This is a genomic window from Mycobacterium sp. IS-3022 (genome assembly GCF_001500065.1).
Taxonomy (GTDB): domain Bacteria; phylum Actinomycetota; class Actinomycetes; order Mycobacteriales; family Mycobacteriaceae; genus Mycobacterium.
Map to the genome: position 1 here is coordinate 56,347 of NZ_LQIN01000048.1, position 55,305 is coordinate 111,651.

Here is a 55,305-nt window from a genome sequence, read left to right on the forward strand (position 1 = left end):
GTGATGCGCGGTTGTTCACGCAGTTCATCGTGCGCTCGGCGGCGGCGGGCGCCGTCATCACCCTGCTGCCCCAATTCACCGAGTTCGCCGGGTTCGTCAATGCGCGGATCGGTGATGAGGCCAAAGTCGTCTGGCCCAACGCGACGACGTACCTCGGCCCGCATTCCGGTGTCGGCCGAGTCATCTTGCGCAACAACTTCATCGACACTCCACGTCACCGCCAGCTGCCGATCCGGCTGATCAACCCGCGGGAGGAAAGCCGCTACCAGATGGTCCTCGAGGGCTGAGACCGACATGCGGACAAGGGGATAGCCATGGGCGAGGTACAGCGGGTCGACCCGGTGGAACTCACCAGGCAGTCCACCGAGATGCAGAGCCAGAACTGGCACAACCCCGCCACCGAAGCGGTGGTGCCGCCCGACGCGCTGCCCTCGTCGGCCGCCGCGGTGGCCAACCTCAACGACAACGCGCAGTCGCTGCTCGGCTTCCAGCGGTGGGCCGAGGCGGAGAACCAACGCATCGCCGAGATGCTGCAGATCGCCGCCGAGGCCTACACCGAAGTGGACGAAACCTACGGCAGGGTGATCGAGGACCCCGAGCGCCGGGCCGCGGTGGATGCGATCGCGGTGCCCGCCCCGTCGACGCCTCCGCCCCCTCTCCCCACACCCGTCGGAGCACCGCAGAGCCTCGACGCCGACGGCTACAGCGACGTGCACAAGACGCAGGCCGACCTGAGCGCCGGGGACGACGGCGCGTCGTTGAAGACGGCGATGCTGCAGTGGAGTGTGGCGGCCACCCGGATCAGGGGCAACGCGCCGCGACCGCCGGCAGGCGACTGGGAGGGCGCCGCCGCCGACGCGGCCTACGCCCGGATGGCGGAGTTCGGCGGCTGGCTGGCGCAGCTCGCCGAAGGGTGGCGGGAGCTGGCCGAATCGGCCGCCAAAGTCCTTGAGGCGCACAACAATGCGAGGAGTGAACACACAGGCATCCACAGCGAGTACGTCACGCTGGAAACGCAGCTGCGCCAGCTCGCCGCGCAGATGACCCCAAGCAACTCCGTCGCGACGCATAACGAGATGGCGAAGGTCCAGAAGCGGATGCAGGAGCTGCAGCAGCGCTCCGACGAAGTGCGCCGGCAATATGCCAGCGATGCGACGTTCTCACCCGTCCGTCCGGCCATGCCGTCGCACGGCGACGCCGGGGGTGCGGCCTTGGCCGGCGGGGGCGGCGGTGGTCAGCCCGGCGGAGATCGCACAGGTATGGCCGAGACGGCGGCAGCGGCGCTGGGTCAGCCGCAAAAGGCCACGGCGGGACGCCAACCCGGCGGTGGGCCGCGCGGCGGCGCTCCCGCTGGCGGCGGCGCGCCCTCGAGCGGCGGCGCGCCGACCGGAGGCAGTGGTGCCGGCGCAGCCGCGCCGAGCGGGCCGCCCGGTGGCGCACCGTCGACCCCGAAGCTGCCGACAGATCCGAGCCTGCGGCCCGCTGCGGCCTCCGGTGGCGGTGGGTCCGGCGGCGGCGCCGGTGGTGGCGGTGGCGACATGCCGGCGACACCGATGTCGGCGCCGGTGACGGCCGAGACGGTGGCGCCCGCGCCGACGACGCCGGCCGCGGCCAGCACCGCAGCGGGACCCTCGGCGGACCGCACCGCCGGGGCCATGGGCGCCGGCATGGCGCCGATGGGCCACGGTGCGGGCGCGCAGCAGGGCCAGGAGAAGCGGCGCGATCCCCGCTTGGCCCCCGACGAGGACCTGTACACCGAGGACCGGCCCTGGACCGAGGCCGTCATCGGCAACCGCCGGCGCAGGGACGACGGCGGCGGGGTCAAGGACGCCACGTGACCGATGAGATGCATCCCGAAGTCGCCGCCGTGCTACAGCAAGCGCAGCGGCTGCAGTCGATCATGGACGATCAACTGCACCGGATGAGCACTCAAACCTTCACGGCCGCAGACGAAACGGAGACCGTCGAGGTGACGTTGAACGGTCATCACCACCTGACGGGCGCGTTCATCGAGGATGGCCTGCTGCGCCTCGGTGTCGAGACCGTGCAGCAGCGTCTCAACGAGGCGCTGCAGAACGCCAACGCCGCGGCCAGCGCCTCGATCGAGACGGACCGCGAGCGCATCGACGCCGCCGTCGCCGAGATCACCGATGCCCCGTCCGGTGAAAGCCGCTAGCGCACACCCTCTTTGGCGTACACCACGCGCAGTACGTGAGCGACTTCTGGACCCATCACCGCGTCGGCGAGGTCGCACAAGGTCGCGACGAATTCGGGTCCGTGCGGGGGCGGATCCGTACAGAGGTGATGGGCGATCTCGTGGAGAACCACCAGCTCGCGCAGCGCCCAGCGGGTCCCGACTTCGGGCACCGCGATGACGGCGCCGTCGTCGCCGGCCTCGTAGTGCGCGGCGGTGGCTCCGCGTCTGGCCCGCACGGCCAGCGGCGCCGCGCGCGGCCACCGTCGCCGCACCGCCGTCATCCTCAGTACGTCGTCGACGTAGCGTTGCACCGATTCCATTGACGCGAACCGCGCCTCCGGCGGCAGCGTGAGCGCGGTGCCGAAGAACTCCACGACACGGTTGCCGTGCTCGGCCGCCCGGTCGAACAGCGTGCGGACGAACTCCTCGGCGGCGTAGACCTTCGCGCGTTGGATGTCGCGGCCGGTCACTTCTCCCCGGAGGCGCCGCGGCGCCGACTTCCCGCCAGCGCCGAGCGCGCCCCCGCGAGTTCGGTGCTGGGTCCGAGCCTGGCGTTGCGCCCGGCCCGGTCACCCGCGCGCCGGGCGGCCGAGGAGTAGCCGGCCGTCGCGCTGGTGGCCCGCCAAGTTCCCCTCGCCTCCGAGGATTCGCGGTAGAAGTCGCGTAACTCGAGATCCTTGTCGCGCAACGCGATCGCGGTTCCCGGCCGACTGTCGCGGCTGCTGGTGGCCTTGTCGCGGGCGTCCTCGCGGGCCTGGGCCAGCCGCTGCCCGATGCGCGCGCCGAACGCCAATTGAAAGTTGATCCGCGCGGTGATCGTCGGCGTCGGGCGATGCGCACCCGAGGCGATGTAGCCCTGCGAAGCCCGGACCATCTGCATCACCAGGCTGGCATAGAGCGCGTGGCTGGCGTCGATGTCCTCGGGAAAGCCGTAGGCGTAGACGAACGTCGAATTCGATGCGACGTCACACTTCACGTCGTTGGCATGCGCGATCACCGTGAACAACTGCACGTAGGTGCGCAGGCCTCTGGTGCCCGCGTTGCCGATCGTGATGGTCCGCTGCACCGGCATCTGCGCCTTGGTGCGCAGTTCGGAATGCGACCGGGCGACAGCGAGGTCGATGGACGTCGCCGTCGCCAACCGCTGCGCGGCGGCCATGAACGCGTCGGCCTCGTGAGGGTTGTCGGTGCCCTCAGCCTGGCGCAGCAGGGCGGCGATGCGGGCCAGCATCTTGTCTTCACTCATGCCTCGACTCCCGCTCGTTCCGGTCCTCGCTCGTTCCTCATCCCCTGCCCTTCGGGCGTGGGCCCAGCGATCCTCGCTCGCAGTCGTCTTCGGATCCTCATGGCGCCAGATTAGGGCTACTTGGCGACAAAGCCGTTCAGCGCGTCGACCACCTGTGGAGAAAGCGGGTCTTGTGAGGCGTAATTGGCGACGTTGTCGCTCGGGTCGTCGCGCAGCACGTGGTTGACGCCCTCGAGTTCCACCAGAGTCAGCGCGGTGTGGCGCAGCGCATCGGCGAGTGGCTTGATCGCGGTGCAGTCCGCCTGACCGTCGGAGTCGGAGCAAGTCAGCAGGACCGGTGTGCCCGCGGGAATGTCGGCGGCCAGCGTCAGCGGGTCGATCTTGTCGGCCTGGATGACGGCGTTGACGTTGCCGGGGTTGAGCAGCGCGCCGAGGCCCTCGGGGAGGTTCGGCGGCACAGTCCCCTTCGTGCGGACCTCGTCGACGGCCGTCAGCCACGTCGACAGGGCCGCGGGGCTGGCGTTGGCGCGCACGCGGTTGGTGATGATGTCCAGGTAGCGGCCGGGAAGGGGCTGAAAGAGGCCGAGCGAGTGGATCTTCGGCGCATCGGGACCGGTGTCGCCGGCCAACTGCATGGCGTGGATGGCGCCCTCTCCCAGTGCGTAGACCGAGATGCGGTCGCCGTCGGTGCGGGGCCGACCGGCCAGGTAGCGCACGGCGGCTTTCGCGCCGGAGGTGTACACGGCGCTGACCACCTCGGTGGGCCGCTGCGCGTAGGGACCCAGACCGGTCTTGCCGGTGCCGATCTTGTCGTAACGCAGGCTTGCGACGTCGCGGTCGGACAGCAGTTCGGCGAGTTGACGCATGTTGCCGACCGGGCCGGCGACCTGGTTGTCGCCGTTGCGGTCGGTGGCGCCGCTTTCGGAGATCAGCAGCGCGGCGGGGCCCGGCGTCTCGCCCGACGGATGCCGGTAGGTGCCGTGGACGGTCAGGCTGTCGGCGGTGAAGGTGACCTCCTCGTCGACCCATTGGGTCTGACCCGACGACGAGCACGCGGCTAGCGCGAGGACGAGTGAAAGAAGGCCGGCCGCAACGGCTTTCAAAGCTTGGCCTCGATCCACGAGGTGACGTCGTCGAGCACCAGGTCGCGCTCGGGCTCGTTGAACACCTCGTGGTACAGCTCGGGATAGACCTTCAGGTGGGCGTCGCCGGAGCCGACGCATTCCAACAGGTGGCGGCTGCCGGCGACGGGGATCAGCTTGTCCTGCTCGCCGTGCACCACCAACAGCGGCGCGGTGAGCGCCGAGGCCCGCTGCGGCATGGATTCGCCCACCTTGATCAGCGCCTTGGCGATGCCCGCGGGCAGCTTGCCGTGATGCACCATCGGGTCGGCCATGTATGCGGCCACCACCTCGGGGTCGCGGGACACCGCTTCGGTCGGCAGCTGTTCGACGGGCAGGCCGGGCAGGATGCTGCCGACGACCTTGGCGACGGCGATCATGAACGACGACACCGCGTCCTGTGCGTAGACGGCAGGCCCGGACAACACCATCGCGGTGTAGTCGCCGGGGTGCTCGACGCCGTAGGCGAACACGACCCCGCCGCCCATGCTGTGGCCGACGACGATCCGCGGCAGTTGTGGGTGCTCGGCGGCGGCGAGACCGACCAGGCTGCGGAAGTCCTCGGTGTATTCGCCGATGTTGCGCAGGTACACCCGCTTGCCACCGGACCGGCCGTGGCCGCGCAGGTCGAGGGCGTAGGTGACCAGGCCGGCCTCGCCGAACCGGGCAGCGACGTGGTCGTAGCGGCGGGCGTGCTCGGCGTATCCGTGACAGAGCACGACCACGCCGCGGGGATCACCGTCGGGGGTCCAGACGTCATAGACGATGCGCACGCCGCCGACACCTGCGAAGGTGTGTTCGCTGCGGGTAGTGGCCACCAGCCGAGACTATCCGTTTGTCACACCCACTGATTAAGCTCGGCGGCGTGACGGTGCTGGCCCACGATGTCGACGACAGAAGCGCCCAGGATGCCTTCCTGGCCGACGCGCAGCGGTACCGCCGCGAACTGCTCGCCCACTGTTACCGGATGACCGGCTCGCTGCATGATGCCGAGGACCTGGTGCAGGAAACCTATCTGCGAGCGTGGAAGTCGTACGACGGTTTCCAGGGCAAATCGTCGGTGCGGACATGGCTGTACCGGATCGCCACCAACACCAGCCTGACGGCGCTCGAAGGCCGACAGCGGCGGCCGCTGCCGACCGGTCTCGGCGCGCCGAGTTCGGATCCGGTCGACGACATCGTCGCGCGCGACGAGGTGCCGTGGCTGGAGCCGCTACCCGACGATTCGACCGACCCGTCGAACATCGTGGGCTCGCGCGAATCCGTGCGGTTGGCGTTCGTCGCGGCGCTGCAGCATCTGTCGCCGCGGCAGCGCGCGGTGCTGGTGCTGCGTGAGGTGCTGCAGTGGAAGGCCGCCGAGGTCGCGGACGCAATCGGGGCCTCCACCGCGGCGGTCAACAGCCTCCTGCAGCGGGCGCGTGCGCAGCTGGATGCGGTTGGCCCGAGTGAGGACGACCAGCTGCAGCCGCCGGAGTCGCCGGAGGCGCAGGATCTGCTGACTCGCTATATCGCTGCGTTCGAGAGCTACGACATCGACAAGCTGGTCGAGTTGTTCACCGCGGACGCCGTGTGGGAGATGCCGCCGTTCGACGGCTGGTACCAAGGCCCGCAGGACATCGTGTTGTTGTCAAAGACGCACTGCCCGGCGGAGGGTCCCGGGGACATGCGATTCATACAGACCAGAGCGAACGGTCAGCCGGCCGGCGCGCTGTACATGCTCAATCGGGAGACCGGCGTCCACGAGCCGTTTCAGATGCATGTTCTCGACGTCGGGCGTGACGGCATCACGCACGTGGTGGCGTTCCACATGACGTCGTTCGAGAAGTTCGGCCTTCCCGCTTCGCTCTGATCGCCGAGTGGCCAGTCATGCCACGCAATCGACAAGAATCCGCACGATAAGGGCCGCTCGACAACGCAGGTAAGCGCCTTAACCCGCAGGTCAGCGGGCTCTTTGACACCTGTTCTGCAACGTGTTCTATAGTCAGCCTCCATGAGAACCAAAGGCGCGCTTCTCTGGGAGCTCAACTCGCCGTTCCGCATCGACGAGATCGAGATCGGCGACCCCGTCGCCGATGAGGTCCAGATCCGCCTGCACGCCGCGGGCATGTGCCACTCCGACTACCACCTGACCACCGGCGCCACGCCGATCGCGCTCCCCGCACTCGGCGGCCACGAGGGCGCGGGCGTCATCACCAAGGTCGGCCGCAACGTCACCGGCCTGGCCGAGGGCGATCACGTCATCCTCGCGTTCATCCCCGCGTGCGGTGAATGCCCGCCGTGCCTCAAGGGTTACCGCTCGCTGTGCGACCGCGGCGCGGTGCTGCTCGGCGGCAAGGCCATCGCCGACGGGACTTCGCGGGTGCACGCCGGCACCACCGAGGTGTCGCCGATGAACCTGCTCGGCACCTTCGCGCCGTACATGACCGTGCACAAGGACTCGGTCGTCAAGATCGACAACGACATTCCGTTCGAATCGGCGGCCCTGCTGGGCTGCGCGGTGCCGACGGGCTTCGGGTCGGCCACCAACGTCGCCGAAGTGAAACCCGGCGAGACCGTCGTGATCGTCGGCGTCGGCGGCATCGGCATGAGTGCGCTGCAGGGCGCGGTGATCGCCGGCGCCCGCAACGTCATCGCGATCGATCCGAACGAATGGAAACGAGACCAGGCCATCAAGTTCGGCGCGACACACGTCTACCCGTCGATGGCCGAGGCGATCGCGCCCGTCATCGACCTCACCCACGGCATCATGGCCGACAAGACCATCATCGCGGTCGGCGACATGAAGGGCGAGTACATCGAAGAGGCGCTGACCCTGACCACCAAGACCGGCACCTGCGTGGTGACGGGCATGGGGTCGATGATGGACGTCGACGTCAAGCTCAACCTGTTCCTGTTCACGATGTTGCAGAAGACGCTCAAGGGCAACATCTTCGGCGGCGGCAGCAGCCACATCGAGACGCCCAAGCTCGTCGGGCTGTACAGGTCGGGCCTGCTCAACATCGACGACATGGTCAGCAAGACCTATCGGCTCGAGGACATCAACGCCGGCTACCAGGACATGCTCGACGGCAAGAACATCCGCGGCGTCGTCACCTACGACGAGGCGGACTGGTAGCGCCGCTACCCTGGGGGCATGGCCGCAGCGGAAACCGTCGACATCCGGCGTGCCGACGACCGCGCGAAGACCAAGATCTCCTGGCTGGACTCCAAACACTCGTTCTCCTTCGGCAGCCACTACGCGCCCGAGAACACCCACCACGGTTTGCTGCTGGTCAACAACGACGACATCGTGGCACCGGGTACCGGGTTCGATACCCATCCGCACCGCGACATGGAGATCGTCACGTGGGTGTTACGCGGATCGCTGGTGCACCAGGACTCCACCGGTCACTCCGGGGTGATCTATCCCGGTCTGGCACAGCGGATGTCGGCCGGCCGCGGCATTCTGCACTCCGAAAAGAACGACTCGTGGACGTTGACCGGCGCCCAGACGCATGGTGAGCCGGTGCATTTCGTCCAGATGTGGGTAGTGCCCGACGAGTCCGGGATCGACCCGGGTTATCAGCAGCTCGAGATCGACGACGAACTGCTGCGCGGCGGGTTGGTGACCATCGCCTCCGGTATGCCCGGGCACCGCGATCAGACCGCGATCGCCATCCGCAACAGGCACGCCGCCCTGCACGGCGCCCGTATGCAACCCGGCGACACCGTCGAGTTGCCGCAGGCGCGGTATCTGCATCTGTTCGTCCCGCGCGGTGAGGTGACCCTCGAGGGCGCCGGCGCACTGCAGGAGGGCGACGCGGTGCGCTTCACCGGGTCGGGCGGGCAGCGCGTCGCGGCCACCACGCCCGCCGAGATCCTGGTCTGGGAGATGCATGCGAGTTTGGCTGCGGCGTAACGCAATTGCATGTCTGGCCGGGTCGGCACTGGTGGCGGCCTGCTCCACCAGCCCCGAGCCGAGACCCGACACGAGCCCGCCATCGACATCGGCGGCGCCGACGGCTGCCTCTGCGGACCTGGCACCGGTCAACGTGGCGGTCGCCTCGCCACTCGCGCAATCGCCGTTCGGCGAGCCTCGGCAAGCGATGGTGCCCCCGGGATGGTCGATGTCGGTATGGGCCCGCGTACCGAAGGCGAGGTTGGCGGCGTGGGCGCCCGACGGCGCGCTGCTGGTGTCCCAGCCGAGCACCGGCCAGGTGCTGCGGCTCGAGCCCACCGACGCCGAACCGCGACAGTCGACGCTGCTCGAGAACCTCGACCAGCCACACGGAATGGCGTTCGCCGGTGACGCACTCTACATCGCGGAAAGCGACCAGATCGACGTGTACGACTACGCCGACGGCGCTGCGACGAACCGACGCACGGTCGTCGAGAACCTGCCCGACGCGAAGAGCCCCGACCTGAAAGGGGCTTACGCGCATGCGCTCAAATCCGTTGCGGTCGGTCCCGACGGCAGCGTCTACTTCTCGATCGGCTCGACCGGCAACATCTCCGCCGAAGACCGCGACGCCGATCCGCCTCGGGCGACGATCATGCGCGTTCCGCCCGGCGGCGGTGCTGCGCAGCCCTTCGCCACGGGCGTGCGCAACGGCACCGGCCTGGCCATCGCCCCGGATGGGTCGGTGTGGACCGCGGTCAACAATCGTGACAATGTGGCGGACCCGCGGACCGGGGAGGTCGTTCCCGACTATGTCGACGACCATCCTCCCGAGTCGGTCGCCCGACTCTGGCAAGGACGCGAATTGGGTTGGCCGTACTGCAATCCCGATGGGGGCCCGGCGAACCTACCGTTCATCCGCGACGTTCAGACCAATGCCGACGGCAGCCGTCTCGACTGCGCGTCGCTGCCGCCGGTCGAGCAGAGCCTCGGTGCACACGCAGCGCCGCTGGGCATGAGCTTCACCGTCGGCGTGTTGCCGGAGCCGTATGCCAGCGGGGCGCTTGTCGGTGTGCACGGATCGTGGAACCGAGAGCCGCCGCTTGCGCCCGAGGTGGCGTTCCTTCCTTGGAAAGGCGGAACTTTGGGCAACCAGCAGACGCTGGTCTCCGGGTTTCAGGCAGCCGACGGTTCCCGGTGGGGACGCCCGGTGGCCGCCGTGACGGGACCTGATGGGGCGGTCTACATCACCGACGACTACGCGGACGCCGTCTACCGGTTGGCGCCGCCGCAACGCTAACGGGCCGTCGGTGCTCCGGTGCCTTTGCGACCGGTGACTGCAACGTAGATCGCGATCAACACGACCGCGACGATGACACCGACGATGAACGGGATGACCGCCCAACCGCCGTTCTCGTTGCTGTAACCGAACAGGCCGGTCAGCCACGACCCGAGGAATGACCCCACGATGCCCAACAGGATCGTCATGAGCACACCGATGTTCTGCTTACCGGGCATCACCAGTCGGGCCAATGCACCGATGATCGCGCCGACGATTATCGCGCTGATAATGGTCCAGATCATTGCCGCTCCTCACCACGTATTCCGCCGTACACGGACCTACCACCTCTCCTTACCCACTTCTCGGCGTCGAAACTCAGGGTTCCGGAAGGACGATGCACAACTGTGATGCAGATGTGACGAAAGTTGACAGCGTTTCTCCTGTGGTTACGGTTGGCTGGAGTTTATGGGCTTCCGGAAAGGGGCGACGGTGCCGACGGCTGCGGCAAACATCCGGCGATTCGTGGCGTCGGCCGCATCGTTGATGCTCTGCGCGGTGCTGTCGGCAACGGCGGGCGTCCCGGTCGCGAAGGCCGCGAGCGCGCGCGAACTACTCGCGAATGCCATTGCCACGACGCGCGGTTCGTATCTCGTCTACAACTTCGGCGGCGGACACCCGGCGCCGATGCTCAACGCGGGCGGCGGCTGGTACGAGATGACCAGCGGCGGGCACTTGATGATCATCAAGGCCGCGTCCACTCGCCTTGCGCCACGGCTTCTCGTCGACTCGCACCGGGGCTTCCAAGCGCGCTGCGAACGCGATCCGCGGGCCCGCACCGGGGAGGGCCTGTGGCAGGCGTCGGAGATCTTCACACCGCTGCAGGCCTGGCATGCCCTCGGCCAACCGACGATCGCGATCAACGCCAACTTCTTCGACGTGCGCGGCCAGAAGGGCGGTTCCTGGAAGTCGACCGGTTGCAGTTCGCCGCTTGGCGCATATGTCGACAACACCCGCGGGCAGGGCCGGGCCAACGCCGCGGTGACCGGCACGATCGCCTACGCGGGCAAGCAGGGGCTGTCCGGCGGCAACGAGCACTGGAAAGCGCTGTCCACGATGATCCTCCCGGTGGGCGGGGCGCCGTATGTGGTGCCGCCCAAGAGTCCCGACGACTACGACGCGGCGTCGCCCGTGATTCAGGCTCTGGTCGACGACGGCGCGCGGTTCGTCGCGGTGGCAGGCATCGGACTGCTCGCGCCCGGCGACACCGGCCAGCTCAACGACGGTGGCCCGAGCGCGGCCCGCACCGCGATCGCGTATGCCAAGGACAAGGACGAGATGTACGTCTTCCAGGGCGGCAGCTACACGCCCGACCAGATCCAGGATCTCTTCCGCGGCTTGGGCAGCGACGCGGCGGTGCTGCTCGACGGCGGCGGATCGTCGTCCATCGTGCTGCGCCGCGACACCGGTGGGATGTGGGCCGGCGCGGGCGTGCCCCGCGGCTCGTGCGACACCCGGCAGGTGCTGTGCGACTCACGCGAACGCGCCTTGCCCAGCTGGCTGGCGTTCAACTAGGAGTCGGCACGGGATCTCCGGCCGCCGAACCAGAACAGCGCCCCGCTGATCGCGACCATCACCGCGGCCAACGCGATGATCGGCGCGACGGTGAAGCGCGTCATCGTCGCACCGACGATCGCGCCGCCGCACATGGTCAGCACCACGCTGTAGCGCAGCTTTTCGCGGTCCCCGGTGCCGCCGGCCAGCCTGCTGTCGAACCCGATCCGCACGATCGTCGTCGTCAGCACCGTGGTGGACAGCTCCTGGATACCGAACTGCTGGGCAGTCGAATTCTGCACGCCGAAGGTGACGGCAAGGCCGGCGATGAGAAGCAGCTTCCTGTCGTCCTGGTAGTCGAGCACGCCGGCGCCGGCGAGCACCGAAAGTGTCGCCAGCATCAGAACTTCGAAGGACAAGGTGATCGCCAGCCATCGCCGGACGTCGGTGCCGAGGTGGCGGGCGAAGCGGCCACTCACCACGGCGCCCGTCACGAAGCTGACGAATGCGACGAGGGCGGCGGTGACGTCGACGCTCGAGTGCGGAACGAACCAGAAGCCCAGAAAGATCACGTTGCCCGTCATGTTCGCGACGAAGACATGTCCGAGCTTCAGCACGCTGACCGCGTCGACCAGTCCGGTCGCAAACGTCAGCAGCAGCAGGCAGGTGATCGTCAACCGCTGTGAGACAGGGGATTCGACGGCCACGACCGGGTTACAGCTGCGGCGTCAGATCCAGCGACGTGATGGTCGACATGCGGGTGATCAACCACTTCGCATCTCGGCGTTCCATCGTCAACCGGTAGGACAGGTAGCGCAGCGACGGGATGTTCTTGGTCATCGGGCTGGTGGCCACCGAATTGGTGTAGACGATCGCGGTGGCTTCCTTCGGGGTCAGGGTTTCCACCGCAGCGCCGAGCACCTGGGTGGTGTTGGTGACCTTCGCCTGCTTGTTCGTCGCGACAATCGCGTCGATGTACTTGCGGTACTCGTAGGCGAAGTCACCGCCGAGGAAAGCCGCCGCCCTGTCCGGCAGCGTTTCCATGTTCTCCGGCGTGTACGTCCACAGCGTGGAGATCGCCCTCGCGGCTGTGCTCGCCACGTCGAGCTTGGTGTTGACCTCGGCCCGTTCGGCCAGGTACGGCTGCAGTGTCGCCCCGGCGAACGCCGCGGCGCCGACGAACAACACCGCCGCCGCCACCGCCGCGGCGATGAGCCGCCTGCCCGCGGGCCGGTGCGGCACGAACCTCACTTCCTGTGGCACCACGTCGGATTCGGCGGTGTCGGATTCTTCGTCCGCCTCCGCTTGCGGTTCGCCGGCGTCGGATTCGGTGTCGGATTCGACGTCGGGTCGGGCGGGCTCAGCTTGCGGTTCGTCGACGTCGGGTTGCTCGGCCGCTTCCGGTTCGGACACCTGGGTTCGGGCTCTGCGGTTCGCCTTGCCCACCGGCCGCGGCGCGGGCTTCGCTTCGTCAGTCGCGTCCTCCGTCGCCTCGGCGACGGACGAATCCGGCTCGGACACCGACTCTTCCGGCCGTCGACGGAGGGAGAACCACCGCCGACGGCGACGCGGCGTGGCGGCGGCCTCCCCAGTGGTCAGATCACCTGGATCAGCTGGCTGATCTTCCACTGCTGTCCTTCCTTGATAGCCGTTGCTATCCAACGGTTTCCGCTTTCGACCGTCGACTTGCCGTCCGCCGCTTTGGTGGAAACCTTGGTCGCGACCAGCACGTCGGCGCTGCCGTTGTCGTTCCACCGCTGCACGCCCGCGGCGAGCACGGTGCCGGTGGTGGGTTCGGCCCGCGCCACCTGGATCAAGATCTCGTTCTGCTTCTCCTTGAACATCTTCGCGAAGTCGCCGGTGCCCTCCGCCAGGATCCGGTCCACATAGGCGTTGGCGTGGAACGGATCCAGCGTCGTGTAATCAGTCATGAACTGGCTGACGTAACCGAGCGCGGCCGCATCCTTCACCGCAGCGCGCCGGTCGGATTCGTGGCTGACCAACATCAGCGCGCCGACCGTGATCGAGGCGGCCATCAACAACGACGCGAGTACGGCGACGACCGGTAGCCCCCAGCGCCGCGGCGGCCTCAGCGCCACTTCGAAGAAGTCCCGCTCGTCGGATTCGACCCTGCGCCGCGGACTCATCGGCCCTGTGCATTCATATGCGGCCTCTTCAACACCGTGAGATTCGCGACCCGCCACTGGCCGTCGCCCGACTTCTCGAAATCCGCTCGCACGGTCGCGGTGATGAACTTCAGGTTCTTCGGATCGTCGCCACGCTGGCCCTGCATCGCCAGCAGCATCTCGGCCTCGTCCGGCGACGCTGAAAGCACCGCGCTGCTCACTGCCCAGTACGAGTTGGAGGTGATGCCCGCGTCCTGCGCGGACCGCTGCTGGGCGACCAACTGATCCCGGTAGCCGTCGGTGGTCAGCGCCTGGGCGCGCGAGAAGTCCTCCTGCATGGTGTCGGCCTTGTAGCTGAGCATCTGCTCGACGATCCGGGGCCCCTGCTCGGTGATCTGGTGCCTGGTCGCCTCGACCGCGCGCTCGTGCCGGTACACCACCCAGTAGTTGATGCCGATCGCGGCTCCGCAGCCGAGCGTCGCGACGATCAGCGCAATTGCGGTCAGCTTGCGCACATTTCGCGCCGGCGGGGCTACTGGCCGCACTTCGGTGCGCAGCAGAAGATCGGCGAAGGTCCGGCCCCGGCGATCCCACAGTGGCCACAACCACCCGATGAACAGCGCGGCAGTGTCGAGCAGATGCGCGACGTCACGAATCAGCAGCCGCCACACTCCGGCCGGTGAGCCGTCCCGCTTTCGCACCGCGATGCCGAACACCGCGCGCCCCAGCGAGAAACCGGCGATGCCAGGCAGCACAAGGCGATTGACCGCGATCAACAACACCACGACGACCACCGCGGCGACGTATCCCCACCACAGCGGACTGCGCAGCGGCGCGGTCAGCGAAACCAATGCCAGCGTCACCAGCACGGCGACCCCGATCAGGACGTCGACGGCGAACGCGCCCGCCCTGGCCGCCCACGACGCCACCGGCTCCACGGCCACCTCGTCGGTGGTCGGTGAGTCCGAGGTCGTGTCGAGTGTCAGGGTCGACGACGTCACGATGTGACCTGATCCAATTCGGCGACCTTGTAAGTCCCTTCGTCCGGCGCCATCCGCACCCGCAGCCGGTAGCCCTGCTCCTGATCGGCGGTGTCGGAGTTGGTGACCTTGACCCGCACCGCGACCAGGATGTCGAACGATCCGTCGTCGTTGTGCTTCTCCACCGCCGCGCGCATATCCGAGACCTGCACCCGCACGTCGGCGGCCTGGTACGCGTCCACAAGGACTCCCGCGTACAGCGAGGACTGCACGGCGAAGTCGCCGGTCGAGCAATCGATGATCTTGGTCTGCGCCGCGGTCATGGCGGCGGTGTCGGGCGCATGTGTCGCCGCGACACAATCCTTGGCCGCCTGCAGTGCGGCCGCTTCGGCGCGCTCACTGGCCGCGACCCGTTGGTCATTCTTGAACAACAGGAACCCCGCGACGCCCCCGGCGACAGCGAGCGCGAGCAGCGCCGCGCAGATGCCGCCGGCCATACCGCGGCCGATCCGCGACGGTCGGCGGGTATCGGTCGAAGTCTGTTCTTCTGTGGTGTCCGGTTCCTCGGCGGGCTCTGGATCTGGGGATACTGCTAACGACTCGTCGGGCGTCTCATCAGCATCGGTGGGGTTCAGCTGGCGGGTGCCAGCATCTCCTTCCATCCGTCGTCTCCTGGGTTACTCGAATTGCTGACGTTGTATTTCACGCCGTCGGGTCCGACCACCTGGCCGCTGGTCGGGCTGTACACCGCCGTGGAGCCGGGTGGCCCTGGTGCCGGAGTGTAGATGCAGGGATTGGGTTGTTGTCCACTGCAGGTCACGCTGCCCTGTCCGGGTGGGCTCAGCGGATCGCTGACCGGCGCCGTTGAGTTCGGCGGCGGCAGGTCGCTGGCGGGTGCCGGGTTCAGCCCGTTGTTGACCGACGGCGCCTGGATGACGCCGCGGCCCGGGTTCACGCCCTGGTCACAGCGCGCGCCAGGGGCAGGGCAGGACAGGATCTGGTTCGGGTCGCCGTACCACGGGTTGGTGCCCAGCGGAACGTACGGTTCGTCGCTGCGGCACTCCATCGGGGTCGCGGCCCGCTTACCCGGGACGTCGACGCACGGATAGTTGCGTGCGCCACGAACGACGTTGCCCTGGTAGTCCTTCGGGATCTTGCAGTAGGTGCCACGCGGCAGCGGCGCCATGCTGGTGTCGGCCGGCGAGCGCCACTCGGATGCGGGCAGGAAGCCGGTCAGGCATGGCGGCGGCTGGTTGATCGACAGCGCCAGCGGCAGCTGACCCAGGTCCTCGAACAACGTGCCCGCCTGTGCGGCCACCGAGCCCTGCGGCAAGACCACCAGCGTCTGCTCGAGACCCTTGTTGTACCGCTTGAGCATGTCGATCACGACGGTGAGGTTGGCCAGCGTCTGCGGCAGCGAATCACGGACACCGCTGAACACCGCCGAGAGCTGGTCGAGCGTGGGTGGCGCCTGCTGCAGGCCGCTTCGCAGCGCCGCGTCCTGCTCGGCCGCCTGCGCGGCGATCACATTGAGGTTGCGGGACCACTGCTCGATGTTGTCGCCGGACTGCACCTGGCTGTCCAGGATCGGGCCTGCGTTGACGATGATGTCGTTGACCTGCGGCAGGTTGTCCCGGAACCCCTGCGCGATGTTGGTCGTGGAATCCACCAGCCGCTGCAGCGAAGGGCCGAGCCCGCCGACCGCCTGTGACGTCTCGGTCAGTAACGCGTCGATCTTCTCCTTGGGCAGCACGGCCAGACCCTTGTTCGCGGCGTCCAGCGCCGGGCCGACCTCGCTGGGCACGGTGCTGTCGGTGATCGTCGAGCCCGGCGACAGGTACTGGCCGGGGTCGCCCGTCGACACCAGATCCAGGTACTGCTCACCAATCGCCGACACCGAGTGCACGTTCGCCGTCGCGTCGGCGGGGATCTTGTAGCGGTCATCGATGCTCATCACCGCCAGCGCGCCGCGCTCGGTCGGCTCTACCGAGGTCACCTTGCCGATCTGCGTGCCGCGGTAGGTGACGTTGGCCGTCGCGTACAGGCCGCCCGAACGTGGGAGCTCGGCCTTCAACTCGTACTGCCCGATTCCGACGAGGCTCGGGATGCGCAGGTAGTACCACCCCAGCACCACCACCGCGATGATCGTCAGGATGGTGAAGAGCACCAGCTGGATCCTGATGAACCTGGTCAGCACAGCTCACTCACCCCTTTCCACCAGCGGGCCGTTCGGTGCGTTGTGCGCGTTCGGCGTGAACCGCACGTCCGGGATCATCGTGGCCGGGTCGCGGCCCCACGCCTGCTCCAGCGCGCGCAGCATGCCCGAGATGCCGGTACCCGACAGGAGGCCGTTGTCGACCGCGGACAGCGTCAGGTCCACCATCAGCGACACGTTGAGGTAGTCACCGCGCACCACCTTCGGCACGTTCTCGATCGAGAACGGCGCGGTGAGCATGATCTTGAGCGCGCCGATCAGGTACGGCGCCGCCCGTCCCAGTTGCTTGAGGGGCCGCTGCAGGTTCTGCAGGTTGGTGTGCAGGTTGTCGCTGGCGGGTGCCAACGCGTTGTCGGCGGCCCGGCTGATCCGCCCGACGGCCTCGACCGCGTCGGCGAACAGATCACGCGTCTCGGCGAAATGCTTGATCAGCGGCGGGAACTCGGTCAGCACCCGGTCCAGGGTGTTGTTGCGCTCAGCGACAATCGTCAGCAACCGGTCGGTGGAATCGATTGCGCGGGTGATGTCCTGGCGCTGCTGGTTCAGCTCGGCGGTGAAGGTGTCCAGCTTGTTGAAGAACTCGCGGATCTCATCGGCCCGGCCGTTGAGCACGTTGAAGATCTCGGTCTGGATCACCTCGAGGTTCTGCACCCCACCGCCCTGCAGGATGGTGGCGATGCTGGCCAGCACCCGCTCGGTGCTCGGGTAGGCCGACGAGTTCGCGAGCGGGATCGTGTCACCGCTTTGCAGCGGCTCCGACGACGGGTTCGGTGGCGGCTCCAACTCGACATGCTGCGAACCCAACAGGCTGGTCTGGCCGATGCGGGCCAGGGCGTTCTTGGGCAATTCGATGTCGGGCTGCACGTCCAGCGTCAGCGTCGCCACCCAGTTCTTCAGTTCGATGGCGCGCACCCGGCCGACGTAGACGTCGGCGACGCGGACGCGACTGTTGACGTTGAGCGCCAATGTATCCGGCATCTGCACGTAGATCGTCATCGCGTCCGGCCCGGTGCCCGGCCCTCCCGGCAGCGGTACGTTCGCGATGCCCTTCCAGTTACCGCAGGAACTCACCACGAGGACCAGCGCGCTCAACACGACTACGCGCTGAGCGATCCTGCGCCACTTGCGCACGCTCATCATCGGCTGTCTGTTCTTCGCGCGAGCGCTCATCACCGGCCTGCCTCTGCTGGTAGCGGCGGTCCTGCCGGCGCCGCCGGCGCGGCGGGCGCGGGCCCCACACCGGGAGCCGGTAGCGGTCCGGCCATAGCCGCTCCGCCCGGATCACCCGGGATCACGCCCGGTGCCGGCGGTGGCGGCGGCCCCGGCTGCGGGTACCACGGCGGCGGTAGGGGGTTGTTCTGGTCGAACGCGTTCGGCGGGCCGGGCAGATTGCCGTTGCGCGTCGTGCCGAAGGCCGGCGGCGCGGCGCCGACGACACAGTTGGGTCCGCCCAGCAGTTCCGCCAAGCACTCCGGCGTCATCATGTTCGCCGTGAACGGCTGCACGTCGACGCCCTGCATACCCGGCGCGGCGACCCAGCCCGGTTCGTGGTTCCCGTGCGAGAACAAGGTGTCGCGCGACCAGATGCCGGGGACCGTCGTGTCCTTGTACCCCGGCGGCGGCTGCAGCCGCGGCTCGGAATACGCGATGTGCTTGGGCAACGTCAGCGCCGAGGCGAACTGGTTGACGCCGAACGGCGGGAAGTTGAACTTGATCGCGTCCAGGATCGGTGCGAGGTACTGCGCACACATCTCCGCAGATTCCTGGTAGCCGAGCCTGCTGCCCGCCTGGATCGAGCTGCAGATGAACTGAAGCGGGTTGGCGAAGTTGTTGATCACCGGGATACCCATCACACCACCGGTGGTGGGCGAGATGATGTTCATCAGGTTCGCGGCCAGCGTGGGGAACACGTGCAGGGCGGTCTCCAGACCGTTGCGCGGCTCCGGCTGCAGGATCGCGGTGGTCGCCTCGGCCAGGTTGTTGACGTCGGTGGTGAGCACCTCGGCGTTCTCGTCGAGGAATCCGCGGGTCGTCGTCAACAGCTGATTGAGGTCCTGCAGCGCGTTTGCGACCTCACGGTCGGTGTTGGTGAACGCATTGGTGAACTCGGCGAGGTCGTTGTTCAGCGCGACGAACTGCTGATCACTCTGGTGCAGCGCGTTGACGAACAGCGCCAGGCTTTTCACCACGCTGAAGAAGTCGTCGCGACCCTCGTTGAGCGCGAACAGCGCCTCGGACAGGTTGTTCAACGTCTCGTTGAGCTGCTTGCCCTTGCCCGCGAAGCCGTCGGCGGCGGATTCGATGATGTCGCCGAACGGGCCCTTGGGCTGTTCCGGCGTGGGCCCGAGATCGGTCAGGATGCGGTTGATCGAGTCGCGCAACTCGTCGTACTCGACCGGCACCTGCGTACGGTCCAGCGGGATGACCGCGCCGTCCTCCATCACCGGCCCGCCGGTGTACGGGGGCGACAGCTGGATGGTGCGAGACGCCACCAGGCTGGGGTTCAGGATCGACGCGGTGGCGTTGGCGGGCACCTTGTACTTGTTCTCGTAGTGGAGGGTGACCTTCATCTTGTCGCCGGCCGGTTCGATCTTGTCGATCGCCCCGACCTTCACGCCCATGATCTGCACCTTGTCGCCGGGATACAGCGCCAGCGTGTCGGTGAAATAGGCGACGACGGTGTTGGTGGTCAGCTTCTTGTACAGGTTGTAGCCGACGAAGGCCGCCACCAGCGCCAGCACCACGACGAGCGCACCGATGATGACGGTCACCCGGGAAACCTTGGGCAACTTGAGATTTCGGATGTTGAAGATCGTCGTCATCGATCAGCCCCCCTGTCCCTGAGAGAGCGGCGGCAGGAACGGCGGGTTCCCCGGCAGCGGTGGCGTGTTGGCGGGCGGCAGCTGCTGACCGGGTCCGGGAACCGCCGGCGCGGGCAACGCCGGTGGCAGTGGTGCGATGCCGGGCGTGAAATCCGGGGGCAGCGGCGGTTGCGGCCCGACCGGCACGGTGCGTGCTCCGGGCGGGGCCGGCGGCAGCGGCATGTGCGCGCCCGGCACCGGCGGCGAGATCTGACCCGGGATCGCCGCGGCCGGCACGCCCGGCGACGGTTGTGGGCCGTGCACGTTCGGATCGGAGGTCGCCACATTGGGTGGCCCGTACGCGGGACCGCCGAACGGCCCGACGGACAGATCCGCGCACGGCAACGGGTCGGCGGGTGTCGGCAGACCGTCGGCCGGCGGCGTGTACGAGCACGGCGACCCCTTCAGCACACCGGGTCCCGGGTTCTCGGGGGTGCCTTCGAGCACGGCGGGTCCCGGCGGCGGGGCGCCGTTCTCGAAGCCCTGCGCGTTCGGGTCCGGGAACCGCCAGGCGGGCAGGCCCGCGTCGCGCCAGAACTTCTGCGGGTCGATACCGCGCTTCTTGAAGGCGGCGTCCACGAACGGCTGCAAGATCTGGCCCGGCAGCAGGTTGACCAGCATGACCTTGAAGTAGGGGCCCGAGGCGACCGCCTCACCGAGCGACGCCACAAAGCTTGCGACCGTCGTCAGGGTGTCCATCAGGTCGTACTTGCGGTCGACCAGCACGCCGCTGACCTCGCGCAGTTGTTCGAGCACCCTGTTGAGGTTCGGGTTGTCGTCGATCAAGCCCTTGACCTGTTCGGAGAAGGAGCCGACGCGTTCGAGCAGCATGCTCACGGCGTACTGGCGCTCAGTGATCGCGCCGAGCAACGTCTGGGCGTTCACCAGCAAGTTGTTGATCTGCTGGCTGCGGTTGCCGAGGATGCCCGCGATCTTGTTGGCGTTGGCCAGCAACTTCTTGATGTCCTCGTCGCGCTTGCCGATGGTGTCGGAGAACCGGGCCACCCCGTCGAGCGCGGCGCTCAGGTGCGGATAGGTCTGGTCGATGGTCTCCGAGAGCACGTTCAGCGAACGCTTCACGGTCTGGGTGTCCCAGTCCGAAGCGGCCTTCGTCACGTCGAAGAACGCGTCGTAGATCTGGTACGGCGTGGTCGTCTGGCCAAGTGGCAGAACACCGTTCGCGCGCAACGGTTCCGAACCGCGTGGCTCGATCTCCATGGTGCGGCGGCCGAGAATGGTGTCGGTGCGGATGGCCGCGCGACTGTCGGTGCCGATCTGCGTGCCGCCGAGCCCGTAGCCGATCTTGACCTTGTCGCCCTCGATCTCCATGCTGCGCACCTGGCCGACGTCCACGCCGGCGATGCGGACCTTGTCGCCCGTGCCGATGCCTCCGGTGTCGGAGAAGTACGCGTAGTAGGTGGGCGATGCGAACAGCATCGGGACGCTGGCGAAGCTCTGTCCCACGCCGATGACGATGACCAGGATGACGATGCCCATCAACCCGTTTCGAACCCGGTTCGACCCCTCGAGCGTCCTCATTGCGGCGTGCACCTACCCGACGGCTGGCTGAAGAGTTTGACGGTCCGTACCGGCCCGCCCGGCTGAAGGCCGTTGAGGCGCAGCGAGATATCGCAGGCGTAGAAGTTGAAGAAGTCGCCGTAGATGCCGCCGGCCCGACCGATGATCTTGAACGCGGTCGGCAGCCTCGTCAGGATGTCGTTGAGCTGGTCCTTCTGATCGATCAGCGGTTGCTGGATGACCTCGAGATGTCCGACGGTGCTCTGCAGCAGCGGCCGGTTGTCGGCGAGCAGGTCGGCGACCGTGCCTGCCGCGTCGCTGATGTCGGCGACGGAGCTGGCGATCGGATCCGCGCGGTTCTTCAAACCGGTGATGAGCTTCTCGAAATCCTGCACCGTCTGGTCGAACTCGGCCTGGTGCTTGACCGTGGTATCCAGCACGGTGTTGAGGTTGCGGATCACCTCGCCGATCGCCCGATCGCGGTCGGCCAGCGCCGAGGTGAGTGAGGCCGTCTGATCGAGGATGTCGTTGATCGTGCCGCCCTGGCCCTGGAAGACCGTGATGATCGACTGGGCGATGGTGTTGACCTTCTCCGGGTCGAGCGCCCGGAAGACCGGTCGGAAGCCGCCGATCAGCGCGTCGAGGTCCAGCGCGGGCTGGGTCTGCTCGAGCGGGATCGTGGCGCCGCCCGGCAGCCGCTTGTCGCTGTCTCCGCGCTTGAGTTCCAGGTAGCGGTCGCCGATCAGGTTCAGGTAACGCACCGAGGCGGTGGTGCCCTCGAACAACGGCAGCGAACGGTCAACGTTGAACTTGACCTTCGCGTGCGATCCACCGTTGATCAACTCGACGTTGTCGACCTTGCCGACCTCGACGCCCGAGGCGCGGACGAACTGGCCGGCGCGCAATCCGCTGGCGTTGGAGAAGATCGCCGAGTAGCTGGTGGTGCTGTCGAACCGCATTTGACCGAACACCACCACGATGATCGCGGTGAACAGCAGCAGCACCACTGAGAAGGCGCCGAGCTTGATGGCGGTACCGGTGATTTTCATGGGTTGATCGTGTTCTCCCCGACCTGGCGGCCCCAGACATACTCGATCAGGATCGGCTGGCCCAACTCGAAGTGGTTGTACGGCGCGATCGAGGCGCCCGTGTCCATCACGAGGTACGGCGCGGGCCACAGGTCGCGGGTGACCGGCTGCCAACAACCGGGACGTCCTTCAGGGCCGCCGCGCGCGTTCACCCGTGGCAGGTTGTCCGGATAGACGTAGGGGTTCGCCGCGCCCATCAGCTCCGACAGCGTGCGCAGGGAGTAGCCGTTGCCGCCGAGCGACGCCGCCACCTTGGGCTGTACGTCGTGGAAGTTGCGGATCGTGCAGAACAGCGCCGGGCTGTATTCGTCGAGAAGCTCCGAGGTGATGATGAGGTCCTCGGCGCCGCGCACCAGATACGGTCCGCTGCGCTCGAAGACCTCGCCGCCGATGTTGCCGAACCCGACGGCCGCCATCAGCGCCTGGTCGATGTTGCCCTGCTGCTCATTGAGCGTGCGGGCGGTGGTGACCGCGTTCTCCAGCCCCGCGAACAGATCGGGCGCAGCGTTCGCGTACACCTCGCCGAGGTCGGCCAGCAACCGGTTGTCCCGGCGGAGTTCGGGCATCCGGGCATTGACGTCGGTGAGGATCTCGTTGCCGTTGATGATCGACTGTCCGAACCGGTCGCCCAGCCCGTCGAGCGCCTCGGCGGTCGCGGCCAATGTCTGGTTCAACTTGATCGGGTCGACCTGCTCGGAAAGCGACACGATGGTCTCGAACAACGTGTTGAACTCCGTCGTCACGTTCGTCACGTCGATCACATCGGCCGGTGTGATCCGTTGCGGTGTCGGGTTTTCCGGCGACGAGAAGTTGACGTATTTGTTGCCGAACACGGTGGTCGCGTCGATGCTGGCATCAACGTTCTTCGGAATCAGCTTGAGGTACTTGGGATCGACGTTGAGCGTGATCTTCGCTCTCGGCTCGTCGCCGACGGTGACTGCTTCGACGTTGGCCACCCGGCCGATCTCGACGCCGTTGTAGGTCACCTTGGCGCCGGGATCCATGGACAGGCCGGACCGCGCCGCCATCAAGGTCAGCTGCTCCCGGTTGAGGAAGTCGCCGCGAAACTGCATGTACACCAGCACCAGAGCGACAATCGTCAACAGGGTCAACACCAGCCCCGCGAGCTTGTACGGCGGGGTGCGGGGATTGTTCAGCGGTGCGGTCATGGCGCTACACCGTCAGGTTGAAGTTCGGGTCGACGCCGTAGAGCGCCAACGCAACCAGCAGAACCACCACGGCCACCGCCACCAGTGACGCCCGCATGGCTCGGCCGACGGCCTCACCGACGCCCACCGGACCGCCACTGGCGAAATAGCCGTAGTAGCAGTGGTTCACCATCACGATGACCGAGATGATGAGTACATCCATGAATGACCAGAAAACGTCCTCGGGACGCAGGAACGTGCGGAAGTAGTGCTCGTATGTGCCGGTCGACTGGCCGTAGAAAAGTGTGGTGGTCACCTGACCGGAGAGGAACGACAGGATCATCGCGATCGCATACAGCGGGATGATCACTACGAACCCGGCCATGATTCGGGTCGACACCAGGTATGAGATCGACTTGATGCCCATCACTTCGAGCGCGTCGATCTCCTCGCTGATCCGCATGGCGCCGAGTTCGGCGGTGGCGCCGGCGCCGACGGTCGCGGCCAACGCGACCCCAGCCACCAAGGGCGCGGCGGATCTGACGTTGATCATCGCGGCGAAGAACCCGGTGAATGCCTCCACACCGATGTTGCCCAGGGAGGCGAACCCCTGGATCGCGACGAGCGATGAACCGGACAGGCTGACGAACCCGACAATCGCCGAGGTGCCGCCGACGACCGCCATTGCGCCTGTGCCCAGGCCGATTTCGGCGATCAGTCGCAGCGTTTCCTTGCGGTAGTAGCGCAGTGCGTGCGGGATCGAGCCGATCGTGGTGACGACGAACCACGCGACGTGTCCGACGCTGTCGAGGAACCGCGTGGGCGCGCCGGCCACGCTCTTCGTGCGCTCGTATGCCCGCGGGAACCGAGAGCGCAGGACCGTTGTCGTCGACACGTCAGCTCCCCGTACCGAATCGGACACCGATCGTGGTCAGCACCACGTTGACGGCGAAGAGGGCGATGACGCACAGCACCAGCGTCTCGTTGACCGCGGTACCGACGCCCTTGGCGCCGCCCGACACCGTAAGTCCGCGATAACAGCCGACCAGTCCGGCGATCAGGCCGAACGTACCGGCCTTGACGATCGAGATGACCACTTCCGGTAGACCGGTGATCAGCGTGAGCGTGGATACATATGCCCCCGCGGAAACGTTTTGGAGGTACACCCCGAAGACGAATCCACCGACCAGGCCGATGGTGATCACCGCGCCATTGAGCAACAAGGCGACGAAGGTGGAGGCGACGACGCGCGGCACCACCAATCGGTGGATCGGGTCGATGCCGAGCACCTCGAGCGCGTCGATCTCCTCGCGGATGGTACGCGCGCCGAGGTCGGCGCAAATGGCTGTGGAGCCCGCCCCGGCGACGACGAGCACGGTCACCAGCGGACCGAGCTGGGTGACCGCACCGATCGCGGCCCCGGCGCCGGAGACGTCGGCAGCGCCGAACTCCGCGAGCAAGATGTTCAGCAGGAAGATCAAGAGCACCGTCAACGGCGCTGACACCGCGAGGGTCGGCAGGAACGACACCCGGAACAAGAACCAGCTCTGCAGGATGAACTCGCGCCATTGAAACGGCTTGAACAGGGCTTTGCCGGTGAGCACGCACATGCGCACGAAACCGCCCACGGCCTCCAGCGCGGGTCTGGTCTGATCGCGGACATAACCGACCACGCCGGTCGACGCCGTCACCAGTGTGCTCCCGCGGCGCAACGGCGACTGTCGCGGTGCACCGGCAGCCCCTGTCGCACGTCCCCTCCTTGCCCCGACCTCACGGATGTAATCCCGGTCTCCCTACCCGTCGGTAGTAAGACGGACCACAGGAATGTACCCGATGCCTTTCGCGCCGTGCAGTGCATCCGGCGGATTGAGCCCATAACCGTTAGCAAACCCAATTCGGTCCCTCAGTCCGCCGGCGCCGGAGCAGAATTCGTTGGCGCACCGATACTTTCACCCGCGTCAATCAGACCTACAGTCCCAAAACGTGCGCGCAGTTCGGTTTTCAGAACTTTGCCGGCGGGGTTGCGTGGCAACGCGTCTACGACCTCGAGAGCCTTCGGGTGCTTGTACCGCGCGAGCCGCTCGGTGAGGAACGCGTCAAGATCGCGCAGGTCAAGATCGGTCTGGTCGGCTGTGCCGAGCGCGGCATCCAACGCCACGATGGCCACGGGCACCTCGCCCCACTTGTCGTCCGGACGCCCGATCACGGCGACCTCGGCGATGGCCGGGTGGGCGGCGAGCGCGTTCTCGACCTCGGCGCAATAGATGTTCTCGCCGCCGGAGATGATCATGTCCTTCTTGCGGTCGACGACCCAGACGTAGCCCTCCTCGTCCTGGCGGACGAGGTCGCCGGAATGGAACCAGCCGCCCGCGAATGCTTCCGCGGTGGCCGCCGGGTTGTTCCAGTAGCCGGCCATCAGCGTCGGTGCCCGGTAGACGATCTCGCCGACCTGTCCGACCGGGACGTCGTTCATGTCCTCGTCGACGACGCGGGCGGCCACGGTGGGGATCACCTTGCCGACCGAGCCGAGCTTGCGGATCGCGTCTTCGCCCAACAGCATGCACGTCACCGGCGACATCTCCGTCTGGCCGAAGGCGGCGAGGATCTGGGTGCCCGGGAAGGTCTCGGCCATCCGGCGGAGCAAGGTGTCCGACGCCGGTGCGGCGCCCCAGGACAGGACTCGCAGGCGCAACGCGCGCGGCCGTGCCTGCTGTGCCGCGCACACCGCCTGCCACTGCGCGGGCACCAGGAAGATGCCGGTGACCTGCTCGGCTTCCAGCACGTCGAGTAACTCGTCGGGGTCGAACGCCCCCAGCGGGTAGATCACGGTCGGGCGGCCCAACAGCAGTCCGGGGATCATGTTGCCGATGCCCGCGATGTGGAACAGCGGCACGCCGATGAAGCCGACGTCGTGGTTGATGTCGGCGCCGTTGGTGAACAGGAACGTCAACGCCTGACCGGCGATGTTGGTGTGGGTGAGCACCGCGCCCTTGGGGCGGCCGGTGGTGCCCGAGGTGTACATGATCAGCGCCGGGGAGTCGTTCGGGATGTCCACCGTCGCCGCGGGGTCGCCCGCCTCGGCGATCAGGTCGTCGTAGCCGATCACGTGCTGGTCGGTCGCACCCCCGGCGACGATCACGGTGGTAAGCGTCGGGTCGATGTCACGCACCGCGGTCGCCACGTTGGCCAGCACCGCCTCGGTGATGACCACCTCGGCCCGGCAGTCGCTGACCAGGAACGCGATCTCCGGCGGAGTCATGCGGAAGTTGACCGGCACGGCGATCGCGCCGAGCTTGTTGACCGCGAGGAACGACTCGATGAACTCGGTGCGATTCAGCATCAGGATCAGCACCCGGTCGCCGAACTTCACCCCACGCCTGCGCAACGCGCCCGCGAGGGTGCCCACTCGCTGATCGAGTTCCCGCCAGGTCGTCGTCCGGCCGAGGAACCGCAACGCGGTGGCTTCGGGCTGCATCAGAGCGTGGCGAGCAAGCTGGTTCGTCCAGTTCTGCCTGCGGGCGAGATAGGGCTGTGCGGTGGGATCCGGCTCGATCAACTGCTGATGCTCCATCTGAACAGGTTGCGCCTGGATGATATTTGATCAAACATGGTGTTGCCCCGGTCACACTATGGCCTCGGCCGCTTTGGGACAAGCCCGCCTCAGCGCTGGCGAGGAACGACCGGAGACCGCAGTGAACGCACCCACAACAGCTCGGCGGCGACCGCCGGGGGCGGTGCGGCGCGAACAGCTGTCCGACGAGGTCGCCGCGCGGTTGCGCGCCGACATCATGACCGGCACGCTGCGGCCGGGCACCTTCATCCGGCTGGACGAAACCGCCGCGGCGCTCGGGGTGAGTATCACGCCCGTGCGCGAGGCGCTGCGCACGCTTCGCGGCGAGGGCATGGTGCAACTCGAGCCGCACCGCGGCCACGTGGTGGTACCGCTGACGCGGACCGATGTCGAGGACATCTTCTGGCTACAGGCCACGATCACCAAGGAGCTGGCGGCCACGGCGGCCGTCCGCATCACCGACGCCGAGATCGACGAGCTGGACCGGCTCAACGACGAGTTGGCCGCCGCCGTCGAACGGCACGACACCGAGGACATCGCCGCCGCGGAATTCACCTTCCACCGGGCGTTCAACCGGTCCACCGGCCGAATCAAGCTGGCCTGGTTCCTTCTTCATGTCGCCCGCTATCTGCCCGGACACATCTACGCCGGCGATCCGCAGTGGGGGGTGTCGGCGGTGGCCGGCCACCGTGAACTCATCGCGGCGCTTCGTCGGCGCGACGTGGCCACCGTCGTCGCACTGACCGGCGACGAGTTCACCGACGGCTCGCAGCGTCTGATCGCGCGACTCGACGAAACGGGCCTGTGGAGCTGACTTCCATCGCGCGCCGAACGTGGGCTACCCGCACACGTCCGCGTGGATTCGCGTGCGGCGAGCCCACACTCGGCGAGCTCAGGTCGCGGCCAGCTGCTCGGCGCGGGCCTTGAGGTTGCCGGCCAGATAATCGAGAGTGTCGCCGATCGCCTTCTTCACCATCTGCTTGGGAATCGCCAGCTTGGTCTCGACGTCGAGGTCGACGGTCAGCAGCGACGTCGGCCCCATGGGCACTACCGAGAATTTCTGTTCCTGCTTCTCGAAGTGGTCGCCCTGTTGGAGCACGGTGAAGATCTGGTTCTCGCCCGGGTAGTAGACGGCCGTGATGAACGTGCCCGCCTGCCCCTGCACGACGACGTCGAGACGCAACTGGCTGGGCCGGCCGTCGTCGTAGCGCGCCAGCACCCAGCACCCTTTGATCTCTTCGTTCCATTGGGGGTAGGCCTCGAAGTCGGCGACGATCCCCATGATCGCTTCGGCGGAGGCCGCCACCTCGACGGTCTTGCTCACGAGCGGCATCCGACGAGCATATCGACTCCACCTGATGGTCGAACTCTTCCCCGCAGGCGGGCGGTACCCCCACAACGCGGCTCGTGCCTCGCCGCTTGATCGTCGTCCGACTAGTCGGCCCGCGCGTTCTCCAGCAATGTGCGGATCTGCTCCGGGATCGGCACCGGTCTGCGGGTGGCCCGGTCGACGTAGACGTGCACCCAGTGCCCCACCGCGGCGACCGGACCGTCCTGCTGCCACAGCCCCAGCCGATAGGTGACGCTGCTGTTGCCCAGCCGCGTCACCGCCAGCCCGACCGTCAGCGGCTCCGGGAACCGCAGCTCGGCGAGGTACCGGCAGCCGGATTCGGCCACCACGCCCAGCCAGGGCACGGCCAGCGGGTCGACCCCGACGCTGGTGTTGATCCAGCCGTTGATCGCCGTGTCGAAGAGCGCGTAGTACACCGCGTTGTTGAGGTGACCGAACATGTCGTTGTCGGCCCACCTGGTCGTCACCGGCCAGTGCACCGGAAAATCGCCCGACGACGGCGACTCCTCGCTTCTGGTCATGGCAGCAGTGTCGCAGGCAGGCTGGTGGCCATGAGGATCCGCGGTGCCGTGTTGGAAGAGATCGGCCGCGCGCGGCCGTACGCCGAGTCCAGGCCGCTGTCGGTCGGTGAGCTGGACCTCGACCCGCCGGGCAGCGGCGAACTACTGGTGCGGGTCGAGGCCGCCGGGTTGTGCCACTCCGACCTGTCGGTGGTGGACGGGAATCGGGTGCGACCGGTGCCGATGCTGCTGGGCCACGAGGCGGCCGGGGTCGTCGAGGCGCTCGGCGCCGGGGTCTCCGACGTGAGCGTCGGCACCCGGGTGGTGATGACCTTCCTGCCCCGCTGCGGGCAGTGCGCGGCGTGCGCGACCGACGGCCTCACCCCCTGCGAGCCCGGCAGCGCGGCCAACTCGGCAGGCACGTTGATGACCGGAGCGCGACGGCTGTCGCGCGACGGCCGGCCCGTGCACCACCATCTCGGCGTCTCCGGTTTCGCCACCCGCGCGGTGGTCGACCGGCGCTCGGTGGTGCCGGTGCCCGACGACGTGCCCGCGACCGTGGCATCGCTGCTCGGCTGCGCGGTGCTGACCGGCGGCGGCGCGGTGATCAACGCCGGCCGCCCGCGCCAGGGCGACACCGTGGCCGTCGTCGGCCTCGGAGGCGTCGGAATGGCGGCGGTGCTCACCGCCTTGGCTCAGGACGACGTTCACGTGGTCGGCGTCGACCCGCTGCCCGACAAGCTGGAAAGGGTGCGCCGCATGGGCGCACACGAGGCTTACCCGCCCGACGAGGCGCGTGATCGGGGCCTCAAGGCGACCGTCGTGGTCGAGGCGGTCGGCCATCCGAGCGCGCTGGAGACCGCGGTCGATCTCACCGCTGCGGGTGGCCGGACGGTGACAGTCGGCCTGCCCCGCCCCGACGCGCGAGTATCGCTGTCCCCATTGGGTTTTGTCGCCGAGGGTCGGTCACTGATCGGTAGCTATCTCGGTTCGGCGGTGCCCTCCCGCGAGATCCCGTACTTCGTCGGACTGTGGCGTGCGGGCCGGCTGCCCGTCGAGTCGCTCGTGTCCTCGACGATCACCCTCGACGAAATCAATTCGGGCATGGACGAACTCGCCGATGGCAAAGCAGTACGGCAGGTCATCCGCTTCGACTAGACCTCGCCGTCGTTGGTGCGCACCTTGGTCACACGCAGCGTGACGTCCTCGACCGTGCCGCGGGTGTCGTTGAACGCCAAGTCGGAAGTCATCGCACACGCGGCTTCCCACTATCGCGGGGAAGCCAAACAATGTGCCGGTCAGAACCAGTCGGCGCGCATGTCGACGGTTGTGCGGTCCAGGCTGGCGAGCAGGTCCAGTTGCGGTGCGGTCCTGGGTAGTTCGTAGCGGAAGAAGTAGCGGGCGGCCTGGCGTTTGCCGTCGTAGAAGTCGCCGCTGTGACCGTGCGCGACGAGTTCCTGCTGCAACCAGATCCAGGCGACGACGATGTGCCCGAACGCCTCGAGGTAGACCACGCTGTTGGCCATCGCGGCCTCGATGTCACCGGAGCCGAACATCTGGGCGGTGACAGCGGCGAGGCGTTGCCATGCGGCGTCGAGAAGGCTCGCATGCTCGGCGGGCTGACCGCCGAGTGCGCCGGCCGCGGTCACCGTCCGGCCGATCGCGGCGCCCACCGCGGCCAGGCCGGCGCCACCATGCGATGGCACCTTGCGGCCCAGCAGGTCCAAGCTCTGGATGCCGTGCGTGCCTTCGTGGATCGGGTTGAGCCGATTGTCGCGGTAATGCTGTTCGACGTCGTACTCGCGGGTGTAGCCGTATCCGCCGTGCACTTGGATGGCCAGATCGTTGGCGGCCAGGCACCACTGCGAGGGCCAGCTCTTGCCGACCGGCGTCAGCATCTCGAGCAGCAGCGTGGCGCTTTCCCGCTCTTCATCGGACTGTGCGCTGTGCACAAGGTCGACGAGCTTGGCGCAGTACAGCAGCAGTGCCAGGCCGCCTTCGGTATACGCCTTCTGCGCCAACAACATTCGCTTGACATCTGCGTGGTCGATGATCGGCACCTGCGGTGTCGCGGGGTCCTTGACGCCGACCGGACGTCCCTGCGGACGCTCGCGTGCGTACTCCACCGATTTGAGATAGCCGGTGTAGCCCAGCGCCACCGCGCCCATCCCGACGCCCAGCCGGGCCTCGTTCATCATCGTGAACATGTAGGCGATACCGCGGTGCGCTTCGCCGACGAGGTAACCGACCGCGCCGGGTTGCCCGCCCGGGGTGTAGGCGCCCTCACCGAGGTTGAGCACGGTGTTGGTGATGCCGCGCTGGCCCATCTTGTGGTTCAAGCCCGCCAGCACCACGTCGTTGCGCTCGCCGATCGCACCGCTTTCGTCCAGCAGGTACTTCGGCACGATGAACAGCGAGATGCCCTTGGTCCCCGGCGGCCCGCCCGGAATCTTCGCGAGTACCAGGTTGACGATGTTGTCGGTCAGCTCGTGTTCGGCTCCGGAGATCCACATCTTCGACCCGAACAGCCGATACGTACCTGGCCGAGAGGAATCGCGCTGCGGTTCGGCGCGGGTGAGGATGTCGGCCAGCGACGAACCCGCCTGCGTCTCCGACAGCGCCATGGTTCCGGAGAACCGTCCGGCCAACATCGGTTGGACGAACTCCTCGATCTGCTGCTGCGTGCCGAACCGGGCCAGCAGGTTGGCGTTGGCCATCGTGAGCATGAGATAGCCCGTCGTGCTGACGTTGGCCGCCGAGAACCAGGCGAACGCCGCCTGCGCCACTGTCGCGGGCAACTGCGCGCCGCCGAGCCGATGATCCATCGACATCGCGATCAGGTCGGCCTGCGCGAACGCATCCCAGGCCTCCTTGACCTCGGGGATGACGGTGACCTTCTCGCCGTCGAAGCACGGCTCGTTGGCGTCGCTCTTCTTGTTGTGCGTCGCGAAGTACCGCGTTGCCAACTGCTCGCACAGCTCCAGCACCGCGTCGAAGGTCTCGCGTGAATGTTCGGCGAACCGCTCGCGGCTGGTCAGCTCATCGACCCGCAGCCACTCATAGAGCAGGAAATCGAGGTCGCGGCGCGAGAGCAGCAGGGACTTCACGGTGCGGTGGCCGTGTCCGGTTCGCCGGGCAGCGCGTCGACCTCGATGCCCAACGGTGACTCCGTGCGCACCGACTCGTCGCGGATCAAGCCGCGCAACAGCGCCGTGCTGAACTCGACGGCGATCTCCTGCGCCGTGCGCCTACCGTGCGGCCGCAGCCAGCGATAGGCGCCCAAGGTCATCCCGATGTAGCCCAACGCCAGCACGTGGGAGTCGCAGTCGTGGAACTCTCCGCTGGCGATGCCACGGTCGATGACGTCGCGAACATGCTCGTAAACCTGGGTTTCCTTCTCGCGGATGTAGGCCACCTGGTCCTCGGTGAACCACTCGCTGATGTACGGGCCCTCCTGGAAGTACACCGCCGCGCGCTCGATGTCGCCGGCGATGCCGACCAGCAGCCGCCGGGTGAAGTGGTAGATCGTCTCGCGAGCCGACGCGGACGGATCGTCGTGCAGCGCGTCGACCGTGGAGTCGGCGGCGCCCTTGTAGATGTCGTAGAGGATCAGCGACTTGCTTGCGTAGTAGTGGTAGACCGTCGCCTTGTTCAGGCCGACCGCGTCGGCGACATCGTCCATCCGGGTGCCGTGGTAGCCGCGCGCGGCGAAGAGCTTGGTGGCGACGGCCAACAACTCATCGCGACGGGTCCTCCCGTTCGGGGGGACGGCTTCCGGAGAGGGCATGGCGACTCACTATATGCAGGGCCGAACGTCAGCCGGGCGTCAATCAACTGGTTGGAAGTGTAGGTGTTGGGGGTGTCGCAGGCCGCATGCCGGGTCTAGACTTCGGGCATAACCAGCCGCACTCGAGAGGTGACCACATGGATCCGAACCCGGACTATGACGCGAGCGACGAGCTGGAATACGGGGTCAACTGGTTCGCCTGGATACTCCGCGGCGTCTACCCGCCACCCGCCTACCCGCCGGTCTGAACCGTCGACTACAGCGCTTTGAGTTCCTCGATCACCGAGGTGACGGACTTCTTGGCGTCGCCGAACAGCATGGAGGTCTGGTCGAGGAAGAACAGCGGATTCTCGATGCCCGCATAACCGGCGTTCATCGACCGCTTGAGCACGATGACCGACCGCGATTCGTCGACGTTGAGGATCGGCATGCCGTGAATCGGAGAGCTCGGGTCGTTGCGCGCCGCGGGATTGGTGACGTCGTTGGCGCCGATGACGAGTGTGACGTCGGTGCGGCCGAACTCGCCGTTGATGTCGTCCATCTCCTTCATCGCGTCGTACTCGACGTCGGCCTCGGCCAGTAGCACGTTCATGTGCCCCGGCATGCGGCCCGCGACGGGATGGATGGCGTACTTCACTTCCACGCCTTTGGATTCCAGCAGGTCGGCCATCTCCTTGACGGTGTGCTGGGCCTGCGCGACGGCCAGCCCGTAGCCGGGGACCACGATCACCTGGTTGGCGTAGGCCATCTGGATCGCGGCGTCCGCGGCGGAGGTGGATTTGACGGTCCCCTGGTCACCGTCCGGGCCGGCCACTGCGGCGCTGCCACCGCCGAAGGAGCCGAACACGATCGCCGGGATCGAGCGGTTCATCGCCACGGCCATCAGGTTGGTCAGGATCGAACCGGACGCGCCGACGATCATGCCCGCGACGATCATCGCGGTGTTGTTCAACGCCAAACCGGCTGCCGCGGCTGATAATCCGGTCAACGCGTTGAGCAGTGAGATGACGACCGGCATGTCGGCGCCGCCGATCGGGAACACCACGAACAGGCCCATCAGGCCGGCCAGCGCGAGCACCAGCATGATCGTCCAACCCGGGCTGCCTGCACCGGCGTTGAGCCCGATGTAGATCGCCGCGGCGGTCGCGCCCAGCAGAAGCAGCACGTTTGCGGCCTGAAACAGCTTGGCGGAGGCGACAAGTCGCTTCTCGACGTTCTTGGGAATCGACTCCTGCAGTTTGAGGAACGCCACCAACGAGCCCCAGAACGACACCGAACCGATGATCGCGGCGAACAGTGAGCCGGCCACCAACGCGACGGTCGGGTGCTGATCGGGCGTGAAGTGCGCGAAGCCGTCTGTCTCGATGAACTCCGACCACGCGATCAATGCGACGGTGCCGCCGCCGACGCCGTTGAACAGCGCGACCAACTGCGGCATCGCGGTCATCTTGGTCTTCTTGGCCGGCGGCACACCGAGAATCACGCCCAGCGCCAGTCCGGCGACGATGAGGATCCAGTTGATCGACGCGGTGTCGCGCACCTTGATCAGCGTCGCAACCACGGCGATGGCCATACCGGTGGCCGCGATCCAGTTGCCGCGCACCGCGGTCTTCGGTCCGGTCAGTCCGGACAGCCCGAGGATGAACAGCGAGAACGCGAGGATGTAGAGAACGGTGACGAGGTAGTTCACTTGTCGGCCGCCTCAACAGCTTTGGGTTCCGGCCTGCGGGACTTGAACATCCCGAGCATCCGGTCCGTCACCAGGAATCCGCCGATCACGTTGAGGGTGCCGAAGATCAGCGCGACGAACGCGATGGTCCGAACCCCCCAGTGCGCGTCGGCGGGCAGATCGCCCAGCACGATCAGCGCGCCGAGCACCACGATGCCGTGGATGGCGTTGGTGCCCGACATCAGCGGCGTGTGCAAGGTGTTGGGCACTTTGGAGATGACGGCGAACCCGACGAACCCGGCGAGCACCAGGATCGCGAGGTTGGCCAGCAAGTGGTCGTACATCTATGCCTTCCGGGTGACGCAGGAGGCCGCCACGACCTCGTCGTCGAAATCGGGTGCCAACGCACCATCGGTGATCAACAGTTCCAGCAGCGAGGTCAAGTTCTTCGAGTAGAGCTCGCTGGCGTGCTCGGGCATTGTCGCCGGCAGATTCAGCGGCGAGGCGATGGTGACGCCGTGGCGGACCACCGTCTGGCCGGGCTCGGTGAGCTCACAGTTGCCGCCGGTCTCACCCGCGAGGTCGACGACCACACTGCCCGGCTTCATGCCCTCGACCGCGGCGGCCGTCACCAACCGCGGCGCCGGGCGCCCGGGCACCAGCGCGGTGGTGATCACGACGTCGAACCCGGTGATCGCCCGCTCCAGCTCCTTCTGCTGCTGGGCGCGCTCCTCCTCGGACAACTCCCGGGCGTAGCCACCCTCGCCGGCGGCTTCGATGCCCAGCTCGAGCCACTGCGCGCCGACCGAACGGACCTGATCGGCCACCTCCGGGCGCACGTCGTAGCCGGTGGTGCGCGCCCCGAGTCGCTTGGCGGTGGCCAACGCCTGCAGCCCCGCCACCCCGACACCGAGCACCAGCACCGACGCCGGCTTCACGGTGCCCGCGGCCGTCGTCAGCATCGGGAAGAAGCGCGTCGACTCCGACGCCGCGAGCAGCACCGCCTTGTAACCCGCGACGTTGGCTTGCGAGGACAGCGCATCCATCACCTGGGCGCGCGAGATGCGCGGGATCGCCTCTACGGCGAACGCTTGCACGCCTGCGGCCTTCAGCGCGGCGATCTGGTTGTCTTCGTTGCGTGGGGCGAGGAAGCCGATCAGCGTCTGGCCGGAGTTGAGCTTGCCCACCTCGTCCGCGGTCGGGGGCGCCACCTTCACCACCACGTCTGCGGCCCAGGCGTCGCCGATGGTCGCACCCGCGTCGGTGTAGAGGTCGTCGGGGAGAAGGGCCCGCTCGCCCGCGCCGGATTCCACGACGACGGCCACACCGCTGTTCACCAGCGACGCGACCGCCTTCGGCACCAGCGCGACGCGGCGCTCGTCGGAGCCGGATTCGCGCACCACCCCGACCGTCGGGGCCGCCCGACCGGCGACGTCCGCATCCGTCGTCTGCGTCATGACGGAACACCTTAACCGCAACCGCTGGTCACAGCTAAATCGGTACGGACCGTCGCGGATTTCTTCTCGGCAAGGCGCGGCGGTTGAACCCCTGGTGGAACTAGCATCCCGTCCGTGCCACAAGACGAGCCGCCGAAAACTCGCGGTAGCACGCGTGGCCGGCTGGCCGGTATCGGCACAGTGCTGATCATTCTCGTGGTCTACGCCGGATCGTTGGTGGGCTATCACTACGTCTCAGGTTCGGCCCGGTCGTTGGGCCCAGCGGACCTGGGCGAGGACAGCGACACGATCGTGCAGGTGACCCTGGGGGCGCTTCGCACCGTCGGTAACGAGTTGGACGTCAAAGTCGTCGTCTTCCCCTCCGAGGACCACATGAACACCGACCTCAATGTGGTCAACACCGATATCGCGGTGCGGCTGTTCATGAACGAGGTCAATCTCGGCATCGATGACCTGAAGACGCCGAAGGGTCAGTTGCCTGCCCAGGTCAGCACGACGATCACCGCCACCGGTGACCCGGACAAGTGGCCGTTCGACTCGTACACGGTCGGGGCGCTCGGCGCCGACCTGATCGTCGGGACCGGTGACGACCGCCAGTTCGAACCCGCCCGGGTGGTGGTGACCGGCGGCCTCGACGGCTGGGACATCACCAGCACGCGCAGCGGCCCGGCCACCCAGTCGGCCGGCGACGGCGACTACGAGACGGTGACGTTGACTCGGGCGCGGGGCCCGCTCGCTTTCGATGTCGGCCTGTGCCTGGTGCTCATCACCCTGCCCGCGCTGGCGCTGTTCGTCTCGATCGAGATGCTGCGCGGCCGCAAGAACTTCCTTCCGCCGTTCGGTACCTGGTATGCCGCGAGCTTGTTCGCGATCATTCCGATCCGGAATTTCATGCCCGGCGCACCGCCGCCCGGCGCATGGATCGACCAGATCCTCGTGTTGTGGGTGCTGCTCGCATTGACCGGGGCGATGGTCTTGTACTTCACCGCCTGGTGGAAGCGCAGCGACTGACCATTACTTTGATGGTTAGTTGACCAGCACCACCACGGGAGGCCATCGGATGGCTGTCGACCGGCTGCTACCCACCCGGGACGCCGAAGACCTGATCGCGCTCACCCGCGACGTCGCCGACAAGGTGCTCGACCCGATCGTCGACGACCACGAGAAGGCCGAGCGCTATCCCGAAGGTGTGATGGCGCAGTTGGGCGCGGCCGGATTGCTGAGCCTGCCGCAGCCCGAGGAGTGGGGCGGCGGCGGCCAACCTTTCGAGGTCTATCTGCAGGTACTCGAGGAACTGGCGGCGCGCTGGGCGGCGGTCGCGGTGGCGGTCAGCGTGCACAGCCTGTCGTCGCATCCGCTGCTGGTGTTCGGCACCGACGAGCAGAAGCAGCGGTGGCTGCCGGGGATGCTGTCGGGCGAGCAGATCGGCGCCTACAGCTTGTCGGAACCGCAGGCCGGATCGGACGCCGCGGCGCTGCGGTGCGCGGCGACCAAGGCCGAGGGCGGCGGTTATGTGCTCAACGGCTCGAAGTCCTGGATCACCCACGGCGGGCGCGCCGACTTCTACACGCTGTTCGCGCGGACGGGCGAAGGCTCCCGCGGGATTTCGTGCTTCCTGGTGCCCGGCGATCTTCCGGGCCTGAGCTTCGGCAAGCCCGAGGAGAAGATGGGCCTACACGCGATCCCGACCACTTCGGCGTTCTACGAGGATGCCCACCTGGAGGCTGACCGGCTGATCGGCGCAGAGGGCCAGGGTCTGCAGATCGCTTTCTCCGCACTGGATTCGGGGCGGTTGGGCATCGCCGCGGTCGCCACCGGCTTGGCGCAGGCCGCGCTCGACGAGGCCGTCGCCTACGCCAACGAACGAACCACGTTCGGCCGCAAGATCATCGACCATCAGGGGCTGGGGTTCCTGCTGGCCGACATGGCGGCTGCGGTGGGCAGTGCGCGCGCGACGTACCTGGACGCCGCCCGGCGGCGCGATGCCGGGCGGGCCTACTCGCAAGAGGCCAGCGTGGCCAAGCTGGTGGCGACCGACGCCGCGATGAAGGTCACCACCGACGCGGTCCAAGTGTTCGGCGGCGCCGGCTACACCCGCGACTATCGCGTCGAGCGGTACATGCGCGAAGCCAAGATCACCCAGATCTTCGAGGGCACCAACCAGATTCAGCGCCTCGTCATCGCCCGCGGGCTTACTCCCTGAGCGCGTGAAGGGCCCCGCGAACAGTCGCAAAGTGCCCTAAAAACCCGTCGAATCGGGGCATTTCACGTCTGCTCGCCGGATGGGGGTGAGGTGACCGTGACCTGGGTGCCGTGGCCGGGCACGGAATTGATCCGCATCCACCCGCCCATCGCGTCGAACCGCGCCAGCAGTGAACCCAAGCCAATGTGGCCGTCGGCGACGTACTGCTCGACGCTCGCGGGGTCGAACCCCGTACCGTCATCGGCGACGGTCAGCACGATCCGGTCGCCTCGGCGCAACAGCGCGACCCGCACCACCGTCGCGCCGGCGTGCTTGTGGATGTTGGCGAGCAGTTCCCGCGCCGCCCGGTAGAGCAACTGCTGCGACTCCGGCTTGCCGACATCGTCGAGATCCGCCTCGATCACGTAGTCGCCACGAGACTCGAACTGGCGCAACAGCTCCCGTATCGCGGGCATCAGACCGAGCTGGGCGAGCACCTGCGGATGCAGTTCGGTCACGGTCGAGCGCAGTGCCGCCGCAGTCTGCTGCAGCGCGCTGTGCACCGTGTCGAGCGCGGGGTCGTCGGCGCGTTCCCGGACCTCGTCGAGGTCGAGACGCGCGGCCAGCAGCGTCTGCAGCGGTCCGTCGTGCAGGTGCTCGGCGACCTCCCGGTTGTGCCGCTCATCGGCCTGCATCGCCTCGGACACCAGTTGGCGCCGCACATCCTGCAGTTTGATCACGCGGGCCTGTCGGCGCACCAGCACCACGCACAGCGCAGTCGTCGCCACCGCGGACCACAGCAGGAATCCGAACTGCGTGTAGACGACGTCCGGCAGGCCGACCGAGTCGTCGCGCCTGGAATACACGATCCACACCGCCAGATAGCCCAGCGCGGTGCCGATTCCGAGCAGTGCGGTCAGCGTCGGGCGGTCCTGGAACGCAACCGCGATCGGTAGCAGGAAAAACACCGGAAGCAGCGCCGCGGTGGCCCCGCCGGACACCAGACACAACACCACGACGACGAGCACGTCGACACCGGTGGACGCCCAGTTCGCCCACCGGGGCACCGGGCCGCGCAGGATCACGACCAGCCACAGCACGGCCGCGGCCGCCCACACCCCGAGCACCACGGCGTAGACACCGGGCAGCCAGTGGTCGACCTCCCAGATCCACACCAACACGGCGACCAGCGCGATCAGTGGCAGCCGCAGAACCGCGGTGACGCGCACGGGTTCGGCGGTGAAGAAGTTCGCGATCCGGTCCAGCACGACGCGTCAGTCCAGCAGCTTGCGGCGCATCGCCTCGGCGACCGCGGCACCGCGGTCGTTGACCCCGAGCTTCTCGTAGAGCCGCTGCACGTGGGTCTTCACCGTCGACGGCGCCAAAAACAGCTGCTTGGCCATCGCGGGGATGCTGCTGCCCGAGGCAATCAGGCGGAGCACTTCGCGTTCGCGCGGGCTGAGCACCGGGCCTTCGGGCTCGGCGCGCTTGCGGATCTCGCCGGCCAACCCCCCGGCCAGGCTCGGTGCGACGACGTCTCGGCCCTTGGCGCAGTCGAGCACCGCGGCGACAAGTTCCGAACGGGTGGACTGCCTTGGGCAGGAATCCCGCCGCGCCGTTCTGCAGCGCCTGGTAGACGATCGCGGACTCGTCGTGGGCGGAGACCAGCAGCACTCGGGTGGGCAGTTCGTCGCGCAGGACGGCGGCGGCCACCTCGGCGCCGTCCATACCGGGCATCCGGTAGTCCAGCAGCGCCACCGCCGGCGTATGCGATCGAATCGCCTCGAGGGCGGCTGTTCCGTCGTCGGCCTCGGCCACCACCTCGATCTGACCGCTGGAGATCAGCGCACGGACCACGCCGTCGCGGAACATCGGGTGGTCATCGCCCACCACCACCCGGACCTTGTCACCGGTCGTGCCGCTCACCACGCAGTCAGCTTGGCACAGCAGCGCGCCCGCTTCCTCCGATTGGCGGACACACGATTCATCCGCACCGTCCTCCGGTCGCCCGACATACGGCTGCTGCGGGCTGCACCATGCTTGGGCCATCGCCGGAACAACCCGGTGTCAGGCCCGAAATCACACGCACACAGAGGATCACGATGAACACCACCGCAACTCGCCGCGTCGCCCGGCTCTTCGCGCTGACGGCCGTCTTCGCCGGAATCGTCGCGGGCGCACTGGCCGTCGCGGGTGCCGCCAGCGCGGGCACCTACTCGCACGACATGACGCCCCAGCCCACCACGACCGCACCTGCACCCGTCACAGCACACCCGGCGCCGGGTGCCCATCCGCACCATGGCATCCCGCATCTGACGTACGTGCAGCCCGACTACCACCGCTGAGACGCACGCAAAAGGCGGGGACACCATCGGGTGTCCCCGCCTTCGCGGTTCAGAGCTAGACGCCGGCGAGTACGTCGGCCGTCTGCAGCGCCTGGGCGACGCCCGAGACGATCGACGCCAGCCGGATCGCTTCGAAGATCGCCGGCCGCGCCACATCCGCGTCCCGGAGGGTCTTCTCGTGCGCTGCGAGGCAGTGTCCGCATCCGTTGATCGCCGAGACCGCCAGCGACCACAGCTCGAAATCCTCTTTCGGGACACCGGGATTGCCGATGATGTTCATCCGCAGGCCGGCCCGTAGGTCGTCGTAAGCGCCGTCGAGTTGGCCCTTCGTGCGGTAGAACACGTTGTTCATGCCCATGATCGCGGCCGCGCCCAGCGCGGCGTTGTAGGCCTCCTGGCTGAGGATGTCCAGTGCGTCCTCGGCGATCTCGCGCAGCAGCCGCTGCGACTTGGTCGCGGCGGCCGTCGCCACCAAGGCACCCCACAGCTGCTGTTCGGACAGCTCGGTGGTCTTGACGATGCTGCCCAGGTTGAGCTTCAGGTCCTTGGCGTACTCGGGCAGCGCGTCCTTGATGTTGTCGATGCTCACGGTCACACCGCCTCTGCCAACAGCTCGGCCGGCTTGATCGTGGGATCGCCCTTCTTCCAGTTGCAGGCGCACAGCTCGTCGGACTGCAGGGCGTCGAGAACCCGCAGCACCTCGTCGACGTTGCGGCCCACGGAGCCGGCCGTGACCGACACGAACTGGATCTCATTGTTGGGGTCGACGATGAACGTCGCCCGGTCGGCGACACCGTCGGCGTTGAGCACTCCGGTCGCCAGCGCCAGTTCCCGCTTGAGGTCGGAAGCCATCGGGAACGGCAGCTTCTTGAGGTCCTCGTGTTGGGCCCGCCACTGGAAGTGGACGAACTCGTTGTCGACGGACACGCCGATGACCTTCGCGTCGCGGTCCTCGAAATCCTCGTTGAGCTTGCCGAACGCGGCGATCTCCGTCGGGCACACGAAGGTGAAGTCCTTCGGCCAGAAGAAGACGATCCGCCACTTGCCCTCGTGGTCGTCGCTGGTCACGCGGATGAAATAGTCGTCGGGCTGCTTGGCATCGACCTCGGAGAGATCACCGCCGACCACCGCCGCCATGTCGTAGCGGGGAAACTGGTCACCGATCGTCAACAATGCCATCGCTCGCACACCATCCTTATTGCTTAGTTTGGATTCAGTCCAGATTACCTATCCAATTCTGCGCGGTCCGCGCTGCAAAGACAAGCCGCCCCGACGTGATTGCTGCCACACCGGCGCCGTGAAATTGGTTCCGTTTCAGCAGATTTCGGGGGACCGACTGCGGGCTCGCCGCCGCTCCGGCCGCGCGAGACCGCAAAGACGCCGTCGTTGCTACCGTCGGGGGGATGTCGAACATCTCTGAAAACGACCGCATCGAGGACGTCACGCCAGGCGACCTCGTGCTCGTCGACCGCGGCGCCGGCCCCGTCCCGTGCAAAGTGGTCCACAAGGACGAAACCGAGGGAACCTGCGTGGTCACCTACGAGGTCGACGACGGTGGAACGTTCCAGGTGGAGTACGCCGCCGGGACTCGCGTCACCCGCTCGCTCGAGGCGAAATGGGAATCCGAACAAAGCCCGACGCAGCACAAGCCGCTCTGACCGGGTGTCATATCGTGGCGCCATGGACTTCGCGATGTCGGCCAAGGCGCAGGACTACCACAAACGCCTGACCGAGTTCATGACGGAATTCGTCTTCCCCGCCGAGGCCGAATACCACCGCTACCGCGAAGAGGCGGGACCGAAGGACCACACCGTTCCCCCGATCGTCGAGGAGTTGAAGGTCCTCGCCAAGGAGCGCGGGCTGTGGAACCTCTTCCTGCCGTCGGTCTCGGGGCTGACCAACCTGGAGTACGCGCCGCTTGCCGAGCTTTCGGGGTGGAGCCTGGAGATCGCGCCCGAGGCGCTCAACTGCGCCGCGCCGGACACCGGCAACATGGAGACGCTGCACCTGTTCGCCTCCGAGGAGCAGCGCCGGCAATGGCTCGATCCGCTGCTGGCTGGCGAGATCCGCAGCGCCTTCGCGATGACCGAACCGGCGGTGGCCTCCAGCGATGCCCGCAACATCGAGACGACGATGCTGCGCGACGGGGACGACTACGTCATCAACGGCCGCAAGTGGTGGATCACCGGGGCCGCCGACCCGCGTTGCAAGATCCTGATCGTGATGGGCCGCACCAACCCCGACGCGGCCAGCCACCAGCAGCAGTCGATGATCCTGGTGCCGGTCGACACACCCGGCGTCGACATCCAGCGCTCCCTTCCGGTATTCGGCTGGCAGGACCAGCACGGGCACTGCGAGATCGTCTTCGACAACGTCCGGGTGCCGGTCGAGAACCTTCTGCACGAGGAGGGCAGCGGGTTCGCGATCGCCCAGGCGCGGCTGGGTCCCGGCCGCATCCACCACTGCATGCGGGCGCTGGGGGCCGCCGAGCGGGCGCTGGCGTTGATGGTCGACCGGGTGCAGAAGCGGGTCGCGTTCGGCAAGCCGCTGTCCGAGCAGGGTGTGGTGCGTGAGGCGATCGCCAAGTCCCGCAATGAGATCGACCAGGCGCGGCTGCTGTGCGAGAAGGCCGCGTGGACGATCGATCAGCAGGGCAACAAGGCCGCCCACGTGTTGGTGTCGCAGATCAAGTCGGTGGCCCCGCAGATCGCCTGCAACGTGATCGACCGCGCCATCCAGGTGCACGGCGCCGCCGGGGTCAGCGACGACTTCCCGCTGGCCCGGCTGTACAGCTGGCACCGCGCGATGCGGCTGTTCGACGGGCCCGACGAGGTGCACATGCGCACCATCGCCCGGGCTGAACTCGGTAGGGAGAAAAGCGCTTTCGTATCGGCGGCGAGCCGCCAGTCGGACACCGCGGCGAGCAGCCAATCCAACACGGCGGTGACCGGCCGGTGACGATTGGACTCGGCGAGCTCTCGGGCGCATGGAATTTCCGTGACGTCGCGGCCGAGACGGGCGTGCGCCCGGGCCGGTTCTTCCGGTCCAGCGAGCTGAGCGGTCTCGACGACGCCGGCCGTCGTCGCCTCGTCGAACTGGGCATCACCGATGTGGCCGATCTGCGCTCGGCGCGGGAGGTGGAGCGTCACGGCACGGGTGCGGTGCCCTCGGGAGTGGAAGTGCACCACCTCCACTTCCACGAGGTCACGGCCGTGTCCGCGGAGGCGCCGCACGAGTCGGCCTTCCAGAAGATGATGACCGACAAGCCCGACGACGAGGACGTCAGCGTGGCCGCCCTGCGGTTCATGACCGAGGAGTACCAGCGGTTCCCGACCTTGCCCGGCGCGCAACGCGCTGTGCGGCAGGTCATTTCACTATTGGCGGCGGGCCGTCCGGTCATCGCGCACTGCTTCGCCGGCAAGGACCGCACCGGCTTCACAGTGGCCACCGCCCTCGGCGCGGTGGGCGTCGACCGCGACGTGATCATGGCTGATTTTCTGCGCAGCAACGACGCGGTGCCGCACCTGCGGGAGCAGATCATGAGGTCGGTGCGCGAGCGGACCGAGACGGACGAGGAAGTCACGTTCGTGGAGGCGCGATTGACCGACGCGGTGCTCGGCGTGCGCGAGGAGTATCTCGCCGCCGCGCGCCGTTCGATCGACCAGAACTACGGTTCGTTGCGCGGCTATCTCGAGGCGGCGGGCGTGCCGGACGAAGAGGTCACCCGGCTCCGCGCCGCGCTGCTGGGCTGATCTAGGCGCCGCCCTTTTCCGCCTCGTACTTCTTGGTCATGTGGTCGATTGCGCTGAGCTGCGTCTGGGCGAGTTCCTCTCGCACTTGGCCGGCCCGCGCCGCGGCGTCGAGCGTCGGCTGCGCCTGACCCTGGAAATGCGGGAACACCTCGGCGGCGAACAACTCCGCCGAGCGTTTGGTGGCCGCCGGGTTGGCCCACTCGTGGCCCATCTGCAGCAGGCACCCGAACCCACCGGACTGGTCCCACAACCGCTGCACCTGAGCTCGCGCCCGCTCCGGCGTGCCGATCACCCCGGCGCCGGCCTCGTTGATGATGTCGATCATGTCGTCGACGTGGTCGCCCGGAATCGTCATCTGGGGGAACGCCGCGATTTTCTGGAAGTAGTTGAACCACGGCTCGATACCGAACCGGACGTCGGCGCGGGCCTGCTCCTCGGTCTCGGCGATGTGGAACGGCCCGACCAGCGACCAGTTCCTGCGGTCGACTGTGGTGCCGAACGCGGCGGCGCGTTCCTCGACGATGCCCCAGTGATGGGCGAGCGCGTCGAACCCCTCGACGACCAGCGTCGCGCCGATCGACAGCAGGCCGATGCCGTGCTTGCCCGCCAGCCGCGCGCCGGTCGGGGACGCCACCGCGGCGACGGCCAGCGGGATGCCGTCCTCCGAGTAGGGCGCCAGTTGCAGTCGCGCGTCGAACAGTTCGTGCGTCGGGGTCTTCGCCGAGACGGTCTCGCCGTTGAGCAGCCGGACCACGATGTCGAGGTTGGTCTCCAGCAGCTCGCGGGTGTCGGTGGGCGTCAGACCGATCATCGCGGCGTCGGTGGGCAGTGAACCGGGTCCCATACCGCCGATGATGCGGCCGTGGGTGAGGTGGTCGAGCAGCATCAGCCGGTCGGCCGTCCACAGCGGGTTGTGGTACGCCAGCGAGATCACGCCTGTGCCGAACCGGATCCGTTTGGCGCGCTGGGCCGCCGCGGCGATGAACACCTCGGGTGAGCTGATGATCTCGCTGCCCGCGGAGTGGTGCTCGCCGATCCACGCCTCGTCGTAGCCGACCGCGTCGAGGTGTTCGACGAGTTCGAGGTCGCGTTGCAGCGCGAGCGTCGGGTTCGTGCCGGCGCGGTGAAACGGTGCGATGAAATATCCGAAGCGCAGCTTGGCCATTCCAGCAAGCTACTGCGTCAAGTACACCCCGATGACCCAAATCACGGTGGCGAGCAGCGCGCCTGCCAATTCGACCCCGACCGACAGGGCGACGCCCTTCAGCGCATGCTTCGTCGATGTCCAGGCGACGCGTTGGTCGTGCCGATTGGCCAGTTCGGCCAGATAGATGCCCAGGACGAAGCCAATCGGCAGGCCGAGAACCGGGATCACGAAGAAGCCGATGATGCCGAGCGCGCCGCCGGCGACCAGGCTCCAGGTCCGCACATCGGCCTCGCGCATCCGCCGCATCGGCCAGGTGTACTTGATCAGCATGGCAGCGGCGAGCAACACCGTGGCCGCGCCGAACGTCACCCATCCGGTCGGGTTGTTTTCGACGACGGCCCACACCGCGATAGCGCCGAACACCAACAGGGTTCCGGGCAGCAGCGGAACCACGATGCCGACAATGCCGACCGCGATGGCCAGCGCCACGAGCACGATCCCGCCTGGACTCATGGCTCGCGCCTCACGGACGGTGCGCCCGCACCCATTGGATGTTGGCGAGGGATTTGGTGCGCACGCTGAGGAACCCCTGTTGCTCGAACAGGTCGCCGAGTTCGTCCTCGCCGAAAAAGTGCGCCCCGCCGCTCGACAACAGCCGAAGCGGCGCAGGCACGTGGCCCACCGTGGGCACCATGATCGCGATCCGCCCGCCGGGCCGCAGCACCCGATACATCTCCGCGACTGCCGCCGATGGCTCGGGAATCAGCTGCAGCACCGCGAGGGAGGTCACCGCGTCGATGCTCGCTTCCCGGAACGGCAACCGCTGGGCGTCGGCGCGCAGGAACCCGACGTTCGAGCCGGCCTGTGCGCGCACCGCCCGAGCCAGCATCGGTTCGGAGATGTCGACGCCGAGGGCCAGACCGTCCGGACCGGCGGCACGCGCCAGCGATGCGGTCACGTTGCCGGGGCCGCTTCCGACGTCGAGTGCGATGCCGCCCCGGGGGATGTTCAGCCAGTCGATGGGCAGCTGCCACGCGCCGACGAATCTGCGCGCGAACGCCTGCGCGTTGTCGTAGAGCATGGAGCCAAGGCCCGATGCCCAGGCGGCCTGGATGAAGCCGGTGTTCTTCGGCGGTGCATGGTCGGTCGACGTCCGATCGCTGAGCAGGTCCAGGTAGCCCTTGCTGACGTCAACAGACGATGGCGGGTCGGTGAAGAGTTCGACCGCCCTGCGCAACGCGGGCGGGAGCGCGGTTGTCGACTGATCGGTCACTCCTCCACGCTAGCCGTTCGCGATGTCACGCGCCCAGCTTCGTCGCGAGGTCATGGAAATCCGTTGCCATCACGTCGAATTCACCATCGGCGATTTTCGGCGGGCGGCGCCTTCCCTCGCCGTATTCCAGCGGCCTGTCCACCCACGCTGTCATCAGCCCTGCGCGCTTCGCCCCGCGCAGATCGCTGGCGTGCGCGGCCACCAGCATCAGCTCACCCGGCGCCACGTCGAGCAGTTCGGCGCAGTCGAGGTAGGCCTCCGGGTCCGGCTTGTAGTGACGGAACAATTCGGCAGAGATCACGCAATCCCACGGCAGTGCGGCCCGCTTGGCCATGTTGGTCAGCAGCGAGACGTTGCCGTTCGACAGCGTCGTGATCACGAACTTGCGTTTGAGACGCGTGAGCCCAGCGACCGTGTCGGGCCACGGGTCGAGGCGATGCCAGGCGCGATTGAGGTGGTCGACGGCATCGTCGTCGGCGGTGATGTCGGCCTTGGCGAGCAGGTCGACGAGGATCCTCCGGTGCAGGTCGTCGATCTTGGTCCACGGGAGTTCGCCGCGGCGCACCCGGTCCATCGCCAGCGGGTAGCCGGCACGCCAATCGTCGGCGAAGGCAGCCCAATCCCGTTGTACTCCTTGGGCTTTGCCAAAGTCCGCGAGCTGGCGGATGATGCTCGAGCGCCAGTCGACAACCGTGCCGAACACGTCGAAAGCCAACGCCCGCGGCGCCATCTAGGGCTCCAGCACCAGCTTGCCCAGGACCCCGCCGTCGGCCAGCGCCTGCAGCGCTTCGGCACCCTTGGACAGCGGAAAGCGCATCGGCGGCGGTGGCCGCAGTCCGGCTTTGACCAACTCCGCCACCCCGAACTCGAACACCGACTGCGAGCCCGGCTTGCGGTTGACGTACTCGCCGTAGCCGACGCCGATCACCGCGACGTTGCGCAACAGCAACCGGTTCACCTTCACCGTCGGGATTCCGCCCGCCGCAAAGCCAATCACCAGCAACCGGCCCTCGACGGCGAGCGCACGGATCGCGTCGTCGAAAGCGTCACCGCCGATCGGGTCCACCACCAGGTCGACGCCTCGGCCGTCGGTCGCAGCCTTGACCGCCTCCAACCAACCCTCGGTGAGCGGCAACACGACATCGGCGCCCAGCGATTCGACGAACTCGACCGCATGTGGTCGGTGCACCATCGCGATCACCGTGGCGCCCAACGCCTTCGCGATCTGTACCGCCGCGGTGCCGACGCCGCCCGCCGATCCCAGCACCAGCACCGTCTCGCCCGGCCGCAGCGCTCCCCGCTTGGCCAGTGCGAAGTACATCGTCTGGTAATTGCCCAGCAGCGCAACGGATTCGGCGTCGTCCAGGTCGTCCGGGGTGCGCATGAGGTTGGCGGGCTGCACCGCCACCTGCTCAGCCCACGCCCCGAGCATCGAGAGCGCGGTCACCCGCTCACCCGGTTTGAACTCCGACTCATACGGCGCCGACCGCACCACCCCGGCGACCTCCATGCCGGGGATGAACGGCGGCTCCAGTCGCAGCTGATACTCGCCGCGCAACAGCAACAGGTCGGGGAAGCTCACCCCGGCCGCACCGACGTCGACAACGACGTCATCGCCGCCTACTTCATCGACGTCGGTGTAGACCAGGCCGGACGGACCGGAAAGTTCCCGCGCGACAAGCGCTTTCATGCAGCGAGACTCAGCCGAGGCTGAAGGTGGCCCGCTGAGCCGCCGACAGGTCGGTGATCTCGCCCCACTTCGCGGCGATGTCGTCGACCGAGGGAACCTCGGAGAACGTGATGCCCTCGTTCTGGAACAGCGCGGTGCGCTGAACCTTGCCGCCGCCGACGATGAACACCGAAGCGGTGTCGGGCACTTCCTCGGTCATCAGATAGGCCACGACCGGCGCCACGTACTCGGGCGTCAGCTTCTCGAAGACCTCCGGCGGCAGGATGTCCTGCGTCATCCGGGTCGCCGCGATCGGGGCGACCGCGTTGGCCTTGATGTTGTACTTCGCGCCTTCCTGGGCCAGCGTGTTGATCAGGCCGACGAGGCCGAGTTTGGCGGCCCCGTAGTTGGCCTGGCCGAAGTTGCCGAACAGCCCACTGGTTGAGGTGGCGACGACCACACGGCCGAAGCTGTTCTCCCGGAAGTGCGGCCACGCCGCGCGGATCACGTTGTAACCGCCGTACAGGTGCACCTTGAGCACCGCGTCCCAGTTGGCGAACTCCATCTTGTGGAACGTGCCGTCGCGCAGGATGCCCGCGTTGGAGACCACGCCGTCGACCTTGCCGAACTCGTCGAGCGCGGTCTTGATGATGTTCTCGGCGCCCTCGGGCTCGGCGACGCTGTCGTAATTTGCGACGGCGCGTCCGCCCGCGTCCTTGATCTCCTTGACGACCTGGTCGGCCATGTTGTGTCCGGCGCCGGTGCCGTCGCGTGAACCGCCGAGGTCGTTGACGACGACGCTGGCGCCCTCCCGGGCGAGGGTCAGCGCGTACTCGCGCCCGAGTCCGCCTCCGGCCCCGGTGACGACGATGACGCGATCCTGCACTCCTGGCATGGGGTTCCTTTCTAGAGTCTGCGATTTCGGTGTAGTTCGTTGCGCTGAGCGCGTCCGATTACACCGAAATCGCTAAAACAGCCGTCTGGCGAGCTTCCAAGCCTTTTCTGTATACGGGGGGTAGATGAACGCGCCGACGTCGGGTCGGGTCGGCTTGGTCATCACGGTCTTGCGGTGGCTGAACGTCTCGAAGCCGAACTTGCCGTGGTAGGCGCCCATGCCCGACGGTCCGACGCCACCGAACGGCAGCTTGTGGGTGGCGAAGTGGAACAGCAGATGGTTGACCACCATGCCGCCCGCGGAGATTTCCTTGACCACACGTTCGCGGATGCTCTTGGTCTTGGTGAACAGGTAAGCCGCCAGCGGCTTGGGCCGGGAGTTCACGAAAGTGATTGCGTCGTCGAGTGATTGGACGGTCATGATCGGCAGGATCGGGCCGAAGATCTCGTCGGTCATCAACGGCTCCGCCGGATCGGGGTCGACGACGACGGTGGGCTGGATGCTGACCTTCGACGCGTCCGAGCCGCCGCCGATCACGACGTCGCCCTTGGTGGCTGCCAGCGCGGCGGTCAGCCGGTCGAAATGGCGCTCGTTGACGATGCGCTTGCCTTCAGGGTTTTCGGATTCGAAGGTCTGCACCGCGGCCTTGATCTTCTCGACGAGCGGGTCGCGGATCTTGGCGTCCGCCAAGACGTAGTCGGGCGCGATGCAGATCTGGCCGGAGTTGATCAGCTTGGTCCACGCGATGCGCTTGGCCGCGACGTCGAGGTCGGCGTCGGCCGACACGATCACCGGGCTCTTGCCGCCGAGCTCGAGGGTGACCGGAGTCAGGTGCGGCGCCGCACCCTCGTAGACCTTGCGGCCGATCTCGGTGCCGCCGGTGTAGAGCAGGTAGTCGAAGCCCTGCGCGATGAGTTCCTGGCTGACCCGGCCGTCGCCCTCGATCACCGCGATCGCGTCACTGTCGAGGTACTTGGGCACCAGTTCGGCCATCAGCGCCGACGACGCCGGCGCCACCTCGGACGGCTTGAGCACGACGGTGTTGCCCGCGGCGATCGCACCGACTGCGGGACCCAGCGTCAACGCGAACGGGAAGTTCCACGCGCCGATGATCAGCACCGTGCCGAACGGCTCGTACTCGACCCAGCCGCGGCCGGGCAGCTGGCTCATCTCGAGCATCCGGTACTTGCGCTTGGTCCACTTGCGGACGTTCTTCGCCGCGTCCTTGGCTTCACCGGCGACGCTGGCGATGTCGGCCAGCCACGCCTCGAACGGTTTGCGGCCGAGGTCCTGTTCGAGCGCGACCGCGATCGCCTGCTCGTTTTCGAGGACGAGCCGCTCCATCGCCTTGAGTTGCTCTCTGCGCCAATCGATGCTCTTCGTGCGTCCGGTCTTGAAGGTGTCGCGCAGTCGACGGACGACGTTGGGAATGTCCTCGGTGGCTTGCGCCGACGCGGCGATTTCAGTGGTCATGATGGGTGTCCTTCCCGACCTGAGCACGAGGATCTCCGCTCCTCGCGCGCACCCGATCCTAACCAACTGGTTGGGCAGGTGACACCCCCGGCGAGGGTCCACCCCAGCGAGAATTCAGCCCTTCTCGGCGATGACGAACTCCGAGAACCCGTCGTCGTCCGACAACTCGGCGGGCAGCACCCAGCGCCCCAGGCGGCGCATCTCCTGCTGCGAGGTGACCGCGCGTGAGCGCCACCCGTGCGCGTCGAGCCACTCGGCGACGTCGGCGCGGTCCGGGTCGTTGTACATCAACTCCGCGACGTCGACGGAATCCTCCATCCCGAACTGCGCGCGGATCCGCGCGAAACGCTCCCGCATCTGCTCGCGCCGCTCATCGGCCTGCACCCCGACGGTCTCTACGGACACCCGACTGCCCGCAGCACTGAGCGCGGTGATCTGCTCGAAAAGCCGGTCCTGGGCATCGGCGGGCAGGTACATGAGCAGCCCTTCGGCCAGCCACGCCGTCGGCGAGTCGGGGTCGAAACCCGCCTCCCGCAACGCTTTCGGCCAATCATGGCGCAGGTCGACGGCCACCGCGACGCGTTGGGCGGTCGGCAGTGCACCGTGCTCGGCCAACCGGGCGGCCTTGAACTCGAGCACCTTGGGCTGGTCGATTTCGTACACCACCGTGCCCGCGGGCCACTGCAGGCGATACGCGCGGGAGTCGAGACCGGACGCGAGGATGACGACCTGCCGGATGCCCGCGGCGGCGGCTTCGGTGAAGTACTCGTCGAAGAAGTGCGTGCGCACGGCCTGGTAGTTGCCCATGTGCTCGAAGATCGCACCGACCTCCGGGTCCGCCTCGGCTACCTTCGCGCCCACCTCGGGGTCGAGCATGATGTCCCACACTCCGCCGCCGGCCTTCGCGACCAGCACTTCGGCGAACGGATCGCGGATCAGCGCGTCGTCCCGCGCCGTCTCGGCGGCGCGGGCGGCAGCCACCATCACGGCCGTCGAGCCCACGCTGGTCGCGATGTCCCAGGTGTCGTCTTCAGTGCGCAACGAACTCATCGGCCGCCATGATACCGCAAGAACTTAGGCCACCTATACGACGGTTCGGCCGGTCGCCGCGCCGCTCAGCCCTCGAGTCGCCAGAGGTTGTTGGCCATCAGCAGCTCGAACTGCTGCACCACCGCTTTCAGCTCGTCGTGGGTGCCGACGAAGCCCGCGTAGAAACCCATCCCCCACATCACCGCGACCAGCATCTCGACGAGCGAGTCGACTTCGGTGTCGGTGGTGAGCTCGCCGCGCTTGATCGCATCGTTGACCGCCCACGCGACGAACTCGCGTGAATGCTTGAGCGAGTCGTGCTCGTCGTCGCTGAGTTCGGGATGGCGCTGGGCCTCCAGCACCGATGTCACCAAAAACGCTGCTGCTGAACGATCTTCGGAGTCCGACTGCATCGCAGCGGTGAAGTATGCAGACAACCGGCTGAGCAGGTTCGTCTCGCCTTCAGCACGCGCCCTGCCGGCGCTGACGATCGCGGCGTTGGTCTGCTCGACGACTTGCCGCCACAACACCTGCTTGCTCGCGAAGTAATGATTGATCGCAGGACGCGTCAAATCCGCGCGGACGGCGATCGCCTGAAAGGTCGCAGCGTCGTAGCCGAGTTCGCTGAAAACCTCGCGAGCGGCTTGTAAGATGCGCTCCCGTGTCTCAGCCGCCTTCGCTGCGGGGGGGCGGCCCGGACCTCTACTCGCCGTATGCGGCACGGTCAAATTGTGCCACACGTCACTTGGGTCCTCCGACACTGCCTGTCAGCGGTTGCCAGCCGGTCATTCCAGCAATCGACCGGAAGAGTCTGCCGTAGAGAACTCGGCTGGCGAAGAACTAGTGTCGCGTCCCATGACGGGCGTGGTATCGCGGGAGGGCTACTTCGAGACCGGCCTCGACATCCTCGCCAATCTCGGGTACGGCGGCTTGAAGCTGGCCGAGGTCTGTCAGCGCCTTGGCGTCACCACCGGCTCGTTCTACCACTACTTCCCGAACTGGCCCGCCTACACCAAGGAACTGCTCTCACACTGGACGCAGGTCCGCACCGTGCGGGTGATCGAAGCAGTGCGTGCCGAACCCGACCCGCGGCGCCGCATCGACGCGCTGATCCAGACCGGCCGCGAACTGCCCCACGGCGCAGAGGCCGCCATCCGGGTGTGGAGTTCGCTGGATCCGCATGTGCGTGCGGTGCAGGTCGCGGTCGATCAACAACGCTTCGACGTCATGTATGAGGCGGCGTTCGAGGTTCTGCAGCACAAGCGACAGGCGGAGGCGTTCGCGGCCTGGGCGGTGTACCTGTTGGTCGGCTATGAGCAGGCGACGCTGCCGCGCGACGCCTCGGCAATGCGGTGGATCGCCGAGCAGCTGATCGATGCGCTCGACTCGGGGCGCTTCGAGTCGGTTCCCGACGCCGAGTAGCCCCGGGGGTATCGGGTGTCGCTCATTGACGTCGTCACCCCCGTACGTCGCCGTGTGGTGAACCGCATCCGGCGGCGCGACCCCGAGTTCGACGCGCTGCGGCGCGCGACGCGGGCGGCCATCGTGCTGCCGATCGCCGCGGCGGTGAGCTTCGCGGTCGGCGGCGGCTCGCAGACGCCGATGTTCACGATCTTCGGTTCCGTCGCGCTGCTGATCCTGGTGGACTTTCCCGGCAACCGACCGGCCCGCGCACTGGCTTACGGCGGGCTGGCCTTCAATGGCGCCGCCCTGATCACGCTGGGCACGTTGGTCTCACCGTATCCGTGGCTGAGCGTCGCGGCGATGTTCGTTCTCGGGGTGGTGGTGACGTTCTCCGGTGTGCTCAGCGAGATCATCGCCGCCGGGCAGCGCGCCACGCTGCTGACCTTCGTGCTGCCGGCCTGTACGCCCGTCGGCCCCATTCCGGACCGGCTGCTCGGCTGGCTCATCGCGCTGGCCGTCTGCGTGCCGGCTGCGCTGTTCCTGCTGCCGCCACGCCACCACGACGAGTTGCGTGGTGACGCGGCGAGGGTGTGCAACCGGCTGGCCGACTCTCTGGCGGGCACCGTGCCTGCGAGGGAGGCGACCCGTGCGATGAACCAGCTGTGGGAAACGTTCCTCAGCGCCGACTTTCGTCCGGTCGCCCTGACGGCAGGCAGCCGTGCACTCGTTCGGGTGGTCGACGACCTCGGCTGGCTGGCCGACCGGATCACCGACGACACAGGGCGGCTGCTCGGCGACATGAGGGACCCACTGATCCGGGTGCTGCGGGATTGCGCTGCGGTGCTGCGGATTTCCTACCCCGCCGGACGCAGCGCCCGTAGCGCCGATCTCAACGAGGCGCTGGCGGCACTGCGCACCATCGCGCAAGGCCGCTACCGCGAGGACATCCTCGAGATCCTCGCTTCCCCGAGCGACGCAGCCGCCGTCGACGTCGGCCGAGAGTTGCTGGGCCGTCGCACGTTCTCGGCCACCGTCGGCGTGACCGGACGCGTCATCCGCAACGCTGCCGAAGCCGACGCACGTCCGGTGTGGGCGCGGGTCCTGGGTCGTCGGCTACCGAAGACCGGCACCGCGGACTGGGTGATGCCCGAGACGACGGCCGTCGCCGCCATCACTCGCGGGTTTCTCGCCACTCGAGCGGTGGTGTTACGCAACAGCCTTCGTACCGGTCTCGGCTTGGCGATGGCCGTCGCCGTCACCCACCTGTTTCCCCTCGAGCATGGCTTCTGGGTGGTTCTGGGCGCGATGTCGGTGTTGCGCAGCAGCGCGCTGACCACCGGCACCCGGGTGCTGCGCGCGGTGGCCGGCACCGCGATCGGGTTCTTGTTGGGTGTCGGGCTCATCGAACTGGTCGGCGTCGAACCGGTGGTCATGTGGGGGCTTCTCCCGGTGGTCGCGTTCGGTTCGGCTTTCGTGCCGGAGGTGGCGTCGTTCATCGCCGGTCAGGCCGCGTTCACGATGATGGTGCTGATCATCTTCAACCTCATCGCGCCGACGGGTTGGAGCGTCGGGTTGGTTCGCGTTGAGGACGTTGCGGTCGGTGCCGTGGTGGGCGTGATGGTGTCGATTCTGTTGTGGCCGCGCGGCGCACGTGCGCGGCTGTCGCGTGCCATCGATGACGCGTTCGCCGTCGGTGCGACGTTCCTCAAGGCGGCGGTGCTGCGAGTGACGCGCGGTGCATCCGAAGACGCCGCCAACCGGGTGATCACGCTGAGCCACGATGCCCTCGAGGCGTCGCGGACCGTGGACGATGCGGTTCGGCAGTTCCTTTCGGAGAGCAGCGGCCCCACCGACATCCGCGGGCCGGCGGTCCGGTCGGCCAACCGCGCGATCAGGCTGCGGGCCGCCGCCGAACAGATCGCCGACGTCGTGCCCCCGCCGTACGGGGTCTACTCCCGCACCCGCACGGTGCTGGAGGCACACGCCGAGGCGATCTGCGCGAGAGTCACCGGCGGCAAAGCCGATTCGCCGCCCGCGATCAGCGACGACTTCGTGAGATCACTGCGCGCCGAGGCGACCGGCGACGACCTCGCCGTCGCTGCGGCGCTGCCGCTGGTGACGGTCGCGGCTCATCTCGGCGAATTGGAGTTGCTGTACCCGAAGGCCGCCTCGGCCGATGCGACTAAGGGCGATGCGGCATGAGGGCGTTCGGTGGGATGGTTCCGAACTTGCCGGCCTGGTAATCCTCCAGCGCCTGGACGAGCTCGGCCTTGCTGTTCATCACGAACGGCCCGTATTGGTACACCGGTTCCCGAATCGGCCTGCCGCCGAGGATCAGCACCTCGAGGGCGGGCCGGTGGGCGTCCTGTTTCGGCTGTGCCGCAACGGTGATCCGGTCGCCGGGCCCGAGCACCGCGAGCTGTCCCTGACGGATGGGGTGCGCCACCGGACCCACCGTCCCCTGTCCGGACAGGATGTATACGAGCGCGTTGAATTCGCGGTTCCAGGGCATGTCGAGTAGCGCGCCGGGCTGAATAGTCGCGTGCGCCAATGTGATCGGGGTATGCGTGGCTCCGGGGCCGACGTGACCG

The 55,305-nt window shown here is 67.5% G+C and carries 58 protein-coding genes and 2 pseudogenes (2 of these 60 cut by a window edge); 19 read left to right on the plus strand and 41 right to left on the minus strand.

From position 1 onward, the window contains the following. The 3 genes in view from eccE to AU188_RS20580 are tightly spaced (at most 27 nt apart) and all read left to right on the plus strand, a layout consistent with a single transcriptional unit that may run on beyond the window. Positions 1-287: the final stretch of a type VII secretion protein EccE gene (gene eccE / locus AU188_RS20570; RefSeq protein WP_059165336.1), read on the plus strand. The gene continues 1,111 nt to the left of window position 1, outside the view; the window shows 287 of its 1,398 coding nt (coding positions 1,112-1,398); the start codon falls outside the window, past its left edge; its stop codon occupies positions 285-287. Positions 288-314: 27 nt separating this feature from the next. After that, entirely contained in the window at positions 315-1,838 is a 1,524-nt protein-coding gene (locus tag AU188_RS20575; protein WP_059165337.1) for a PPE domain-containing protein, read from the plus strand. Beyond that, complete coding sequence (locus AU188_RS20580; RefSeq protein ID WP_286137597.1) at positions 1,835-2,176, plus strand: YbaB/EbfC family nucleoid-associated protein; 342 nt, start codon at positions 1,835-1,837, stop codon at positions 2,174-2,176. The genes AU188_RS20575 and AU188_RS20580 overlap by 4 nt, the downstream gene beginning before the upstream one ends. On the opposite strand, the gene AU188_RS20585 is transcribed toward AU188_RS20580, so the two are convergent. From AU188_RS20585 to AU188_RS20600, 4 genes are all read right to left on the minus strand, one after another. Beyond that, the gene (locus AU188_RS20585; protein WP_059165338.1) at positions 2,173-2,667 is read right to left on the minus strand and encodes a TIGR04338 family metallohydrolase; all 495 of its coding nucleotides are present in this window, start codon (positions 2,665-2,667) and stop codon (positions 2,173-2,175) included. The genes AU188_RS20580 and AU188_RS20585 overlap by 4 nt on opposite strands. Next, positions 2,664-3,443, minus strand: a complete 780-nt coding sequence (locus tag AU188_RS20590; protein ID WP_059165339.1) for a DUF2786 domain-containing protein — start codon at positions 3,441-3,443, stop codon at positions 2,664-2,666. Before AU188_RS20590 ends, AU188_RS20585 begins: the two co-directional genes overlap by 4 nt. A 116-nt stretch (positions 3,444-3,559) precedes the next feature. Beyond that, positions 3,560-4,564: an alpha/beta hydrolase family protein gene (locus AU188_RS20595; protein WP_502687626.1), complete on the minus strand. Its 1,005-nt coding sequence runs from the start codon at positions 4,562-4,564 to the stop codon at positions 3,560-3,562. Continuing rightward, positions 4,543-5,382, minus strand: a complete 840-nt coding sequence (locus AU188_RS20600; protein ID WP_059165341.1) for an alpha/beta hydrolase — start codon at positions 5,380-5,382, stop codon at positions 4,543-4,545. Before AU188_RS20600 ends, AU188_RS20595 begins: the two co-directional genes overlap by 22 nt. A gap of 47 nt (positions 5,383-5,429) precedes the next feature. On the opposite strand from AU188_RS20600, the gene AU188_RS20605 reads away from it, so the two are divergent. The 4 genes from AU188_RS20605 (at position 5,430) to AU188_RS20620 (ending at position 9,741) form a co-directional block, all read left to right on the plus strand. Further along, positions 5,430-6,413: a sigma-70 family RNA polymerase sigma factor gene (locus AU188_RS20605; protein WP_502687627.1), complete on the plus strand. Its 984-nt coding sequence runs from the start codon at positions 5,430-5,432 to the stop codon at positions 6,411-6,413. Between the two features lie 141 nt (positions 6,414-6,554). Then, positions 6,555-7,679, plus strand: coding sequence for an NDMA-dependent alcohol dehydrogenase (locus AU188_RS20610; RefSeq protein WP_059165343.1), 1,125 nt, complete (start codon positions 6,555-6,557; stop codon positions 7,677-7,679). Positions 7,680-7,697: 18 nt separating this feature from the next. Next, positions 7,698-8,462, plus strand: a complete 765-nt coding sequence (locus tag AU188_RS20615) for a pirin family protein (protein WP_059165344.1) — start codon at positions 7,698-7,700, stop codon at positions 8,460-8,462. Further along, positions 8,440-9,741, plus strand: coding sequence for a PQQ-dependent sugar dehydrogenase (locus tag AU188_RS20620; protein WP_059165345.1), 1,302 nt, complete (start codon positions 8,440-8,442; stop codon positions 9,739-9,741). Before AU188_RS20615 ends, AU188_RS20620 begins: the two co-directional genes overlap by 23 nt. On the opposite strand, the gene AU188_RS20625 is transcribed toward AU188_RS20620, so the two are convergent. Continuing rightward, complete coding sequence (locus AU188_RS20625; RefSeq protein WP_059100634.1) at positions 9,738-10,025, minus strand: GlsB/YeaQ/YmgE family stress response membrane protein; 288 nt, start codon at positions 10,023-10,025, stop codon at positions 9,738-9,740. The two genes, AU188_RS20620 and AU188_RS20625, sit on opposite strands and share 4 nt — an antisense overlap. A gap of 163 nt (positions 10,026-10,188) precedes the next feature. On the opposite strand from AU188_RS20625, the gene AU188_RS20630 reads away from it, so the two are divergent. Further along, positions 10,189-11,295 (plus strand): phosphodiester glycosidase family protein, encoded by a 1,107-nt coding sequence (locus AU188_RS20630; protein WP_059165346.1) that lies wholly within the window; start codon positions 10,189-10,191, stop codon positions 11,293-11,295. Here AU188_RS20630 and AU188_RS20635 read toward each other — a convergent pair. The 14 genes from AU188_RS20635 to fadD5 form a co-directional block, all read right to left on the minus strand. After that, positions 11,292-11,981 carry a YoaK family protein gene (locus AU188_RS20635; RefSeq protein ID WP_059165347.1) on the minus strand — a complete coding sequence of 230 codons (690 nt, stop codon included), beginning with the start codon at positions 11,979-11,981 and terminating at the stop codon, positions 11,292-11,294. The genes AU188_RS20630 and AU188_RS20635 overlap by 4 nt on opposite strands. A 7-nt stretch (positions 11,982-11,988) precedes the next feature. Beyond that, a complete protein-coding gene (locus AU188_RS20640; protein WP_059165348.1) occupies positions 11,989-12,903 on the minus strand; it encodes a prolipoprotein diacylglyceryl transferase in 915 nt (304 codons plus the stop codon). After that, positions 12,870-13,421 carry an Rv1363c family protein gene (locus AU188_RS20645; protein WP_059165349.1) on the minus strand — a complete coding sequence of 184 codons (552 nt, stop codon included), beginning with the start codon at positions 13,419-13,421 and terminating at the stop codon, positions 12,870-12,872. The genes AU188_RS20640 and AU188_RS20645 overlap by 34 nt, the downstream gene beginning before the upstream one ends. Next, positions 13,418-14,401 (minus strand): RDD family protein, encoded by a 984-nt coding sequence (locus AU188_RS20650; RefSeq protein ID WP_059165350.1) that lies wholly within the window; start codon positions 14,399-14,401, stop codon positions 13,418-13,420. The genes AU188_RS20645 and AU188_RS20650 overlap by 4 nt, the downstream gene beginning before the upstream one ends. Continuing rightward, positions 14,398-15,042: an Rv1363c family protein gene (locus AU188_RS20655; protein ID WP_059165351.1), complete on the minus strand. Its 645-nt coding sequence runs from the start codon at positions 15,040-15,042 to the stop codon at positions 14,398-14,400. Before AU188_RS20655 ends, AU188_RS20650 begins: the two co-directional genes overlap by 4 nt. Continuing rightward, on the minus strand, positions 15,012-16,577 hold the full coding sequence (locus tag AU188_RS20660; RefSeq protein WP_059165352.1) for an MCE family protein: 1,566 nt from the start codon (positions 16,575-16,577) through the stop codon (positions 15,012-15,014). The genes AU188_RS20655 and AU188_RS20660 overlap by 31 nt, the downstream gene beginning before the upstream one ends. Before the next feature lie 3 nt (positions 16,578-16,580). Further along, positions 16,581-17,735 (minus strand): MCE family protein, encoded by a 1,155-nt coding sequence (locus AU188_RS20665; RefSeq protein ID WP_059165511.1) that lies wholly within the window; start codon positions 17,733-17,735, stop codon positions 16,581-16,583. A gap of 29 nt (positions 17,736-17,764) precedes the next feature. After that, positions 17,765-19,417 carry a virulence factor Mce family protein gene (locus tag AU188_RS20670; RefSeq protein ID WP_059165353.1) on the minus strand — a complete coding sequence of 551 codons (1,653 nt, stop codon included), beginning with the start codon at positions 19,415-19,417 and terminating at the stop codon, positions 17,765-17,767. 3 nt (positions 19,418-19,420) lie between these two features. Continuing rightward, positions 19,421-20,995, minus strand: coding sequence for an MCE family protein (locus AU188_RS20675; protein ID WP_059165354.1), 1,575 nt, complete (start codon positions 20,993-20,995; stop codon positions 19,421-19,423). Then, positions 20,992-22,023, minus strand: coding sequence for a virulence factor Mce family protein (locus AU188_RS20680; protein WP_059165355.1), 1,032 nt, complete (start codon positions 22,021-22,023; stop codon positions 20,992-20,994). The genes AU188_RS20675 and AU188_RS20680 overlap by 4 nt, the downstream gene beginning before the upstream one ends. After that, positions 22,020-23,231, minus strand: a complete 1,212-nt coding sequence (locus tag AU188_RS20685) for an MCE family protein (protein ID WP_059165356.1) — start codon at positions 23,229-23,231, stop codon at positions 22,020-22,022. The genes AU188_RS20680 and AU188_RS20685 overlap by 4 nt, the downstream gene beginning before the upstream one ends. Positions 23,232-23,235: 4 nt before the next feature. Continuing rightward, positions 23,236-24,105, minus strand: coding sequence for an MlaE family ABC transporter permease (locus AU188_RS20690; RefSeq protein ID WP_059100622.1), 870 nt, complete (start codon positions 24,103-24,105; stop codon positions 23,236-23,238). 1 nt (position 24,106) lies between these two features. Next, complete coding sequence (locus tag AU188_RS20695; protein WP_059100621.1) at positions 24,107-24,901, minus strand: MlaE family ABC transporter permease; 795 nt, start codon at positions 24,899-24,901, stop codon at positions 24,107-24,109. A gap of 212 nt (positions 24,902-25,113) precedes the next feature. Then, entirely contained in the window at positions 25,114-26,781 is a 1,668-nt protein-coding gene (gene fadD5 / locus AU188_RS20700; protein ID WP_059165357.1) for a fatty-acid--CoA ligase FadD5, read from the minus strand. A gap of 121 nt (positions 26,782-26,902) precedes the next feature. Between fadD5 and AU188_RS20705 the strand changes: the two genes are divergently transcribed. Next, positions 26,903-27,595, plus strand: a complete 693-nt coding sequence (locus AU188_RS20705; RefSeq protein WP_059165358.1) for a GntR family transcriptional regulator — start codon at positions 26,903-26,905, stop codon at positions 27,593-27,595. 78 nt (positions 27,596-27,673) lie between these two features. Here AU188_RS20705 and AU188_RS20710 read toward each other — a convergent pair whose 3' ends face one another. Continuing rightward, the gene (locus tag AU188_RS20710) at positions 27,674-28,114 is read right to left on the minus strand and encodes an SRPBCC family protein (protein WP_059165359.1); all 441 of its coding nucleotides are present in this window, start codon (positions 28,112-28,114) and stop codon (positions 27,674-27,676) included. 101 nt (positions 28,115-28,215) lie between these two features. Continuing rightward, on the minus strand, positions 28,216-28,653 hold the full coding sequence (locus AU188_RS20715) for an acyl-CoA thioesterase (protein ID WP_059165360.1): 438 nt from the start codon (positions 28,651-28,653) through the stop codon (positions 28,216-28,218). 30 nt (positions 28,654-28,683) lie between these two features. On the opposite strand from AU188_RS20715, the gene AU188_RS20720 reads away from it, so the two are divergent. Beyond that, positions 28,684-29,790, plus strand: a complete 1,107-nt coding sequence (locus AU188_RS20720; RefSeq protein ID WP_059165361.1) for an alcohol dehydrogenase catalytic domain-containing protein — start codon at positions 28,684-28,686, stop codon at positions 29,788-29,790. On the opposite strand, the gene AU188_RS25370 is transcribed toward AU188_RS20720, so the two are convergent. The 3 genes from AU188_RS25370 to AU188_RS20730 are packed head-to-tail and all read right to left on the minus strand — an operon-like array spanning position 29,787 to position 32,419. Beyond that, the gene (locus tag AU188_RS25370) at positions 29,787-29,882 is read right to left on the minus strand and encodes a mechanosensitive ion channel domain-containing protein (RefSeq protein WP_156426762.1); all 96 of its coding nucleotides are present in this window, start codon (positions 29,880-29,882) and stop codon (positions 29,787-29,789) included. The two genes, AU188_RS20720 and AU188_RS25370, sit on opposite strands and share 4 nt — an antisense overlap. 48 nt (positions 29,883-29,930) lie before the next feature. After that, the gene (locus AU188_RS20725) at positions 29,931-31,739 is read right to left on the minus strand and encodes an acyl-CoA dehydrogenase (protein ID WP_059165362.1); all 1,809 of its coding nucleotides are present in this window, start codon (positions 31,737-31,739) and stop codon (positions 29,931-29,933) included. Further along, positions 31,736-32,419 carry a TetR/AcrR family transcriptional regulator gene (locus AU188_RS20730; protein ID WP_059165363.1) on the minus strand — a complete coding sequence of 228 codons (684 nt, stop codon included), beginning with the start codon at positions 32,417-32,419 and terminating at the stop codon, positions 31,736-31,738. Before AU188_RS20730 ends, AU188_RS20725 begins: the two co-directional genes overlap by 4 nt. A 137-nt stretch (positions 32,420-32,556) precedes the next feature. Between AU188_RS20730 and AU188_RS25860 the strand changes: the two are divergent. After that, a pseudogene (locus AU188_RS25860) lies at positions 32,557-32,667 on the plus strand (CAP domain-containing protein); the annotation flags it as partial. Between the two features lie 8 nt (positions 32,668-32,675). Here the strand turns inward: AU188_RS25860 and AU188_RS20735 are convergent. Genes AU188_RS20735 through AU188_RS20745 form a run of 3 tightly spaced genes read right to left on the minus strand, consistent with a single transcriptional unit; the run spans position 32,676 to position 35,545 of the window. Further along, positions 32,676-34,109: an NAD(P)(+) transhydrogenase (Re/Si-specific) subunit beta gene (locus tag AU188_RS20735; protein WP_059165364.1), complete on the minus strand. Its 1,434-nt coding sequence runs from the start codon at positions 34,107-34,109 to the stop codon at positions 32,676-32,678. Then, positions 34,106-34,432: an NAD(P) transhydrogenase subunit alpha part 2 gene (locus AU188_RS20740; RefSeq protein WP_059165365.1), complete on the minus strand. Its 327-nt coding sequence runs from the start codon at positions 34,430-34,432 to the stop codon at positions 34,106-34,108. The genes AU188_RS20735 and AU188_RS20740 overlap by 4 nt, the downstream gene beginning before the upstream one ends. After that, entirely contained in the window at positions 34,433-35,545 is a 1,113-nt protein-coding gene (locus tag AU188_RS20745) for a Re/Si-specific NAD(P)(+) transhydrogenase subunit alpha (protein WP_059165366.1), read from the minus strand. Between the two features lie 114 nt (positions 35,546-35,659). Between AU188_RS20745 and AU188_RS20750 the strand changes: the two genes are divergently transcribed. Together AU188_RS20750 and AU188_RS20755 are read left to right on the plus strand one after the other, a co-directional pair. Continuing rightward, on the plus strand, positions 35,660-36,556 hold the full coding sequence (locus AU188_RS20750; protein WP_216636196.1) for a DUF4436 domain-containing protein: 897 nt from the start codon (positions 35,660-35,662) through the stop codon (positions 36,554-36,556). 49 nt (positions 36,557-36,605) lie between these two features. After that, positions 36,606-37,748, plus strand: coding sequence for an acyl-CoA dehydrogenase family protein (locus tag AU188_RS20755; RefSeq protein ID WP_059165368.1), 1,143 nt, complete (start codon positions 36,606-36,608; stop codon positions 37,746-37,748). A gap of 62 nt (positions 37,749-37,810) precedes the next feature. Here the strand turns inward: AU188_RS20755 and AU188_RS20760 are convergent, their stop codons facing one another. Both AU188_RS20760 and AU188_RS20765 read right to left on the minus strand, forming a co-directional pair. Continuing rightward, positions 37,811-38,995: a sensor histidine kinase gene (locus AU188_RS20760; RefSeq protein ID WP_059165369.1), complete on the minus strand. Its 1,185-nt coding sequence runs from the start codon at positions 38,993-38,995 to the stop codon at positions 37,811-37,813. Positions 38,996-39,001: 6 nt separating this feature from the next. Continuing rightward, a pseudogene (locus AU188_RS20765) lies at positions 39,002-39,599 on the minus strand (response regulator). Between the two features lie 230 nt (positions 39,600-39,829). Here AU188_RS20765 and AU188_RS20770 point away from each other — a divergent pair. Further along, entirely contained in the window at positions 39,830-40,072 is a 243-nt protein-coding gene (locus tag AU188_RS20770) for a hypothetical protein (protein WP_059165370.1), read from the plus strand. Positions 40,073-40,127: 55 nt separating this feature from the next. On the opposite strand, the gene ahpD is transcribed toward AU188_RS20770, so the two are convergent. Continuing rightward, positions 40,128-40,661 (minus strand): alkyl hydroperoxide reductase AhpD, encoded by a 534-nt coding sequence (ahpD, locus tag AU188_RS20775; RefSeq protein WP_059165512.1) that lies wholly within the window; start codon positions 40,659-40,661, stop codon positions 40,128-40,130. A gap of 2 nt (positions 40,662-40,663) precedes the next feature. Continuing rightward, positions 40,664-41,251 (minus strand): peroxiredoxin, encoded by a 588-nt coding sequence (locus AU188_RS20780; protein WP_059165371.1) that lies wholly within the window; start codon positions 41,249-41,251, stop codon positions 40,664-40,666. Positions 41,252-41,475: 224 nt separating this feature from the next. On the opposite strand from AU188_RS20780, the gene AU188_RS20785 reads away from it, so the two are divergent. The 3 genes from AU188_RS20785 to AU188_RS20795 are packed head-to-tail and all read left to right on the plus strand — an operon-like array spanning position 41,476 to position 43,824. Beyond that, positions 41,476-41,730, plus strand: a complete 255-nt coding sequence (locus AU188_RS20785) for a hypothetical protein (protein WP_059165372.1) — start codon at positions 41,476-41,478, stop codon at positions 41,728-41,730. Between the two features lie 34 nt (positions 41,731-41,764). Further along, entirely contained in the window at positions 41,765-43,030 is a 1,266-nt protein-coding gene (locus AU188_RS20790; RefSeq protein WP_172799562.1) for an acyl-CoA dehydrogenase family protein, read from the plus strand. After that, positions 43,027-43,824, plus strand: coding sequence for a tyrosine-protein phosphatase (locus AU188_RS20795; RefSeq protein ID WP_059165374.1), 798 nt, complete (start codon positions 43,027-43,029; stop codon positions 43,822-43,824). The genes AU188_RS20790 and AU188_RS20795 overlap by 4 nt, the downstream gene beginning before the upstream one ends. Position 43,825: 1 nt before the next feature. Here the strand turns inward: AU188_RS20795 and AU188_RS20800 are convergent, their stop codons facing one another. The 9 genes from AU188_RS20800 to AU188_RS20840 form a co-directional block, all read right to left on the minus strand. Then, on the minus strand, positions 43,826-44,989 hold the full coding sequence (locus AU188_RS20800; RefSeq protein WP_059165375.1) for an LLM class flavin-dependent oxidoreductase: 1,164 nt from the start codon (positions 44,987-44,989) through the stop codon (positions 43,826-43,828). Positions 44,990-44,998: 9 nt separating this feature from the next. Continuing rightward, positions 44,999-45,484 carry a DUF456 domain-containing protein gene (locus AU188_RS20805; RefSeq protein WP_059165376.1) on the minus strand — a complete coding sequence of 162 codons (486 nt, stop codon included), beginning with the start codon at positions 45,482-45,484 and terminating at the stop codon, positions 44,999-45,001. Between the two features lie 10 nt (positions 45,485-45,494). Continuing rightward, entirely contained in the window at positions 45,495-46,244 is a 750-nt protein-coding gene (locus AU188_RS20810) for a methyltransferase domain-containing protein (RefSeq protein ID WP_059165377.1), read from the minus strand. Positions 46,245-46,269: 25 nt separating this feature from the next. After that, positions 46,270-46,974 carry a haloacid dehalogenase type II gene (locus AU188_RS20815; RefSeq protein WP_059165378.1) on the minus strand — a complete coding sequence of 235 codons (705 nt, stop codon included), beginning with the start codon at positions 46,972-46,974 and terminating at the stop codon, positions 46,270-46,272. Next, positions 46,975-47,934 carry an NADPH:quinone oxidoreductase family protein gene (locus AU188_RS20820; protein ID WP_059165379.1) on the minus strand — a complete coding sequence of 320 codons (960 nt, stop codon included), beginning with the start codon at positions 47,932-47,934 and terminating at the stop codon, positions 46,975-46,977. It lies immediately after the preceding gene. A gap of 10 nt (positions 47,935-47,944) precedes the next feature. Next, on the minus strand, positions 47,945-48,808 hold the full coding sequence (locus AU188_RS20825) for an SDR family oxidoreductase (protein ID WP_059165380.1): 864 nt from the start codon (positions 48,806-48,808) through the stop codon (positions 47,945-47,947). A 72-nt stretch (positions 48,809-48,880) separates the two neighbouring features. Beyond that, positions 48,881-50,281, minus strand: coding sequence for an aldehyde dehydrogenase family protein (locus tag AU188_RS20830; RefSeq protein WP_059165381.1), 1,401 nt, complete (start codon positions 50,279-50,281; stop codon positions 48,881-48,883). 114 nt (positions 50,282-50,395) lie between these two features. After that, positions 50,396-51,331: a class I SAM-dependent methyltransferase gene (locus AU188_RS20835; protein WP_059165382.1), complete on the minus strand. Its 936-nt coding sequence runs from the start codon at positions 51,329-51,331 to the stop codon at positions 50,396-50,398. 65 nt (positions 51,332-51,396) lie between these two features. After that, positions 51,397-52,032, minus strand: coding sequence for a TetR/AcrR family transcriptional regulator (locus AU188_RS20840; RefSeq protein WP_059165513.1), 636 nt, complete (start codon positions 52,030-52,032; stop codon positions 51,397-51,399). Positions 52,033-52,165: 133 nt separating this feature from the next. Between AU188_RS20840 and AU188_RS20845 the strand changes: the two genes are divergently transcribed. Continuing rightward, complete coding sequence (locus AU188_RS20845; RefSeq protein WP_059165383.1) at positions 52,166-52,732, plus strand: TetR/AcrR family transcriptional regulator; 567 nt, start codon at positions 52,166-52,168, stop codon at positions 52,730-52,732. 15 nt (positions 52,733-52,747) lie between these two features. Further along, complete coding sequence (locus AU188_RS20850) at positions 52,748-54,916, plus strand: FUSC family protein (RefSeq protein ID WP_286137598.1); 2,169 nt, start codon at positions 52,748-52,750, stop codon at positions 54,914-54,916. On the opposite strand, the gene AU188_RS20855 is transcribed toward AU188_RS20850, so the two are convergent. Then, positions 54,897-55,305, minus strand: the end of a protein-coding gene (locus AU188_RS20855) for a pirin family protein (RefSeq protein ID WP_059165384.1). The gene runs 560 nt beyond the window's last position; the window shows 409 of its 969 coding nt (coding positions 561-969); its start codon lies off the right edge, out of view; the stop codon is at positions 54,897-54,899. The genes AU188_RS20850 and AU188_RS20855 overlap by 20 nt on opposite strands.

What these genes read in the sequence shown, in the direction of transcription:
- AU188_RS20575 (WP_059165337.1), top strand. Translation starts at nt 315, where the DNA reads ATGGGCGAGGTACAGCGGGTCGACCCGGTGGAACTCACCAGGCAGTCC.
- AU188_RS20590 (WP_059165339.1), bottom strand. Translation starts at nt 3,443, where the DNA reads ATGAGTGAAGACAAGATGCTGGCCCGCATCGCCGCCCTGCTGCGCCAG.
- AU188_RS20610 (WP_059165343.1), top strand. Translation starts at nt 6,555, where the DNA reads ATGAGAACCAAAGGCGCGCTTCTCTGGGAGCTCAACTCGCCGTTCCGC.
- AU188_RS20615 (WP_059165344.1), top strand. Translation starts at nt 7,698, where the DNA reads ATGGCCGCAGCGGAAACCGTCGACATCCGGCGTGCCGACGACCGCGCG.
- AU188_RS20620 (WP_059165345.1), top strand. Translation starts at nt 8,440, where the DNA reads ATGCGAGTTTGGCTGCGGCGTAACGCAATTGCATGTCTGGCCGGGTCG.
- AU188_RS20625 (WP_059100634.1), bottom strand. Translation starts at nt 10,025, where the DNA reads ATGATCTGGACCATTATCAGCGCGATAATCGTCGGCGCGATCATCGGT.
- AU188_RS20630 (WP_059165346.1), top strand. Translation starts at nt 10,189, where the DNA reads ATGGGCTTCCGGAAAGGGGCGACGGTGCCGACGGCTGCGGCAAACATC.
- AU188_RS20645 (WP_059165349.1), bottom strand. Translation starts at nt 13,421, where the DNA reads ATGAGTCCGCGGCGCAGGGTCGAATCCGACGAGCGGGACTTCTTCGAA.
- AU188_RS20655 (WP_059165351.1), bottom strand. Translation starts at nt 15,042, where the DNA reads ATGGAAGGAGATGCTGGCACCCGCCAGCTGAACCCCACCGATGCTGAT.
- AU188_RS20665 (WP_059165511.1), bottom strand. Translation starts at nt 17,735, where the DNA reads ATGATGAGCGTGCGCAAGTGGCGCAGGATCGCTCAGCGCGTAGTCGTG.
- AU188_RS20670 (WP_059165353.1), bottom strand. Translation starts at nt 19,417, where the DNA reads ATGACGACGATCTTCAACATCCGAAATCTCAAGTTGCCCAAGGTTTCC.
- AU188_RS20675 (WP_059165354.1), bottom strand. Translation starts at nt 20,995, where the DNA reads ATGAGGACGCTCGAGGGGTCGAACCGGGTTCGAAACGGGTTGATGGGC.
- AU188_RS20680 (WP_059165355.1), bottom strand. Translation starts at nt 22,023, where the DNA reads ATGAAAATCACCGGTACCGCCATCAAGCTCGGCGCCTTCTCAGTGGTG.
- AU188_RS20685 (WP_059165356.1), bottom strand. Translation starts at nt 23,231, where the DNA reads ATGACCGCACCGCTGAACAATCCCCGCACCCCGCCGTACAAGCTCGCG.
- fadD5 (WP_059165357.1), bottom strand. Translation starts at nt 26,781, where the DNA reads ATGGAGCATCAGCAGTTGATCGAGCCGGATCCCACCGCACAGCCCTAT.
- AU188_RS20710 (WP_059165359.1), bottom strand. Translation starts at nt 28,114, where the DNA reads ATGCCGCTCGTGAGCAAGACCGTCGAGGTGGCGGCCTCCGCCGAAGCG.
- AU188_RS20715 (WP_059165360.1), bottom strand. Translation starts at nt 28,653, where the DNA reads ATGACCAGAAGCGAGGAGTCGCCGTCGTCGGGCGATTTTCCGGTGCAC.
- AU188_RS20720 (WP_059165361.1), top strand. Translation starts at nt 28,684, where the DNA reads ATGAGGATCCGCGGTGCCGTGTTGGAAGAGATCGGCCGCGCGCGGCCG.
- AU188_RS25370 (WP_156426762.1), bottom strand. Translation starts at nt 29,882, where the DNA reads ATGACTTCCGACTTGGCGTTCAACGACACCCGCGGCACGGTCGAGGAC.
- AU188_RS20730 (WP_059165363.1), bottom strand. Translation starts at nt 32,419, where the DNA reads ATGCCCTCTCCGGAAGCCGTCCCCCCGAACGGGAGGACCCGTCGCGAT.
- AU188_RS20740 (WP_059165365.1), bottom strand. Translation starts at nt 34,432, where the DNA reads ATGTACGACCACTTGCTGGCCAACCTCGCGATCCTGGTGCTCGCCGGG.
- AU188_RS20745 (WP_059165366.1), bottom strand. Translation starts at nt 35,545, where the DNA reads ATGACGCAGACGACGGATGCGGACGTCGCCGGTCGGGCGGCCCCGACG.
- AU188_RS20755 (WP_059165368.1), top strand. Translation starts at nt 36,606, where the DNA reads ATGGCTGTCGACCGGCTGCTACCCACCCGGGACGCCGAAGACCTGATC.
- AU188_RS20770 (WP_059165370.1), top strand. Translation starts at nt 39,830, where the DNA reads ATGAACACCACCGCAACTCGCCGCGTCGCCCGGCTCTTCGCGCTGACG.
- AU188_RS20780 (WP_059165371.1), bottom strand. Translation starts at nt 41,251, where the DNA reads ATGGCATTGTTGACGATCGGTGACCAGTTTCCCCGCTACGACATGGCG.
- AU188_RS20785 (WP_059165372.1), top strand. Translation starts at nt 41,476, where the DNA reads ATGTCGAACATCTCTGAAAACGACCGCATCGAGGACGTCACGCCAGGC.
- AU188_RS20790 (WP_172799562.1), top strand. Translation starts at nt 41,765, where the DNA reads ATGTCGGCCAAGGCGCAGGACTACCACAAACGCCTGACCGAGTTCATG.
- AU188_RS20800 (WP_059165375.1), bottom strand. Translation starts at nt 44,989, where the DNA reads ATGGCCAAGCTGCGCTTCGGATATTTCATCGCACCGTTTCACCGCGCC.
- AU188_RS20805 (WP_059165376.1), bottom strand. Translation starts at nt 45,484, where the DNA reads ATGAGTCCAGGCGGGATCGTGCTCGTGGCGCTGGCCATCGCGGTCGGC.
- AU188_RS20815 (WP_059165378.1), bottom strand. Translation starts at nt 46,974, where the DNA reads ATGGCGCCGCGGGCGTTGGCTTTCGACGTGTTCGGCACGGTTGTCGAC.
- AU188_RS20820 (WP_059165379.1), bottom strand. Translation starts at nt 47,934, where the DNA reads ATGAAAGCGCTTGTCGCGCGGGAACTTTCCGGTCCGTCCGGCCTGGTC.
- AU188_RS20825 (WP_059165380.1), bottom strand. Translation starts at nt 48,808, where the DNA reads ATGCCAGGAGTGCAGGATCGCGTCATCGTCGTCACCGGGGCCGGAGGC.
- AU188_RS20830 (WP_059165381.1), bottom strand. Translation starts at nt 50,281, where the DNA reads ATGACCACTGAAATCGCCGCGTCGGCGCAAGCCACCGAGGACATTCCC.
- AU188_RS20835 (WP_059165382.1), bottom strand. Translation starts at nt 51,331, where the DNA reads ATGAGTTCGTTGCGCACTGAAGACGACACCTGGGACATCGCGACCAGC.
- AU188_RS20845 (WP_059165383.1), top strand. Translation starts at nt 52,166, where the DNA reads ATGACGGGCGTGGTATCGCGGGAGGGCTACTTCGAGACCGGCCTCGAC.